At 71.1% G+C, this 56,232-nt stretch carries 51 protein-coding genes and 2 pseudogenes (1 of these 53 only partly in view); 25 read left to right on the top strand and 28 right to left on the bottom strand.

Features of this window, described 5'->3' with window-relative positions; all coding sequences use genetic code 11:
- Both IG08_RS0142020 and glnA read right to left on the bottom strand, forming a co-directional pair.
- Positions 1 to 1,300, bottom strand: the 5' portion of a protein-coding gene (locus IG08_RS0142020) for a PQQ-binding-like beta-propeller repeat protein (RefSeq protein ID WP_030616043.1). 323 nt of this gene lie to the left of the window's left edge; only the first 1,300 of its 1,623 coding nucleotides appear in the window; it begins with the start codon at positions 1,298 to 1,300; its stop codon lies off the left edge, out of view.
- 34 nt (positions 1,301 to 1,334) lie between these two features.
- Positions 1,335 to 2,744 carry a type I glutamate--ammonia ligase gene (gene glnA / locus IG08_RS0142015; RefSeq protein WP_030616040.1) on the bottom strand — a complete coding sequence of 470 codons (1,410 nt, stop codon included), beginning with the start codon at positions 2,742 to 2,744 and terminating at the stop codon, positions 1,335 to 1,337.
- A gap of 123 nt (positions 2,745 to 2,867) precedes the next feature.
- Here glnA and IG08_RS0142010 point away from each other — a divergent pair, with 123 nt between their 5' ends.
- Entirely contained in the window at positions 2,868 to 5,486 is a 2,619-nt protein-coding gene (locus tag IG08_RS0142010; protein ID WP_030616037.1) for a helix-turn-helix transcriptional regulator, read from the top strand.
- 100 nt (positions 5,487 to 5,586) lie between these two features.
- A complete protein-coding gene (locus IG08_RS0142005; protein ID WP_030616034.1) occupies positions 5,587 to 7,002 on the top strand; it encodes an FAD-binding oxidoreductase in 1,416 nt (471 codons plus the stop codon).
- Here IG08_RS0142005 and IG08_RS0142000 read toward each other — a convergent pair.
- Together IG08_RS0142000 and IG08_RS0141995 are read right to left on the bottom strand one after the other, a co-directional pair.
- Positions 6,950 to 7,672, bottom strand: a complete 723-nt coding sequence (locus IG08_RS0142000) for an HAD family hydrolase (protein WP_030616031.1) — start codon at positions 7,670 to 7,672, stop codon at positions 6,950 to 6,952. The genes IG08_RS0142005 and IG08_RS0142000 overlap by 53 nt on opposite strands.
- 19 nt (positions 7,673 to 7,691) lie before the next feature.
- Entirely contained in the window at positions 7,692 to 8,168 is a 477-nt protein-coding gene (locus IG08_RS0141995; RefSeq protein WP_030616028.1) for an Lrp/AsnC family transcriptional regulator, read from the bottom strand.
- Between the two features lie 198 nt (positions 8,169 to 8,366).
- Between IG08_RS0141995 and IG08_RS0141990 the strand changes: the two genes are divergently transcribed.
- The 3 genes from IG08_RS0141990 to IG08_RS0141980 all read left to right on the top strand — a co-directional run bounded on the left by IG08_RS0141990 (position 8,367) and on the right by IG08_RS0141980 (position 12,371).
- Positions 8,367 to 9,863 (top strand): FUSC family protein, encoded by a 1,497-nt coding sequence (locus IG08_RS0141990; protein WP_030616026.1) that lies wholly within the window; start codon positions 8,367 to 8,369, stop codon positions 9,861 to 9,863.
- A gap of 163 nt (positions 9,864 to 10,026) precedes the next feature.
- A complete protein-coding gene (locus IG08_RS0141985) occupies positions 10,027 to 11,262 on the top strand; it encodes a nitric oxide synthase oxygenase (RefSeq protein ID WP_078655947.1) in 1,236 nt (411 codons plus the stop codon).
- 80 nt (positions 11,263 to 11,342) lie between these two features.
- Positions 11,343 to 12,371, top strand: coding sequence for a lactonase family protein (locus tag IG08_RS0141980; RefSeq protein ID WP_030616020.1), 1,029 nt, complete (start codon positions 11,343 to 11,345; stop codon positions 12,369 to 12,371).
- A gap of 76 nt (positions 12,372 to 12,447) precedes the next feature.
- Here IG08_RS0141980 and IG08_RS0141975 read toward each other — a convergent pair whose 3' ends face one another.
- The 4 genes from IG08_RS0141975 to IG08_RS0141960 all read right to left on the bottom strand — a co-directional run bounded on the left by IG08_RS0141975 (position 12,448) and on the right by IG08_RS0141960 (position 16,336).
- Positions 12,448 to 13,371 carry a sirohydrochlorin chelatase gene (locus IG08_RS0141975; protein ID WP_030616017.1) on the bottom strand — a complete coding sequence of 308 codons (924 nt, stop codon included), beginning with the start codon at positions 13,369 to 13,371 and terminating at the stop codon, positions 12,448 to 12,450.
- 142 nt (positions 13,372 to 13,513) lie between these two features.
- On the bottom strand, positions 13,514 to 14,503 hold the full coding sequence (locus IG08_RS0141970; protein ID WP_043456522.1) for an N-acetylglucosamine kinase: 990 nt from the start codon (positions 14,501 to 14,503) through the stop codon (positions 13,514 to 13,516).
- Positions 14,500 to 15,177, bottom strand: coding sequence for a uracil-DNA glycosylase (locus IG08_RS0141965; RefSeq protein ID WP_030616013.1), 678 nt, complete (start codon positions 15,175 to 15,177; stop codon positions 14,500 to 14,502). The genes IG08_RS0141970 and IG08_RS0141965 overlap by 4 nt, the downstream gene beginning before the upstream one ends.
- 73 nt (positions 15,178 to 15,250) lie before the next feature.
- Positions 15,251 to 16,336 carry a WD40/YVTN/BNR-like repeat-containing protein gene (locus IG08_RS0141960; RefSeq protein WP_030616011.1) on the bottom strand — a complete coding sequence of 362 codons (1,086 nt, stop codon included), beginning with the start codon at positions 16,334 to 16,336 and terminating at the stop codon, positions 15,251 to 15,253.
- 303 nt (positions 16,337 to 16,639) lie between these two features.
- Here IG08_RS0141960 and IG08_RS0141955 point away from each other — a divergent pair, with 303 nt between their 5' ends.
- Complete coding sequence (locus IG08_RS0141955) at positions 16,640 to 17,227, top strand: Rv1733c family protein (RefSeq protein WP_030616009.1); 588 nt, start codon at positions 16,640 to 16,642, stop codon at positions 17,225 to 17,227.
- 90 nt (positions 17,228 to 17,317) lie between these two features.
- Here the strand turns inward: IG08_RS0141955 and IG08_RS0141950 are convergent, their stop codons facing one another.
- Positions 17,318 to 19,330, bottom strand: coding sequence for a HEAT repeat domain-containing protein (locus tag IG08_RS0141950; protein WP_030616007.1), 2,013 nt, complete (start codon positions 19,328 to 19,330; stop codon positions 17,318 to 17,320).
- Between the two features lie 106 nt (positions 19,331 to 19,436).
- Positions 19,437 to 21,104, bottom strand: a complete 1,668-nt coding sequence (locus tag IG08_RS0141945; RefSeq protein ID WP_030616005.1) for an acyl-CoA dehydrogenase family protein — start codon at positions 21,102 to 21,104, stop codon at positions 19,437 to 19,439.
- 65 nt (positions 21,105 to 21,169) lie between these two features.
- Between IG08_RS0141945 and IG08_RS0141940 the strand changes: the two genes are divergently transcribed.
- Entirely contained in the window at positions 21,170 to 21,901 is a 732-nt protein-coding gene (locus tag IG08_RS0141940; RefSeq protein ID WP_030616003.1) for a PaaX family transcriptional regulator C-terminal domain-containing protein, read from the top strand.
- Positions 21,902 to 21,964: 63 nt separating this feature from the next.
- On the opposite strand, the gene IG08_RS0141935 is transcribed toward IG08_RS0141940, so the two are convergent.
- Together IG08_RS0141935 and IG08_RS0141930 are read right to left on the bottom strand one after the other, a co-directional pair.
- A complete protein-coding gene (locus tag IG08_RS0141935) occupies positions 21,965 to 22,765 on the bottom strand; it encodes a pectate lyase (RefSeq protein WP_030616001.1) in 801 nt (266 codons plus the stop codon).
- 41 nt (positions 22,766 to 22,806) lie between these two features.
- The gene (locus IG08_RS0141930; RefSeq protein WP_030615998.1) at positions 22,807 to 23,784 is read right to left on the bottom strand and encodes a pectate lyase family protein; all 978 of its coding nucleotides are present in this window, start codon (positions 23,782 to 23,784) and stop codon (positions 22,807 to 22,809) included.
- A gap of 314 nt (positions 23,785 to 24,098) precedes the next feature.
- Here IG08_RS0141930 and IG08_RS0141925 point away from each other — a divergent pair, with 314 nt between their 5' ends.
- Together IG08_RS0141925 and IG08_RS0141920 are read left to right on the top strand one after the other, a co-directional pair.
- Positions 24,099 to 25,187: a glycoside hydrolase family 62 protein gene (locus IG08_RS0141925; protein ID WP_234343101.1), complete on the top strand. Its 1,089-nt coding sequence runs from the start codon at positions 24,099 to 24,101 to the stop codon at positions 25,185 to 25,187.
- A 17-nt stretch (positions 25,188 to 25,204) separates the two neighbouring features.
- Positions 25,205 to 26,530 carry an extracellular catalytic domain type 1 short-chain-length polyhydroxyalkanoate depolymerase gene (locus IG08_RS0141920; RefSeq protein ID WP_078655945.1) on the top strand — a complete coding sequence of 442 codons (1,326 nt, stop codon included), beginning with the start codon at positions 25,205 to 25,207 and terminating at the stop codon, positions 26,528 to 26,530.
- Between the two features lie 5 nt (positions 26,531 to 26,535).
- On the opposite strand, the gene IG08_RS0141915 is transcribed toward IG08_RS0141920, so the two are convergent.
- A complete protein-coding gene (locus IG08_RS0141915; RefSeq protein ID WP_030615982.1) occupies positions 26,536 to 26,715 on the bottom strand; it encodes a hypothetical protein in 180 nt (59 codons plus the stop codon).
- Between the two features lie 296 nt (positions 26,716 to 27,011).
- Positions 27,012 to 28,091 (bottom strand): NADH:flavin oxidoreductase/NADH oxidase, encoded by a 1,080-nt coding sequence (locus IG08_RS0141910; protein ID WP_030615980.1) that lies wholly within the window; start codon positions 28,089 to 28,091, stop codon positions 27,012 to 27,014.
- 131 nt (positions 28,092 to 28,222) lie between these two features.
- Between IG08_RS0141910 and IG08_RS0141905 the strand changes: the two genes are divergently transcribed.
- A complete protein-coding gene (locus tag IG08_RS0141905; protein ID WP_030615976.1) occupies positions 28,223 to 28,591 on the top strand; it encodes an ArsR/SmtB family transcription factor in 369 nt (122 codons plus the stop codon).
- Here IG08_RS0141905 and IG08_RS0141900 read toward each other — a convergent pair.
- Positions 28,496 to 29,899, bottom strand: a complete 1,404-nt coding sequence (locus tag IG08_RS0141900) for a nucleobase:cation symporter-2 family protein (RefSeq protein ID WP_043456519.1) — start codon at positions 29,897 to 29,899, stop codon at positions 28,496 to 28,498. The two genes, IG08_RS0141905 and IG08_RS0141900, sit on opposite strands and share 96 nt — an antisense overlap.
- A gap of 139 nt (positions 29,900 to 30,038) precedes the next feature.
- Positions 30,039 to 31,382 carry an FAD-dependent oxidoreductase gene (locus tag IG08_RS0141895; RefSeq protein WP_030615970.1) on the bottom strand — a complete coding sequence of 448 codons (1,344 nt, stop codon included), beginning with the start codon at positions 31,380 to 31,382 and terminating at the stop codon, positions 30,039 to 30,041.
- 190 nt (positions 31,383 to 31,572) lie between these two features.
- Here IG08_RS0141895 and IG08_RS0141890 point away from each other — a divergent pair, with 190 nt between their 5' ends.
- On the top strand, positions 31,573 to 32,043 hold the full coding sequence (locus tag IG08_RS0141890) for a DUF6214 family protein (RefSeq protein WP_030615967.1): 471 nt from the start codon (positions 31,573 to 31,575) through the stop codon (positions 32,041 to 32,043).
- Between the two features lie 23 nt (positions 32,044 to 32,066).
- Here the strand turns inward: IG08_RS0141890 and IG08_RS0141885 are convergent, their stop codons facing one another.
- The gene (locus tag IG08_RS0141885; RefSeq protein WP_030615962.1) at positions 32,067 to 32,744 is read right to left on the bottom strand and encodes a DUF305 domain-containing protein; all 678 of its coding nucleotides are present in this window, start codon (positions 32,742 to 32,744) and stop codon (positions 32,067 to 32,069) included.
- 95 nt (positions 32,745 to 32,839) lie between these two features.
- Between IG08_RS0141885 and IG08_RS0141880 the strand changes: the two genes are divergently transcribed.
- Positions 32,840 to 34,342, top strand: coding sequence for an LVIVD repeat-containing protein (locus IG08_RS0141880; RefSeq protein ID WP_030615960.1), 1,503 nt, complete (start codon positions 32,840 to 32,842; stop codon positions 34,340 to 34,342).
- Here IG08_RS0141880 and IG08_RS0141875 read toward each other — a convergent pair.
- The 5 genes from IG08_RS0141875 to IG08_RS0141855 all read right to left on the bottom strand — a co-directional run bounded on the left by IG08_RS0141875 (position 34,330) and on the right by IG08_RS0141855 (position 38,533).
- Positions 34,330 to 35,016, bottom strand: coding sequence for a TetR/AcrR family transcriptional regulator (locus tag IG08_RS0141875; protein ID WP_030615956.1), 687 nt, complete (start codon positions 35,014 to 35,016; stop codon positions 34,330 to 34,332). The two genes, IG08_RS0141880 and IG08_RS0141875, sit on opposite strands and share 13 nt — an antisense overlap.
- A gap of 197 nt (positions 35,017 to 35,213) precedes the next feature.
- On the bottom strand, positions 35,214 to 35,906 hold the full coding sequence (locus IG08_RS0141870; protein WP_030615954.1) for an HAD family hydrolase: 693 nt from the start codon (positions 35,904 to 35,906) through the stop codon (positions 35,214 to 35,216).
- Positions 35,907 to 36,233: 327 nt separating this feature from the next.
- The gene (locus IG08_RS0141865) at positions 36,234 to 36,905 is read right to left on the bottom strand and encodes a phosphatase PAP2 family protein (RefSeq protein ID WP_030615952.1); all 672 of its coding nucleotides are present in this window, start codon (positions 36,903 to 36,905) and stop codon (positions 36,234 to 36,236) included.
- Positions 36,906 to 36,970: 65 nt separating this feature from the next.
- On the bottom strand, positions 36,971 to 37,903 hold the full coding sequence (locus tag IG08_RS0141860; RefSeq protein ID WP_030615951.1) for a M56 family metallopeptidase: 933 nt from the start codon (positions 37,901 to 37,903) through the stop codon (positions 36,971 to 36,973).
- A 96-nt stretch (positions 37,904 to 37,999) separates the two neighbouring features.
- The gene (locus IG08_RS0141855; RefSeq protein ID WP_030615949.1) at positions 38,000 to 38,533 is read right to left on the bottom strand and encodes a DUF5134 domain-containing protein; all 534 of its coding nucleotides are present in this window, start codon (positions 38,531 to 38,533) and stop codon (positions 38,000 to 38,002) included.
- A 158-nt stretch (positions 38,534 to 38,691) separates the two neighbouring features.
- Here IG08_RS0141855 and IG08_RS0141850 point away from each other — a divergent pair, with 158 nt between their 5' ends.
- The 3 genes from IG08_RS0141850 (at position 38,692) to IG08_RS0141840 (ending at position 43,611) form a co-directional block, all read left to right on the top strand.
- Complete coding sequence (locus tag IG08_RS0141850; protein WP_030615947.1) at positions 38,692 to 40,371, top strand: FUSC family protein; 1,680 nt, start codon at positions 38,692 to 38,694, stop codon at positions 40,369 to 40,371.
- Entirely contained in the window at positions 40,368 to 40,910 is a 543-nt protein-coding gene (locus IG08_RS0141845; protein WP_030615944.1) for a MarR family winged helix-turn-helix transcriptional regulator, read from the top strand. Before IG08_RS0141850 ends, IG08_RS0141845 begins: the two co-directional genes overlap by 4 nt.
- Positions 40,911 to 41,043: 133 nt before the next feature.
- Positions 41,044 to 43,611, top strand: coding sequence for a carbohydrate-binding protein (locus IG08_RS0141840; protein ID WP_030615939.1), 2,568 nt, complete (start codon positions 41,044 to 41,046; stop codon positions 43,609 to 43,611).
- Between the two features lie 15 nt (positions 43,612 to 43,626).
- Here IG08_RS0141840 and IG08_RS0141835 read toward each other — a convergent pair whose 3' ends face one another.
- From IG08_RS0141835 to IG08_RS0141825, 3 genes are all read right to left on the bottom strand, one after another.
- A complete protein-coding gene (locus IG08_RS0141835) occupies positions 43,627 to 44,679 on the bottom strand; it encodes an aldo/keto reductase (protein WP_030615936.1) in 1,053 nt (350 codons plus the stop codon).
- 73 nt (positions 44,680 to 44,752) lie between these two features.
- Positions 44,753 to 45,517, bottom strand: coding sequence for a VOC family protein (locus tag IG08_RS0141830; RefSeq protein ID WP_030615933.1), 765 nt, complete (start codon positions 45,515 to 45,517; stop codon positions 44,753 to 44,755).
- Positions 45,518 to 45,615: 98 nt separating this feature from the next.
- Complete coding sequence (locus IG08_RS0141825) at positions 45,616 to 46,008, bottom strand: VOC family protein (protein ID WP_030615928.1); 393 nt, start codon at positions 46,006 to 46,008, stop codon at positions 45,616 to 45,618.
- Between the two features lie 70 nt (positions 46,009 to 46,078).
- Here IG08_RS0141825 and IG08_RS0141820 point away from each other — a divergent pair, with 70 nt between their 5' ends.
- Positions 46,079 to 46,618, top strand: coding sequence for a GNAT family N-acetyltransferase (locus tag IG08_RS0141820; RefSeq protein ID WP_030615923.1), 540 nt, complete (start codon positions 46,079 to 46,081; stop codon positions 46,616 to 46,618).
- Between the two features lie 20 nt (positions 46,619 to 46,638).
- On the opposite strand, the gene IG08_RS0141815 is transcribed toward IG08_RS0141820, so the two are convergent.
- Positions 46,639 to 47,322: a glycerophosphodiester phosphodiesterase gene (locus tag IG08_RS0141815; protein WP_030615921.1), complete on the bottom strand. Its 684-nt coding sequence runs from the start codon at positions 47,320 to 47,322 to the stop codon at positions 46,639 to 46,641.
- 383 nt (positions 47,323 to 47,705) lie between these two features.
- Between IG08_RS0141815 and IG08_RS0141810 the strand changes: the two genes are divergently transcribed.
- From IG08_RS0141810 to IG08_RS0141790, 5 genes are all read left to right on the top strand, one after another.
- The gene (locus tag IG08_RS0141810; RefSeq protein ID WP_030615917.1) at positions 47,706 to 49,103 is read left to right on the top strand and encodes a DUF6421 family protein; all 1,398 of its coding nucleotides are present in this window, start codon (positions 47,706 to 47,708) and stop codon (positions 49,101 to 49,103) included.
- A gap of 41 nt (positions 49,104 to 49,144) precedes the next feature.
- Entirely contained in the window at positions 49,145 to 49,894 is a 750-nt protein-coding gene (locus IG08_RS0141805) for an SDR family NAD(P)-dependent oxidoreductase (RefSeq protein WP_043456525.1), read from the top strand.
- Positions 49,891 to 50,961, top strand: a complete 1,071-nt coding sequence (locus IG08_RS0141800; protein ID WP_030615912.1) for a threonine aldolase family protein — start codon at positions 49,891 to 49,893, stop codon at positions 50,959 to 50,961. Before IG08_RS0141805 ends, IG08_RS0141800 begins: the two co-directional genes overlap by 4 nt.
- A 75-nt stretch (positions 50,962 to 51,036) precedes the next feature.
- Positions 51,037 to 51,609, top strand: coding sequence for a transglutaminase domain-containing protein (locus IG08_RS0141795; protein WP_030615908.1), 573 nt, complete (start codon positions 51,037 to 51,039; stop codon positions 51,607 to 51,609).
- Between the two features lie 8 nt (positions 51,610 to 51,617).
- Positions 51,618 to 52,301, top strand: coding sequence for a B3/B4 domain-containing protein (locus IG08_RS0141790; protein WP_030615905.1), 684 nt, complete (start codon positions 51,618 to 51,620; stop codon positions 52,299 to 52,301).
- Positions 52,302 to 52,418: 117 nt separating this feature from the next.
- On the opposite strand, the gene IG08_RS0141785 is transcribed toward IG08_RS0141790, so the two are convergent.
- Together IG08_RS0141785 and IG08_RS0141780 are read right to left on the bottom strand one after the other, a co-directional pair.
- Positions 52,419 to 53,147 (bottom strand): lysophospholipid acyltransferase family protein, encoded by a 729-nt coding sequence (locus IG08_RS0141785; protein WP_030615902.1) that lies wholly within the window; start codon positions 53,145 to 53,147, stop codon positions 52,419 to 52,421.
- A 187-nt stretch (positions 53,148 to 53,334) separates the two neighbouring features.
- On the bottom strand, positions 53,335 to 53,751 hold the full coding sequence (locus tag IG08_RS0141780) for a DUF4395 domain-containing protein (protein WP_030615901.1): 417 nt from the start codon (positions 53,749 to 53,751) through the stop codon (positions 53,335 to 53,337).
- A gap of 75 nt (positions 53,752 to 53,826) precedes the next feature.
- On the opposite strand from IG08_RS0141780, the gene IG08_RS0141775 reads away from it, so the two are divergent.
- The 4 genes and pseudogenes from IG08_RS0141775 to IG08_RS0141760 form a co-directional block, all read left to right on the top strand.
- Positions 53,827 to 54,240, top strand: coding sequence for a TlpA family protein disulfide reductase (locus IG08_RS0141775; RefSeq protein ID WP_030615898.1), 414 nt, complete (start codon positions 53,827 to 53,829; stop codon positions 54,238 to 54,240).
- Positions 54,241 to 54,448: 208 nt separating this feature from the next.
- Positions 54,449 to 54,958 carry a flavin reductase family protein gene (locus tag IG08_RS0141770; RefSeq protein ID WP_030615894.1) on the top strand — a complete coding sequence of 170 codons (510 nt, stop codon included), beginning with the start codon at positions 54,449 to 54,451 and terminating at the stop codon, positions 54,956 to 54,958.
- A gap of 219 nt (positions 54,959 to 55,177) precedes the next feature.
- A pseudogene (locus tag IG08_RS54925) lies at positions 55,178 to 55,833 on the top strand (electron transfer flavoprotein subunit beta/FixA family protein).
- Between the two features lie 54 nt (positions 55,834 to 55,887).
- A pseudogene (locus tag IG08_RS0141760) lies at positions 55,888 to 56,232 on the top strand (electron transfer flavoprotein subunit alpha/FixB family protein); the annotation flags it as partial.

The following is a 56,232-nucleotide window of genomic DNA, read 5'->3' as shown; positions in this document are numbered from 1 at the left end:
CACCGTCGTGCACGGTTCCCGCGTGCACCAGGTCACCGTCCTGTGCGATGCCCGGGCCGCCGAAGAGGTGCCTGGCGTGCGGGGGCTCCCAGTCGAGGGGGAACAGTTTCCGCACCGTGGGCGCCTCGTCCGGATCGACCGCGACCACCCACTTCTTTCGCCACGGCTCGCTCTTCTCTCCCCGGAGGAAGAGCAGTTGACCGCTGCGGCGGACCGGAAAGAAGTGGTTGAAGAGGTCGAAGCGGCGGAGCGGCACACTCGCCTCCGGAGCCTCTCCGGCGGGAGGGACCAGTGCTGTCGGTTCCTGCTGCCGTTCCAGGTCCGTCGAGCGGAGCGCCAGCCAGCCGTCGTCACGCGTGGTGAACACGACGCGAGAGCCGACAGGGAGGGAGCCGAGCACCTTCCCGTCCGCCAGGGAGATCCGGGCGACGAGAGGCGGCTCGGTGACCCACTCCCGTCCCACCCGGCGCACCCGCCGCCGCTCCACATTGACCCAGGCGTCGAGCTCACCGTCCCGGACCACGAGTTGCCGTCCGCCTTCGTCGTCCGGCACACACCAGTCCAGCTGCCCGTCGGGCCGCCATGCCTCGGCCAGCACTCCCTCCAGACAGGCGAGCACACGCCCGTCCGTGAGGCCGTGGAGGTCCCAGACCTGCCGGCGCGGCTCCCACCACGGCTCCCCGCACAGAGCGCCCAGTCGCGCGACGGCCTCCTGCTCGTGCGCGGACCGGTCGAACTCGATCCACTCCCCGGTCAGTTCCTCGTGCTGTACCGAGCTCTGGGCGACGGCACCCCAGTCGGACCGCTCGATCACCATGTCGAACCCGTGCGAGTGGGCCTCGTCGAAGTCGTAGTCGTCGGGCGGAGCCAGCACGAACCGCAATGCCTGATCACTCGCCCACTCGACCTGCAACACCTCACGCGGCTCGGCCAGCACCGAGGCGGATCGCCCGGACTCCAGGTCGAGCAGCACCAACTCGCCCTCGAAGAAGTAGCCCCCGTCGTACGACCCGGTGCCGACGGCCACGACCGGCAGCGTCGGATGAAAGGCAAGGCAATTCACGGGCCAGCGGGACCCCACGACCCACCGGCAGCGCAGATCGCCCGAGTCGTAGACACCCACCCGGTACCGCTGCCACCGGTCCTGGGCGGTCCCACCCCCGGACCATTGCAGATACCCCAGATCGCCGCCCACGACGACGACCCCCCGCTCCTCACCGTCCGCCACCACCAAAGGCATCCCGATCTCGGCGAAGGGACGGTCGCCGAGCACACGGCGAACGGTCAGCGAGGCAGACATGCAGGCGGCGCTCCTTGGTGGGGGAGCACCATCCTCACACGTCGAAATACAGCTCGAACTCGTGCGGATGCGGCCGCAGCTGCAGCGGAGCGATCTCGTTCGTGCGCTTGAGGTCGATCCACGTCTCGATCAGGTCCGCGGTGAACACGTCGCCCTGGAGCAGGTACTCGTGGTCGGCCTCCAGGGCGTCCAGGACGGCGGGGAGGTCGGTGGGGACCTGGGGGACGCTCGCGTGTTCCTCGGGGGCGAGTTCGTAGAGGTCTTTGTCGACCGGCTCGGCGGGCTCCGTCTTGTTCTTGATGCCGTCCAGGCCCGCGAGCAGCATGGCCGAGAAGGCCAGGTACGGGTTGCAGGACGGGTCGGGGGCGCGGAACTCCAGGCGTTTGGCAGCGGGGTTGGTGCCAGTGATCGGGATGCGGATGCAGGCGGAGCGGTTGCGCTGGGAGTAGACCAGGTTGACCGGGGCCTCGAAGCCGGGGACCAGACGGTGGTACGAGTTCACCGTCGGGTTGGTGAACGCCAGCAGCGACGGGGCGTGCCGGAGCAGGCCGCCGATGTAGTGGCGAGCGGTGTCCGACAGGCCCGCGTAGCCCTCCTCGTCGTAGAAGAGCGGGCTGCCGCCCTGCCACAGCGACTGGTGGCAGTGCATGCCGGAGCCGTTGTCGCCGAAGATCGGCTTGGGCATGAAGGTCGCTGTCTTGCCATTGCGCCAGGCCACGTTCTTGACGATGTACTTGTACAGCTGCAGGTCGTCGGCGGCGTGCAGCAGGGTGCTGAACCTGTAGTTGATCTCGGCCTGCCCGGCGGTGCCGACCTCGTGGTGCTGCTTCTCCACCAGGATGTTGACCTTGATGAGTTCGAGCGTCATCTCGGCACGCAGGTCGGCGAAGTGGTCCACCGGCGGAGTCGGGAAGTAACCGCCCTTGTAGCGGACCTTGTAGCCGCGGTTGTCCTCCAGCGCACCGGTGTTCCAGGCGCCCGCCTCGGAGTCGATGTGGTAGAACGCCTCGTTCTGCGAGGTCTTGAAGCGCGCGCTGTCGAAGACGTAGAACTCCGCCTCCGGGCCGAAGTACGCCGCGTCCGCGATCCCCGTCGAGGCCAGGTAGGTCTCCGCCTTCTTCGCCACGTTGCGCGGGTCGCGGCTGTACTGCTCGCCGGTCACCGGGTCGTGGATGAAGAAGTTGACGATCAGCGTCGTGTCCTTGCGGAACGGGTCGAGGCGGGCCGTCGACAGGTCGGCGCGCAGGGCCATGTCGGACTCGTGGATGGCCTGGAAGCCGCGGATCGACGAACCGTCGAAGGCGAGTTCGCCGTCGGGGTCGAAGATCTCCACCGGGACGGTGAAGTGCTGCATGATGCCGGGCACGTCACAGAAGCGCACATCGACGAACTTGACGTCCACGTCCCTGATGAACTTCCTGGCTTCCTCGGCGTTCCGGAACATGCGACTCACCCTTCGCGGCAGATACGGCGGGGTGCCCTGGTGCGCACTGTAGGCACGGGCGGGTATGAGCGGAAGGCGCGGTGTCAGGGCCCGTTCGGCGTCCCCGGTGGCAGAATCTGCCGCGTGGACTGGGGGATCCTCGAGCGCGAGCCCGAGCTTGTGCGACTGGCCTCGGCCGCACAGGAGGCGGCGGACGGGGCCGGATCCGTGGCGCTCGTCTTCGGGGAGGCGGGCATCGGCAAGTCCAGCCTGGTGAAGGCCATGCCGGACCGGCTGCCGCACGGTGCCCGGGTGCTGGTCGGGCAGTGCGACGACCTCGCCACCCGGCGGCCCCTCGGCCCGTTCCGCGACCTCATCGGCAGCGTCGGCGCCGAGCTGGCCCGGGCCGTGACGGAGGGCGGCGACCGCCACCGCGTCTACGAGGCCCTGCACGGCGAGCTGGCCGGCACCCCGCATCCGGCGGTACTCGTCGTCGAGGACGTCCACTGGGCCGACGAGGCCTCACTGGACGCCCTGCGCTTCCTGGTCCGGCGGATGGACCGGCTGCCCGCCCTGCTCGTCCTGACCTACCGGGACGACGAGTTGAGCCGCGGCCACCCCCTGCGCCACCTCCTCGGCCAGGTCTCCCGCGCGCCCCGCGTCCACCGCCTGCCCCTGGCCCGTCTGTCCCTGGACGCCGTACGCACCCTGAGCGCCGGCCGGGCCGACCCCGCCCAGGTGTACGCGGTGACCTCGGGCAACCCCTTCTTCGTCGCCGAGGTCGTCGCCGCCGGCGGTACCGGCAAGGTTCCCCCGACGGTCGTCGACGCCGTGCTCGCCCGGCTGCGCGGACTGGACGGCGCCACCGTGGACGCGCTGGAGCAGCTCGCCGTCGTCCCCTCGGCCGTCGAACGCCCGCTGGTCGACGCGCTGTTGGCCGACGGGGTGTCCGTCCTGGCGGCGGCCGAGCAGCGCGGCCTGCTCGCCGTGGCCCCGGAGCGGGTGGCGTTCCGGCACGAGCTGATCCGGCGGGCCGTCGCCGACTCCCTGCCCGCCGCCCGGCGCATCGACCTCAACCGGGGCGCCCTCGCGGCGCTCGTCGCCCGGCCCGGCTCCGACGCCGCCCGCATCGTCCACCACGCCGCGCAGGCCGGCGACCAGGACGCCATCGCCCGGTACGGCCCCGACGCCGCCAAGGACGCGGCATCGGCCGGCGCCCACCGCGAGGCCGCCGCCCAGCTGCGGCTCGTCCTGCGCGACCGGCACCGGTACGCCCCGGCCGAACTCGCCGACCTGCTCGAACGCTACGCGGTGGAGAGCTACACCATCGCCGACTCGGCCCCCGCCGTCGCCGCCCAGCGCGAGGCCGTCGCCCTGCGCCGCTCCCTCGGCGACACCCTCGCCCTCGGCGCCGACCTGCGCTGGCTGTCCCGGATCCACTGGTGGGCCGGAAACGCCGACCAGGCGCAGGAGGCGGCCCGGGAGGCCGTCGCCGTCCTGGAACACGCCGGCGACGACCGGCTGCTCGCCCTCGCCGTCAGCAACACCGCCCAGCTGCGCATGCTGTCCGACCGCTACGCCGAGGCCGTCGAACACGCCGAGCGCGCCATCGCCCTGGCCCGCAAGGCGGACGACGCGGCGATCCTCTCGCACGCCCTCAACAACGTCGGCACCGCCCGCTGGCGCGGCGGCGGCCCCGGCGGGCGGGCCCAGTTGGAGGAGAGCCTCGAGGTCGCGCTCGCCGCGGGCGAGGTCGAGCACGCCTGCCGCTCCTACGCCAACCTCATCTGGAACCTGCTCGACAACCTCCAGTACGACGAGGCCGACACGTTCCTGCCCCCGGCGATGGAACTGGCCGACCGCGCCGAACACCTCGGTTTCCTCAACTACCTCCACGTCGAACTGGCCATCCGGCGGCTCGCGGCGGCCGACTGGGAGGACGCCGAGAAACACGCCGAGTTCGGCATGCACGACTTCCTGCCGGCCCGCTGCCCCGCGCTGACCGTCCTCGCCCGGGTCCGCATCCGCTGCGGCCGGCCCGGCGCCGCCGAACTCCTCGCCGAGGCCTGGGAGATCGCCGTACGGACCAAGGAACTGCAGCGCACGGGGCCGGTGGCGGCAGCGCGGGCCGAGGCGGCCTGGCTGCGTGGCGACCTGACCGCGGTGATCGCGGCCGCCGAACCCGTTCACGCGCAGGCGTGCCGCCTCCCCGGCGCCCCGCACCGCCCCGAACTCGGCTACTGGCTCACCAAGGCCGGGCGCCCCGCCCCGCCGGACGACTCGGACCATCCGTACGCACTCCAGGCCCGCGGGCAGTGGCGCCGGGCCGCCGCGCTCTGGCAGACGGCGGGCTGCCCCTACGAGCACGCCGCCGCGCTCGCCGAGAGCCCCGACCCCGCCGACAAGCTCGCCGCGCTCGCCGCCTTCGACGCGCTGGGCGCCGAGCCGGCCGCCCGCCTGATCCGCGCAGAACTCCGCCGGCTCGGCGTGCGCCGCATCCCCCGCGGCCCCCTCGCCGCGACCCGGGGGAACCCCGCCCATCTCACCGAACGCCAGCTCCAGGTCATGCGGCTGCTCGCCGAGGGGCTGACCAACGCCGAGATCGCCGCGCGGCTCGTCGTGTCGGTCCGTACGGTCGACAACCACGTACGGGCGGTCCTCGACAAGCTCGACGCACCGACCCGCCGCCATGCCGCCGACCGCGCGGCGCGGCTCGGACTGCTGCCGGAAGGCGAAGGACCGCTTCCCGACGCTGAAACGTAGGTACCCGGCGGCGCCGAGCTGAGTGATGGCCACGGATACCCGCTCCGTAGCAACGCGAGTAGAACGGGCGAATCGACCCGATTCGAAACGGGGGACTCGCATGTCCAGCACACCAGTCCAGGCGGCACGCTCGGAACTGACCGGATTCACCGGGGAGTTGATCGGCCCCGACGACACAGGCTACGAAGAGGCCCGGTCCGTCTACAACGCGATGGCCGACAAACGCCCCGCACTCGTGGCACGCTGCGCCGACGCCGACGCGGTGGCCCGCGTGATCGGCTTCGCCCGCGCGCACTCACTCCCGCTCGCCGTCCGCGGCGGCGGCCACCACGGAGCCGGCCTCGGCACCGTCGACGGGGGAGTGGTCGCCGACCTGTCGCCCCTGAAGGACATCCAGGTCGACCCGGAGGCCCGCACCGTCCGGGTCGGCGGCGGCTGTGTCTGGGGCGAGGTGGACCAGGCCACGCACGCACACGGCCTCGCCACCCCCAGCGGCATCGTCTCCACCACCGGGGTCGGCGGCCTCACCCTCGGCGGCGGGCTCGGCCATCTGACCCGCAGGTGCGGGCTGGCCATCGACAACCTGCTGGAGGCCGACATCGTCCTGGCCGACGGCCGGCGGGTGCGGGCGAGCGCCGACGAGAACAGCGACCTGTTCTGGGCGATCCGGGGCGGCGGCGGCAACTTCGGCGTCGTCACCTCGTTCGTCTTCCGGCTGCACGAGATCAGCACGGTCGTCGCCGGGCCGACCTTCTGGCCTGTCGAGATCGGCGCCGAAGTCCTCGCCGCCTACCGGGACTTCATCCCGAACGCCTCACGCGAACTCAACGGCTTCTTCATGTTCGGCTGCGTCCCGCCGGCCCCCCCGTTCCCCGAGGAGCTCCACCTGCGCAAGACCGCCGGCGTCATGTGGTGCTACACGGGCGACGACACCGAGGCCGCCGCACGGGAGATGGCTCCGCTGCTCGACGCCCTGCCGCAGCCGATGCTGCACGCCGTCGGACCGATGCCGCACCCCGTCCTGCAGTCCATGTTCGACGGGCTCTACCCGCCCGGCCACCAGTGGTACTGGCGGGCCGACTTCGTCGACGACATCCCGGACGACGCGGTCGAACTCCACGCCAAGTTCGGCGCGGAGGTGCCGACGATGCAGTCGACCATGCACCTCTACCCGATCGACGGCGCCGCCCACGACGTGGGCCCGGAGGACACACCCTGGGCCTACCGCGGCTCGCGCTGGGCGTCCGTCTTCGCCGGTGTCGACCCCGACCCCGCCAACGCCGAGCTGATCAAGCGGTGGTCGGTCGACTACAACGAGGCCCTGCACCCGTACTCGGCGGGCGGCGCCTACGTCAACATGATGATGGACGAGGGCCAGGAACGCGTCCGGGCCAGCTACCGCGGCAACTACGAACGCCTGGCCCGCATCAAGGCCGACCGCGACCCGGACAACGTCTTCCGCCTCAACCAGAACATCCAGCCGGCGCCGAAGCCTTCGCACGAGGCTCGGCCCTGATCCAGTCGTACGCAGTCCTCGCCGTGAACTCCTCCTGACCTCTCCGCAGGAGGAGTCCGGCGGTGGCGAACTCCGGGGCGTCGGCCTGCGCGGCGACGTACGGGATCGCGATGCAGCGCATCCCGGCGGCGTGTGCGGCGGCGGCGCCCGGAGCCGCGTCCTCCAGAACCACGCAGTCGGCGGGGTCGGCGCCGAGTTGGCGGGCCGCCTCCAGGAAGACGTCGGGGGCGGGCTTGCCACGGGGGACCTCGTCGGCCGAGACGAGGGTACGCAGATAGGTGCCCAGGCCGGTGCCGGTCAGGATCGCGTCGATGGCCTCGGGCGACGAGCCCGAGGCCACGGCCATCGGCACACCCTCGGCGGCGAGCAGCTCCACGAACTTCCGCATCTCCGGATACGCGGGCGTGGAAGCGCGGGCCAGCTCCAGATAGCGGCGGTTCGTGTCGGCGAGGAGCTCGTCCACGGAGGGCCGCAGACCGTACAGCTCCTTGAGGTGGACGGTCGTCTCCAGTGTGCTGATCCCGACGTACCGCTCGTGCTGAGCCCACGTGAAGTCGAGGACGCCATGTTCGGCGAGGATCTGGCGCGATGCCTCGTAGTAGTTCGGCTCGCTGTCCACGAGCGTTCCGTCGAGATCGAAGATGACCGAAATGCCGCCGAAATTGCTCATGATCTCAGGATGCCAAAGGTCACGTACGGGCCGCGCGCCCGATCGACTCCACCAGCGGCAACAGCCGGTGCGGAACACGCTCGCGCAGGGCCATCTCGGTCCGGGTGCGGACGACGCCCGGCAGGCTGATCAGCTTCTGGATCACGTCCTCCAGGTGCCCGTTGTCCCGCGCCACGACCCGCGTGAGCAGATCGCCGCCGCCCGTGATCGAGAAGGCCTCGACGATCTCCGGCACGGCGGCCAGCGCGTCCCCCACGTCGTCGAGATGCCCCTGGGTGACCTCGATGTGCACGAACGCGAGCACCGGGTGACCGAGGGCGGCGGGGGAGAGCGAGGGCCCGGCACCGGTGATCACCCCGTCCCGCTCCAGCCGGTCGAGACGGGCCTGGAGCGTGCCGCGGGCGACCCCGAGAATGCGGGCGTACTCGCGCACGCTGGTGCGCGGCTGCTCCAGCAGCAGCCGCAGGATGCGGGTGTCGAGCTTGTCCACGGCCATGGTGTCCGGCCTCCTCGTGCGTGGTCCGTTGGTCCGGCGGTGGACGCTCACGGACCGATATGTCTGTGCCAATGGTTCAGCATATTCGACGTCACTTGAGCCAGGTGCGGCAGTGATGCTGCAATGAGCCCGTCGATGGCGCTGCGGACTCCGCGGCGCCTTTTTCATGCCGGTGTTTCGAGTGGGCGGGGGAGAGCGGTGCTGAAGAGGGTGTTCATGGCTCCGGACCCGGGGCGGATGCGGCTGCGCTTCGCCGCGCGGGCGGTCCTCGGCATCGCGCCGGCCGTCGTCGCCTGCGGCCTCGCCGGACACTCCCTCGTCGGTGCTGTCACCGGCGGCCTCGCCGCTCTGCTCGCCCTGTTCACCGTCACGGACGCCACCGTCCGCGGACAGGCGGTCACGACCGCGCTGCTGCCCGCCGTCGGCCTGCCCGTACTCGCCGCCGCGGCCGAACTGCACGACCACCCCGTGGCACGCGGCCTCACCTTCCTCGCCGTCATCGGCGCGGGCGTGTACGCGCGGCGCTGGGGCCCGCGCGGGCACAGCCTCGGTGTCTTCGCGTTCATGACCTTCTTCGTGGCGCAGTTCCTGCACGCGACCACGGACCGACTGCCCGAGCTGTACGCCGCCGTCCTGCTGTCCGTCGCCGTCGCCGCCACCGTGCGCTTCGGGCTGTGGTGCTACGAGCGTCGCCTGCCCCCGGCCCCCGTGCCCGCCCCGCCGGGCGGCACCGGTCTCGCCCGCGTGACCACACGCCAGGCGATCCAGGCGACCGCAGGCGCGGGCTTCGCACTCGTGGTGGGCCAGCTGGTGTCCGGCGAGCGCTGGTACTGGGCCGTCGGCGCCACCTGGTGGATCTTCGTGAACACCACCTCACGCGGCGAGACCCTCGTCCGCGGCTTCCGCCGGGTCCTCGGCACGGTGATCGGCATCGGCCTCGGCCTGGTCGTCGCCGTGCCCCTCCAGGGGGCCGCGGTCCCCACGGCCGTACTCCTCGCCGCCTGCGTCTTCGGCATCTTCTATACGGCCGCGGTGTCGTACACCTGGATGATGCTCTGCGTGACGCTCCTGGCGGAGCTGCTCTACGGCCTCCTCGGCGTCCTGCAACCCGGCCTGCTCGCCCTGCGGCTCGCGGAGACCGGCGTGGGAGCGGTCGGCGCCCTGCTCGCGGTCCTCTTCGTCCTGCCGATCACCACCCACACCGTCACCGACGCCTGGATCCAGCGCGCCCTGCGCTGCGTCCACGCCTGCACCGCCGAGGCCGCCGCCCGCCTCGCCGGCGCCGAGAGCGCCGACCCGGCCCGGCGCGTGGCCGAACTGGAGCAACTGCTCGGCCGCGTACGGCTCTCGGTGGCCCCGCTGGTCCACCCGCTGAACCCGATGCTCGGCCGCAAGCGGCGGGCCCGCCGGGTGCTGGCCCTGCTCGACGACTGCGCCCGCCAGATCCGCGGCCTGGTCGCCGTCGCCGCCGACCCGGAGGCCTCGCACGACGCGCGCCTGGCCGCGGCGTGCCGGCAGGTGGAGGCCGCGGTCGAGGCCCTCACCGGTGGCACCGACGGCGCCCTCACCGTCGTAGCGGACCGGCCTTCCGTCACGGAGCCCGCGCTGGCCCATCTGCACGGCCTGGAGCGGGCCCTCGCCGAACTGGCCACGCCGCTGCGGACGCCGTCCGGCTCGCCCCTGGTGGGAGCCTGAACCGTCCCTGGGGGCTGACCGGAAGAAACCCCCTCAGGCACGTTCACCGGCCACCTACAGGGTGGATCAGGCCACCCGGCGGGTAATCCCGCGGCTATCAGACGCACGGAGCCCGCGCACCGTGCGGGAGCGGTCCGCGGGCGAGCCGCCTGGGGGTGTGCCAATGCGGAACTTCCCGCTCAGCAACGGACACTGGAAGCCCGTGGCCGACGCCGGAGGCTGTCCGCAGCCCTGGGCGGACGGCTCCCCGGCCCCCGTACGGCAGGATTCCCCACCGTACGAACTCCTCCGCGCCGCCGCCGAGTTCCTCACCCTGCACCACACCGAGGAACGGCTCGGTGATCCGGCCCGGCGCATCGCCGCCACGCACGCCGAGATCGCGGAGACGGGCACGTACCGCCACACCACGGAGGAACTCGCCTTCGGGGCCCGGGTCGCCTGGCGCAACGCCAACCGCTGCATAGGGCGCCTGTACTGGCGCTCCCTGCGCGTGCGCGACCTGCGGCACCTGCGCGCCGCCGAGGACGTGGCCGAGGCGTCGGCCGAGCATCTGCGGGAGGCGACCCGCGACGGCCGGATCCGCGCCCTCATCACGGTCTTCGCCCCGGACGAACCGGGCCGCCCCGGACCGCGTATCTGGAACGAACAGCTCGTCCGCTACGCCGGCTACACCCGCCCCGGCGGCGTCACCGGCGACCCGCGCAACGCCGGCCTCACCGCGCTCGCCCTCCGCCTCGGCTGGCCCGGCGGACCGGGCACCCCGTTCGACGTCCTGCCCCTGATGGTCCAGGGCGCGGGCGAGGACCGGCCCGGCTGGTTCGACCTGCCGGAGGACGCGGTGCTCCAGGTGGACCTGACGCACCCCGAGTACACATGGTGGCGCGGCCTCGGCCTGCGCTGGCACGCGGTGCCCGCACTCGCCAACATGTGCCTGGAGATCGGCGGGATCTGCTACCCGGCGGCGCCCTTCAACGGCTGGTACATGGGCACCGAGATCGGCGCCCGCAACCTCGCCGACACCGACCGCTACGACCTCCTGCCGCGCATCGCCGAGCGCCTCGGCCTCGACACCCGCACCGACCGCACGCTGTGGAAGGACCGCGCCCTCGTGGAGCTCAACCGCGCGGTGCTGCACTCCTTCGACCGCGCGGGCGTCACCGTCACCGATCACCACACCGAGTCCCGGCGCTTCATCGACCACCTCGACCGCGAGGAGCGCAAGGGGCGCCGGGTGGGCGCCGACTGGTCGTGGATCGTGCCGCCGATGTCGGGCAGCGCCACGCCCGTCTTCCACCGCACGTACGAGACCGTGGAGCACCGGACCGGGTACGTCCACCACCCCGAGGCCCTCGCCCGGGCCCGGGGCGAGACGGTCCCCGCTTCCATTGCGGCCCGATGAATTCGACCGGACTTGGTCTAGACCGCTGGTGATCGACTGCTACCGTCGCCCCGACAGCACAGCACCGAGAGGGGACAGCGGTGACAGGCACATCGCGACGGCGGGCCTACATCGGGTCGTTCACGGCGGCCGGAGGCCCCGGCATCGTCACGGCGGCCGTGGCCGCGGACGGCGGCGCGCTGACGGTTCTGAGCAGCCTGGACGGCGTACCCGACCCGTCCTATCTGGCCCTGTCCGCCGACGGGGCCACGCTGTACGCGGTCAGCGAGACGGCCGACGGCGCGGTGGCGGCGTACCGGGTGAACGGCGACAAGCCCGAGCCGGCCGGCCCGCCGGTGCCGGTCGACGGAAAGGGGCCCACCCACCTCGCCGTCCACGCCGGACACGTCCTGACCGCCAACTACGGCTCCGGAAGCGTCACCGCCGTGCCCGTCCACGCCGACGGCACCCTCGCGGACGCCCCGTCCGGCATCCTCCAGCACACCGGCTCGGGCCCGCACACACCCCGCCAGCAGGGCCCGCACGCCCACCAGGTGCAGCCCGACCCGAGCGGCCGTTGGGCCGTCAGCGTCGACCTCGGCACGGACTCGGTGCGGGTCTGCAGGCTGACGGACGGCAGCCTCGACGTGCACCGGGAGGCCGCCCTGCGCCCCGGCTCCGGCCCGCGCCATCTGGCCTTCCATCCGGACGGCACGCACGCCTACGTCCTCAACGAGCTCACCCCGACCGTCACCGTCTGCCGGTGGGACGCCGAGGACGGCTCCCTGAAGCCCGTCAACGAGAACCAGGTGCTCCCCGGAGGGCCGGAGGGCGACGCCTACCCGTCGGGCATCGTGGCCTCACCCGACGGTCGCTTCGTGTGGACCGCCACCCGCGGCGAGGACGTGCTGTCCACGTTCGCCGTCGAGGCGGACGGGCTGCGCCTGGTCGGCACCGTGACCTGCGGCGGTCACTGGCCGCGGGCGCTCACCGAGTCCGAGGGCTTCCTGTACGTCGCGAACGAGCGCTCCGGCGACGTGACCTGGTTCGCCGCCGACCCGGTCACAGGGCTGCCGCGGTACGAGGGCTCGATCGAGGTGACGGCCGCGTCCTGCGTGATCTTCGACTGAGCCCCGCGACGCATGACGAGGGCCCGCTCCTGAGAGGAGCGGGCCCTTCGGCGTTGCTACGACGGTGCCGTGTGCGTCAGCGGACCGGCGCGCCCTGTGCCTGCTGCGGGGCGATGCCCAGGGCGGTCGTGTACTTGGCGAGGGCGAGCTTGCCGATCGCCGGGTAGGGGCCGAGCGCCTCGGCGGCGGAACAGCCCGCCTCCTTGGCGGCCTCCTCGATCACGGCCGGGTCGATCTCCGGCCCTATCAGGTACGGCGCCAGCGCCAGCTGCTGCGAGCCGGAGTTGCGCAGCTGCTCGGCGACGGAGGCGATCGAGCCGTCCTGGTCGAGCGCCGCGGCCATCACCGGCACGGCCAGGCGCGCGGCGAGCAGCATGCCGGTGATCCCGGCCGCCTGCACGGCCTCCTCGCCGCCCACGGCGGCCAGGACGATGCCGTCCGCGGCGGTCGCCACGGTGAACAGGCGCGCCCGGTCGGCGCGGGCCAGACCGGCCTCCGACAGACGCACGTGCAGCGCCTCGGCGAGCAGCGGGTGCGGGCCCAGCACATCGGTCAGGTCGGCCGCGATCCGGCTGTCCATGACGGCCTGGCGGATCCGGCGCAAAAGCGCGCTGTCCGGGCCGGCGAGCAGCGGTACGACGACGGCGACCGGGCCGTCGGGCTCCTTGACGTCCACTCCGGCGGCACGGGCCTGCTGGAAGCGGGCGGTGCGCTCCTCGGCGGCACGCACCAGCACGGCCTGGAGCGTGGGGAACTCGGCGTCGTCCCCATCGAGGTACCCGATCCGCGCGTCCAGGCCGGGGAGCTCGGAGCGGGCGATGCTCACGACCTCGTCGGCGAGACTGCGTGTGGCGGAACCGGGCGTGCCCGGCACCGCGAGGACGAGCGCGGGCGCGCCCTCGGGAGCCGCCAGCGGCTCGGGTCGGCGGTGCCGCCCGGGCTGGCGAGGTCGCGGCATTCGTACTGGCAGGCCGGACGCGGGCCCAGTGGGGGAGCTCATGGCGACGCATGTTACTGGCTTCCTGGGCTCCCCTGTTCGGGGAGGGTGCAGGTGAGCGGTATCCGTCCGGTTTTGTCTGATGAGTTACGCACGAATGGGAAGAGATCGGCCGGTGTATCGGACACTTGGTGAACCACGGTGATCAGTCCCCCTTTGCGGTCACCACGTAGAGCATCGACTCATCACTCGGCAGAGTGAGTGATCCCGCCACCAGATCGGTCGCGATGTGCACCGATCCCTCCAGCGGATCGCCGGCGGCCGCGACCCGCCGCGCGTGCGGCAGCCGCCGCGAGAGTTCCTCCTCCAGGGGTACGACGAGTGCGGCACCCAACTTGAACAGGCCACCGGTGAGCGCGACTCGGGGCTCGTCCGTCGACGGGCAGACGGCGGCCGCCGACTCGGCCATGTGCCGGGCCGCCGTGCGCAGAATGCCGGCGGCGACCGGGTCGTGTTCCGCGCAGGCCGCGACCTGGGGCGCGAACGAGGCGAGTACGGCGGGACGGTCCGGTCGCGGGTAGAGCTTGCCGGGCAACTCCCGCACCGGCCCGAACGACTCCTCGGCACGGGTCAGCAGCCCCGCCGAGCCACCGGGCCGCCCGTCGTGGGCGCGCAGCGCCGCCTCGAGACCGGCCCGCCCGATCCACGCACCGCTGCCGCAGTCGCCCAGCAGATGACCCCAGCCGTCCGCCCGACGCCAGCACGTCAGGTCCGTGCCGATCGCGATCAGGCCCGTACCGGCGGCGAGGACCGCACCGGGGCGAGGTCCGAGCGCGCCCGTGTAGGCGGTGACGGCATCGGCGACGAGGGCGACGGTCCGGATCCCGAACTCCCGCTCCAGGGCGGCCGGCAGCTCGGCCCGCAGGGCGTCCCCCAGGGTGGCCAGCCCGGCGGCCCCCACGACGGCCGTGTCCAGCTCGATCACGCCCGTCTCGGCGGCCAATGCCCGGACGAGGGGCACCAGTTGCCCCATGAGGTGCTCGGGGTCGATGCCCCGGGCATCGGTGCGCACCGGCTCCCGCGAATCCCGTCGGGCCAACGCGCCCCGCCCGGTGGTCCCGATCACGACGCGGAGTCCGGAGCCTCCGGAGTCGACGGCGAGGAACCCGGGCGATCCGTCCCCCGCACCGGTCACGGCAGGCGCCAGTCCACCGGCTGTCCGCCCTGTCCGACGAGCAGGTCGTTGGCGCGGCTGAACGGGCGCGAGCCGAAGAAGCCGCGGTCGGCCGACATGGGGGAGGGGTGCGCGGACTCCACCGACGGCAGGTTGCCGAGGAGGGGGCCGAGGTTGCGGGCGTCACGGCCCCACAGGATCGACACGAGGGGCTTGCCGCGCGCCGCCAGCGCGCGTATCGCCTGCTCGGTGACCGCCTCCCAGCCCTTGTCGCGGTGCGCGCCCGGTTTGCGCGGGGCCGTGGTGAGCGCCCTGTTGAGCAGCAGCACGCCCTGCCCGGTCCACGGCGTCAGATCACCGTTGGACGGCTGCGGCAGCCCCAGGTCGGTGTTGAGCTCGCGGTAGATGTTGATCAGGCTGCCGGGCAGCGGCCGTACCTCGGGAGCGACCGAGAACGAGAGCCCCACAGCATGTCCCGGCGTGGGGTAGGGGTCCTGACCGACGATCAGTACCCGCACCTCGTCGAAGGGCTGCTGGAAGGCCCGCAGGACGTTCGGGCCGGCCGGAAGATACGTGCGTCCCGCGGTGATCTCCGCGCGCAGGAAGTCGCCCATCTCGGCGATCCGTCCGGCGACCGGTTCGAGGGCCTTCGCCCAGCCCGCTTCGACGATTTCATGCAAGGGTCGTGGTGCCACGGGCGTCACCCTACTGCCGTACAGGCGGCGGAGATCAACCGATGGCCAAGGCCCGACCGCACCCCCGTCCGGTTCATCCGACCACCGCGGCCCGCACGCACAGTACGTCCGGCAGGTGCGCGGCCAACTGCCGCCAGCTGTCGCCGTCGTCGGCCGAGGCGAACACCTCGCCGTTGCGGTTGCCGAAGTAGACGCCCGCCGGGTCCGCGTCGTCCGTGCACATCGCGTCCCGCAGCACCGTGCCGTAGTGGTCCTCCTGCGGCAGGCCCGCGGTGAGCGGCTCCCAGCTCTTGCCCGCGTCCGCCGTACGGAAGACCCGGCATCGGTGGTCGGCCGGCACCCGGTCCGCGTCGGCGTTGATCGGGAAGACGTACGCCGTGTCGCCGCGGCGGGGATGGGTGGCCGCGGCGAAGCCGAAGGTGGAGGGCAGGCCCTCGCCGATGTCCGTCCAGTGCGCGCCCGCGTCGTCGCTGCGGTACACGCCCCAGTGGTTCTGCAGATACAGCCGGTCCGGGGTCGCCGCGTCCTGTGCGACCTTGTGCACGCACTGGCCGAACTCCGGGTTCGGGTCGGGCAGGAACACCGCGGAGACACCGGAGTTGGACGGCTCCCAGCTCTCGCCGCCGTCCTTCGTGCGGAACACCCCGGCCGTGGAGACGGCCACGGTCACCGCGCGCGGGTCCCGCTTGTCGGTGAGGACGGTGTGCAGGCCCTCACCACCGCCGCCCGGCACCCACTTCGACCGGGTGGGGTGCTCCCACAGGGGACGGACGAGCTCGAAGCTCTCCCCGCGGTCCTCCGAGCGGTACAGCGCGGCCGGTTCCGTGCCCGCGTACACCACGTCCGGCTCCGCGGCCGCCGGGTGCAGCTGCCAGACCCGCTCCAGCGAAGCCTCGGTGTCCTTGGGGAACTTGACGGCGGGCCGGGCCGGTTCGGTCCAGGTCCGGCCGAGGTCGTCGGAGTGGAACACGGAGGGGCCCCAGTGCGCGCTGTCGCCGCCGGCCAGCAGCCGCGGACGCTCGCCGCGGGTGTCGATCGCGACCGAGTACACGGCCTGTGCGTTGAAGTAGGGACTCTCGTCGAACTCCCAGGTGCCACCGCGCCTGCGCCCGATGAACAGGCCCTTGCGCGTGCCCACGGCGAGCAGTACTTCGGTCATGCCGATCACCTCCGGGACGGCTTTGTCTCAGACACCGGCCAGTCTGCACCTCGCCACTGACAGTTACCTCTGGAATCGGCTTTGCCGCAGGTCAGGGCGGGGATGGTAGCTGACCGCGGCGATCCGTGGGCACCTTTGCGGAAGATGCCGCGCGCGAGCGGGGAACCGGTGGGACGGTGGAGACGGAGAAGGTGCCGTGAGCATCTAGGAGGCGTCTCCCGTATGGGAGGGCGGTCCCTGCATGTACGTGCGCGCGTCTCCGGCATGTTCGTGCGCCCGTCGCTCATGAGGAGGATGCCTTCGATGGCGTTCCGTGGTCCGAAGGTCTGGCTGTGGCGCTGGCGGCGCAATCCGCTGAAGCGCCGCGCCGACACCGTGGAGGCTTGGGTGGTGCTCGGCGCCTGGGCGCTCACCGTTCTCGCCGGGGTGCTCGCCGGTCTGGCGGTGAACGGCTCCGTAGAGCGCCAGCTGGCCCGGGAACGCGTCGAGTGGCATCCCGTGGTGGCCCACCTCACCGAGGCGGCGCCCGGCACGGCCGAGGCCGGCACATCCAGCGGCGATCGGGTGTGGGCGAGGGTGAGCTGGAGCGGAGCGGACGGCTCGACCCACACGGGCCAGGTCCGGGTCGGCCCCGGCAGCACCCTCGGCACCCCCGTGACGGTCTGGACGGACCGTGAGGGCCGCATGGTGACGCAACCCGCCACCGAGGCCCAGGCCCGGGTCCGGGCCGCGTTGATCGGCGGCCTGGTGGGGTTGAGCGCTGCCGTCGTGCCCTTCGTCGGCGGCCGTGTCCTGTGCGGACGGCTGGAGCGCCGGCGCGTGGACCAGTGGGACACGGAGTGGGCCCGCTTCGGCCCGCTGTGGGGCGGAAGACGAGCCGACGGGAGGTGACCGTCGGACGGCTCGGCGCGCTCCTCCACCGGGTCTCCCTGCGTGTCCGCGACGCCGGACACGCGGAGGACTCCGCACCCGCCCGGAGGGCTACGTGTCGGTCAGGACCTCCCGGCAAGCCCGCAACAACTGCTCGTCGTCGAGGACGTCATGGCTGCCGTATCCGCCGGACGACGACGCCAGATGCCGTCGTGGAGCGGACAGTTCCGCACGGAGCAGGTCGTGCAGAGGTGCTCCGTCGAGGCCCGGGACGGCGAGGCACGTGGCGATCGTCCGGCGTGTGTTCGGGTGGTCCACCCAGGCCGCACGCAGCACCGGGACGGCGAGGTCGGGCTCCCCGCTGATGCGCCACAGGGCACACGCGGCGGACGTCCGTTCCCACGGGTCGCCGGCCTGGGCCATGCGCCGCAGTCCGGGCAACGCCGGCCGGGCCGCCGGACCGAGCCGCGCCAGCACCTCGGCGGCCGCGCGCCGCCCCTGAAGCCGCTCGCCCGTCGACTCACTCATCAGGACCGGCAGTACGGCCGAGGCGTCTGCCCGCACCGACCACAGCGCCCCCGCGGCGCCCGCCGCGCAGTCGGACTCCAGCAGCCCGCACAGCACCGGTATGGACTCGGCGGCCGCGCCCCCGAACGCGTCCAGTGCCCGCACCGCCGCCTCCACCACGCCGTCCCGCAGCCGGAGACCGTCCGGCATGCCCCGCAGAAGCCGCAGCACTTCCGGTACGGCCTCCGTGTCGCCGAGTGCGGTGAGCGCCGACAGCAGCGGCACCGCACGGGCGAACGTCCCGGGGGAGTCGAGCGGTACCTCACCCAGCCTGCGCCGCAACGCGGGGGCGAGCGGAGAAGCGGCCGGGCCGAGATGGGCGACCACATACCCCAGGTCGTCGGGCACGACGGGCCCGGCCAGCACCTCGGCCAGGACCGGTACGACGCGTGGATCCCCGCTCCTGGCCAGGGCCTTGAGCGGACCGCCCAGCGTCGGAGCTCCGCGCTCCCACCGGCGTACCCACAGATCGGGCCGGGCGGCCACCAGCGCGGCGAGATCGTCGGCGGCCGGAGCGGCCAGGTCGAAGAGATCCACCAGGACGGACACCGCGGCATCGCGCAACCTGTCCTCATCGGCGCCCAGTTGAGCGCCGATCAGGGCGACAGGCACGGAATGGTCGGCGCGCCACTCACGGAACAGCCCCGTGGACATCCACACGGCGTTGCACCGGTCGGTCGCGTCCGGGCTGGTCAACTGCCCCTGGAGGAGAGCGATCCGGTCGTCGACCCGGCCACCGAGCGCGGTGTGAAGGGTCCGCAGCAACTGGGAGCCCTCCTCGTCCGAAGGCCGCAGCCGCCGCAGCCGGCCCACGAGCGTGTCACCGTCATGACGGCCGGTCCCGATCGCCCTGGCCGACCGCCGTTCGGACCGTTCCCTGAGCAGCTGGACGGCGGTGGGCACCAGGTCGGGCGGGAGCCGGTCGGAGGCACAGCCCGCGAGCTGGCCGAGCGCCGCGAGCCGCAGCCCCGGGTCGTACGGTGGCCCGCTCTGCGCCGTGAGCAGCGCCAGCGCCTCGGCGGCGTGCCCGGGGTGACGCCGTACGAACAGGCCGAGGCTCTCGGTAACGGCGAGCAGCACCCGGTCGTCCCGCTCCAGCATGATCCGCCCCCGCAACAGGCCCAGCACCCGGGTCGGTTCGTCGAGGAAGCGCACGAGGGCCTCCGGGGCCGCCCGGCGCACCGCCGCGTCCGCGTCCCCGGCCAGCCGGGCGAAGGCCTCGGCACCCGCCCGGACCGCGGCCCGGGCCGTGGCGTGGGGGGCGTCCGCGCCCGCCTCCCGGCCCTCCGTCCCTATGCTGACGAGGAGTTCGACGAGTCCGCCCCGGTCCGCCACCTCCGCGCGCTCCACCAGCGCGAACAGGAACGGAACGCACGCGAGTGTCGAGTCGTACACGTCTCCCTGGTGGTGCACGGCGCCGTACATCCCGTCGAGCGCGGACTGCCGCTCGGCCGGGTCCGTGGAGGCAAGCCCTCGCAGTAATCCGGGCACGTCCTCCGCACTGCCGTACGCATGCCGCAGCGAAGCCCAGTCGACCTCGTCGATCCCCGTGAACACGTTGTCCTCCCCCGTGCGAAGTGCCAACTGATCGGAGTCTGCACCACGGCACTGACAACGAAGCGGAATCGGGAGGTGACTGTGCGCACTGGGCGGGCGGGAGGAGTCAGTTCCCGCCAGGCAGCGCCCGCCCCAGGATCGCCTCCAGGTCGGCGGAGTCCGGCAGCGTGCCGAAGGCGTGCCCCCAGTCGCCGCCGAGCCGGGTCGCGCAGAAGGTGTCGGCGACCGCGGGCGGGGCGTACCGGACGAGGAGCGAGGCCTGGAGGGTCAGGGCCATCTGCTCGACCAGCCTTCGGGCACCGGTCTCGGACGCCGAGGCCAGCAGCCCCTTCAGCCCGGTCACCGCCGTGTCGAGTCGCGCGTCCGCCCCCTGCGCCAGGGCGAGTTCGCCGAACAGGGCCTCGGCGGTGGCCGGTTCCCGACGCAACGCCCGCAGTACGTCGAGGGCGTTGACGTTCCCCGACCCCTCCCAGATCGACAGGAGAGGAGCCTCGCGGTAGTGGCGGGGCATGCCCGAATCCTCCACGTAGCCGTTGCCGCCGAGGCATTCCAGGGCCTCCGCGGTGAAGGCCGGACCTCGCTTGGTCACCCAGTACTTGCCGACGGCGGTCGCGATCCGCCGGAACGCCTGCTCACCCGTGTCCCCGCGCACCGCCCGGTCGGCCGCACCGGCCAGCCGCAGGGTGAGCGTGGTCGCGGCCTCGGACTCCAGCGCGAGATCGGCCAGGACGTTGCGCATGAGCGGCTGGTCGAGCAGCCGGGCCCCGAAAGCGCTGCGGTGCCGTACATGGTGCCCCGCTTCGACGAGCGTCCTGCGCATCAGCGTCGCCGACATCATCACGCAGTCCAGCCGGGTGCAGTTGACCATCTCGATGATCGTCTTGACACCCTGTCCCTCGGGGCCGACCAGCCAGGCGACGGTCCCGTCGAACTCGGGCTCGGAGGAGGCGTTCGACCGGTTGCCCAGCTTGTCCTTGAGGCGCTGGATACGGAAGGTGTTGCGGCTGCCGTCGGGCAGCACGCGCGGCACCAGGAAGCACGACAGGCCGTCCGGGGCCTGGGCCAGGACGAGGAACAGGTCGCACATCGGCGCCGACGTGAACCACTTGTGCCCGCGCAGGGTGTAGACGCCGGGCTCGGCGGTGCGCGTGGCCGCCGTGGTGTTCGTCCGTACGTCGGAGCCGCCCTGCTTCTCGGTCATCCCCATGCCGGCCAGCAGACCGCGCTTCTCCGTCGGCACCCGCAGGACGGGGTCGTACTCGCGGCCGGTCAGCAGCGGTTCGTAGACCTTCGCCAGCTCCGGCTCCTTCCGCAGTGCGGGGATCGCCGCGTACGTCATCGAGGTCGGGCAGCCGTGACCGGCATCGGTGTGTCCCCACACCAACCCGCCTGCCGTACGGGCGACATGGGCGCCGGGTCGGTCCTCCGCCCAGGGCGTGCCGGCCAGCCCCTCGCCGACCGCGACCCGCATCAGGTGGTGCCAGCTCGGGTGGAACTCGACCTCGTCCACGCGATGGCCGTACCGGTCGTGCGTGCGCAGCTCGGGCTCGTGGCGGTTGGCCTGATCCGCCCACTCCTGGGCCTCGGGGCTGCCGGCCGTGAGGCCGAGCCGCCGGATGCCCTCCTCCGCCCAGTCGGCCCCCTCGCGCCGCAGCCCTTCCAGCAGGGCGGGGTCGTCGGAGGCGTCGTACGGGGCCAGGGGAGGGGGCTGGTTGGTGACGTCGTGTGTCGCGTGTCCTTCGAGCTGCTGCGTGTGCGCCGGTGTCGAGACCATGAAAGGAGTGTTGCACTATCTCCGCGGTCGCAGCAATCATGCAACACCACCTACAGTACGTGACCATGCGGACGAACGTGACAGGGCAGCCCGGTGAGCTCGAACTGCGCCCGCTGTCCGCCCGCTCGGTCGTCCTGAGCCTGCTGCTCGGCACGCATCCGCCCGAGCTGCCGGTCAAGGAGCTCGTACGCGGCGTGGAGCCCTTCGGGGTCGGCGGCTCCACCGTGCGGGCCGCGCTCAGCCGCATGGTGGCGGGCGGCGACCTGCGGCGCACGGACACCGTCTACCGCCTCAGTGACCGGCTGCTGGAGCGTCAGCGGCGCCAGGACGACGCCGTGCACCCACGCACGCGCGCGTGGAGCGGCGACTGGGAGATGGTCGTGATCACGGCGACGGGCCGCGGCCCCGCCGAACGGGCCGACCTGCGCGCCCGGTTGACCGCACTGCGGCTCGCCGAACTCCGCGAGGGCGTCTGGCTGCGGCCCACCAACCTGCGCCGCACGCTGCCGGACGACCTCGACCAGGTGGCCGAGCGCTGCACGGCCCGCCCCGACCGCCCCGCGGACGAGCTGGCCGGGACCCTCTGGCCGCTCGACACCTGGTCCGCCACGGGCCGGGCGCTGCTCGACCGAGCCGCCCGGGCGGCTCGCCCAGCGGACCGCTTCACCGTCTTCGCGGCCGTCGTACGGCATCTGCTCGCAGACCCCGTGCTGCCCGCCGAACTCCTGCCCGCCGACTGGCCGGGAGCCGCCCTGCGCACCGCGTACGCGGACTACCGGCGGGAGTTGAACGCATGATGCGGCGGCCGTGCGAAGCGCCGTGCGGGGACGCTTCGTACGGCCGCCTTCACCGTGGGGGGATCACTTATAGGTGATGTCGGATGCCGCGTAGTTGCAGTAGGTGCCGTCCGCGTTCGAGCCGTTCGTGGTCGGCTCGGCGCCCGTGTTGTTGCCGATGTACTTCTGGCAGGGCGTGATGTCCCGGTCGCCGTCACCGATGATCGTGATGTTGCGCAGCGCGGCCGTGTCGCCGTAGTTGGTGTTGATGCCCACCAGCCTGTTGCCCGGCGCGGTCACCTCGATGGTGTTGAAGATCGAGGTGCGCTGGTACTGCGTCGAGCAGTTGCCGCAGGAGCGGTAGAGGGCGCCGAAGTTCTGCACCGCGAACTTGGAGACGACGAGCTTGCCGCCGCCGTTGTGCTGGAAGACCTTGTCGGACGCGTTCTTCGCGCCTCCGCCGTAGACGATGTAGGTGTCGTCACTGGCGCCCCTGAAGGTGGCGGCGTCCTCGCCGACGTCCTCCCACCAGACGTTCTGCAGCGTGCAGCTGCCCTGGCAGTGGATGCCGTCGGCGGCCGGGGCTCCGAGGATGACGTTCTTCAGGACCGCGCCGTCCGCGAGCCTGAGGATGGGGTCCTGGCCCTCGTCCTGGCCACCGCTGCCCAGGTCTCCGGTGCCGTACAGGCGGATGTACCCGTAGTCCTTGGTGCCGGAGATCGCGATGGTCGAGGAGACGGCCTGGGTGCCGGTGGCGGAGGGCCAGGTGGCGGCGCTCGCAGGAGACGCGCCACCAGTCATGATCATGCCAACCGCTAGGCTGAGCGCGGCCAGCGTGCCGGTTAATGCGCGACGCAGGCCGCGCGGGTGAGCTGCAGAAGTCATGTCCCGATTCCTTCTGTCTTCTCGGGCGGATGGGGGGCTGTTCAGAGCTTTCCGGCGCCCGCGCCGCCCGTCACCGAGGCGACGACGGAGGAGGCGGGCTCGGCGGTGTAGCTGTACGGGGCGGTGGTGAAGGTGCCGACCTGGGAGACCTCGGTGGCGGCTCCGCCGAGGTCGTTGCCGCGCAGGTTGGCGTACCCGTCGACGTCACTGCTCCGGTTCGTGGTGACGGCGACTCCGGTGTCCCGGAAGACGTTGTTCTCCACGAGCATCTGGGCGCCCATGCGCGAGTGCACGGCGGTCTCGGCGCCGACGACGTAGTTGTCGTAGAAGTGCCCGGTGCCGAAGCGCAGGCTGGGGATGCGCGAGTAGACGTTGCTGAAGTGGTTGTGGTGGTACGTCACCTTCAGGTGCCCGGTGTCCTCGCTCGCGTTGTTGTCGCTGTGGCCGACGAGCGAGCCCTTGAAGTGGTCCTTGAAGGTGTTCCAGGAGACGGTGACGTTGTCGGAGCCGTGGTTGATGTCCAGCAGGCCGTCGTAGTAGTCCTTGTCGTGATCGCGGTCGGCCGAGAAGGAGTTGTGGTCGATCCACACCTTCGTCGACGCCTGGACGGTCACGCCGTCGGACGGGGCGAGCGGCTTGCTGATGTTCAGGTTGCGGACGACGACGTTGGTCACGTTCTTCAGCCGCAGCCCGCCACCGGTGAACCCGGACGACGAACCGACGCCCAGCACCGTGGTGTTGGAGCCGACGTCCACCTGACCGCTCAGCGTGATCAGGCCGCTCACCTTGACGACCTTCGCCGTGCTGCCCGTGACCGCCGTCTTGAAGGCGTCCAGCGAGGAGACGGTGACCGCCGTGGCGCTGCCGCCGCCGGTCGTGCCGGCGCCGAACCCGATCGGCGAGGACTCGGCGGCCCCGGCCGACTGGGGAAGGACCAGGACGGCCGCCGTCGCGAGAGCGGCCGCGCCGGCGGCCAGTGCGGATCTTTGCGCGTGTGTACGTGGGGGGAGAGTACGCATGGGGGTGCGTCCCTTCATGGTGCCTGGTTGGTCAAGTACATGAATCTTGTGCGTCATTGTGAACGCCCTGCGCATGCAGAGTGGCTGTGCAGGCCCGGAGCGGTTCGGGTCGGTCACACTGCTGAACGGAACGTAGGGTGCAAGCGCTTTCTAGTCAACGCTTTGCGCAGAAGACATTCGGTCACGCCTGGTGGGCGGCGCGAGCGAATTCTTTCGGAGCGTGGGAGCGCTTCCATGGGGGCCATGTGCATGCCACGATGCTCGGCGGACGCTTCCCTTCCGAGAGGGCCGAGAAAGCCGAGAGGGGCGAGTCGATGGCGACTCCACGTATGCGTACGTTCATCAGCGGACTGGTGCTCGCGTTACTGGCCGTCGGGCTCAGTGTCCTGGCGCCCGGTCCGGCGGCGGCCGAGTCCGAGGGGCGGGCCGCGCTGCCGGACTCCTTCAGCTGGTCCTCGACCGGTCCGCTGATCGCTCCCCGGCCGGATGCCGACCACCCGATCGTCTCCGTGAAGGACCCGACGGTCTTCCGGTACAAGAACCGCTGGCACGTCTACATGACGACCGCGAACACCGCCGGGGCGTGGAGTCTGTCCCACACGAGCTTCGCCGACTGGTCCCAGGCGGCCGCCGCACCGCAGACCTTCCTGGACGCCAACCCGAACATCGGCAACCGGTACGCCGCGGCCCCCCAGGTGTTCTACTTCGCGCCCCAGAAGCTCTGGTACATGGTCTACCAGACCGGCCCGCCCTCCTACTCCACGACCAAGGACCCCAGCAAACCGGAGAGTTGGAGCGCGCCGCGCTACTTCTTCGACGCCGAGCCCCCGGTCCTCACGGAGAACAAGGGGTCGGGCTTCTGGCTGGACTTCTGGACGATCTGCGACAAGGCCGACTGCTACCTCTTCTTCTCCGACGACAACGGCCACCAGTACCGCTCGCGGACCACGCTCGCCGAGTTCCCGAACGGCTTCCGCGACACCGAGATCGTCCTGGCCGAGCCCAACCGCTTCGACCTCTTCGAGGCGAGCAACGTCTACCGCCTCGGCCACAGCGGCAAATACCTGATGCTGGTCGAGGCCCTGGCCACCGGCTCCGACTGGCGGCGCTACTTCCGGGCCTGGACCGCAGACAGCCTGGGCGGCACGTGGACGCCACTGGCGGACACCGAGGCGAACGCGTTCATCCGCTCCAACAACGTGACCTTCGCGGAGGGGGAGCCGGCCTGGACGAAGGACTTCAGCCACGGCGAGATGATCCGCGACGGCGTCGACCAGACGCTCACGATCGACCCCTGCCGACTGCGGTTCCTCTACCAGGGGCTGGACCCTGCCGCGTCGGGCAGTTACTCCCAACTGCCCTGGCGCCTGAGCCTGTTGACACAGACCAACTCCTCCTGCTGAACGGAAGGGACAAGGACGTGTCCACCACCCCCCGCAACACCGCGAGGAGACCGCTGCGTTCCGTGCTGGTGGTCCTGCTGACACTGCTCACGGCGGCCCTCCTCGGCGCGCCCGCGGCCTCGGCCCGCCCCGAACCCGCCGCGTCGGCCGCCGTTGTCGCCCCCACCGCGACGCTCACCGAAGTCACGAACTTCGGGGCCAACCCCAGCAACCTCCAGATGTACCTGTACGTGCCGGACAGCGTCACCACGAACCCCGCGGTCGTGGTGGCCGTGCACTACTGCACCGGCTCCGGACCGGCCATGTACACCAACACCGAGTGGGCCTCGCTGGCCGACACCTACGGGTTCGTGGTGGTCTACCCGTCGGTCACCCGGGCCAGCAAGTGTTTCGACGTGTCCTCGCCCCAGGCGCTGACACGGGGCGGCGGCAGTGACCCCGTAGGCATCAAGTCGATGATCGACTGGACGGTCGGCACCTACTCCGCCGACAGGAGCAGGATCTTCGCCACCGGCATCTCCTCCGGTGCGATGATGACGAACGTCCTGCTGGGCGACTACCCCGACGTGTTCGCGGCCGGTGCCGCCTTCGCCGGCGTGCCCTTCGGCTGCTTCGCCACCACCGACGGCTCCGAGTGGAACAGCGCCTGCTCCGGCGGCACGATCACCCACACCCCGCAGGAGTGGGGCGACATCGTCCGCGCCGCCTACCCGGGCTACACCGGCGCCCGCCCGCGCATGCAGGTGTGGCACGGCACCGAGGACGACGTCCTGCGCTACCCCAACTTCGGGGAGGAGATCAAGCAGTGGACGAACGTCCTCGGCGTCAGCCAGACCCCGGCCGCCACCGACTCGCCCGTCTCCGGCTGGACCCGCACCCGCTACGGCGCCACCGGTGACCAGGCCCCCGTCGAGGCGGTCAGCCTCCAGGGCGTGGGCCACAACCTCTACACCACCGGCATGGCCACCCGCGCCCTCACCTTCTTCGGCCTGGACGGCGACGGCCCCGCACCCCAACCCCAGCCCGGCGCCTGCAAGGTGACCGCCACGACCAACGCCTGGAACACCGGCCTGACCGCCTCCGTGACCCTCACCAACACGGGCACGACCACGATCAACGGCTGGCAACTCGGCTTCACCCTTCCTGCCGGCCAGACGATCACCAACGGCTGGGGCGCCACGTACGCCCCGGCGTCCGGGGCGGTGACGGCGACGAACGCGTCGTACAACGGCACACTCGCCGCGAACGCGAGCGTGACCATCGGCTACCAGGCGAACCACAGCGGGAACAGTGCGGCGCCGACTACCTACACGCTCAACGGGACGGTCTGCGGCGCGAGTTGAGCTGTTCACCGGCTGTCCCCATCCTCCGGCGGGACGCCCCGGCGCAGTGCCCGGGCGTCCTGCCGGACCTGGTCCCAGGAGCGCAGGAGGCCCCGGATCTGGTCGAGCAGTCCGGTGAGGACGTAGAGGAACACGGACACCACGCTGGCCGCGCCCAGGATTTCCAGGACGATCTGCGACTCCATACTCGGGCCTCCTCCGAGAGGAGGGTGATCGAACCGAGTGCGAGCCGCAGGCAGGATGGCAGGTGTCTCAGGCCGACCACCCTGAACCGACGGTGATCAACTGAGGCCCTGCCGGCGTGCAGGCCGCGTGTGAAGTTGTCGCGATTGACGCGTCGCCGATCGTCTCGGCGGACACGCCCGAAAGGGACGCCGGACCCATTCCCGTCGCAGTCGGCTGTGCCGACCGTGCACAGGGGAGCCTAGTCATCGCTTCCCTGTGCCGTGAGCGTTTTCCCGGACCGGCCGAAGAACCGTGTTCAGACCGACCGGTGGTACTGGTCCGGCACCCGCACGTCCGCGCCCAGCTCCCGCGCCGCGTGCCGCGCCCAGGACGGGTTGCGCAGCAGCTCGCGCCCCAACAGCACCGCATCCGCCTCGTCGTTCGCCAGGATCTTCTCCGCCTGTTCGACGTCCGTGATCAGGCCGACCGCAGCGACCGGCAGCGACGTCTCGGCCTTGACGCGGGCCGCGAAGGGGACCTGGTAGCCGGGGCCCGTCGGGATGCGGACGCCGGACGCGTTGCCGCCGGTGGAGACGTCGAGGAGGTCGATGCCGTGGGCGTGGAGGTCGGCGGCGAAACGGACCGTGTCGTCCGGCGTCCAGCCGCCCTCCTCCAGCCAGTCGGTCGCGGAGATACGGAAGAACAGGGGCTTGTCCTCCGGCCATACCGCGCGCACGGCGTCGACGACCTCGAGGGCGAAGCGCGTGCGGTTCTCGTACGAGCCGCCGTACGCGTCGGTGCGGTGGTTGCTGTGCGGGGAGAGGAAGTTGCTGATCAGGTAGCCATGGGCGCCGTGGATCTCGGCGATCTCGAAGCCGGCGGCGAGGGCGCGAAGCGCGGCGTCCGCGAACTGGCCCACGATTTCCTGGATCTGAGCGACCGTCAGCTCGGTCGGTACCGGGTGTCGCTCGTCGAACGCGAGCGCGCTCGGACCCAGTGGCTGCCATGCGCCCGCCTCCGGACCGAGGGGCGCACCGCCCTTCCATGGCCGGTCGGTCGAGGCCTTGCGGCCGGAGTGTGCGAGCTGGATGCCCGGGACCGTGCCCTGGGAGACCAGGAAGCGCGTGATCCGGCGGAACGCCTCGACCTGGGTGTCGTTCCAGATACCGAGGTCGTACGGGGAGATCCGGCCCTCGGGGCTGACACCGGTGGCCTCGACGATGAGCAGGCCCGTGCCGCCGGCCGCGCGGGCGGCGTAGTGCGCGAAGTGCCAGTCGTTGGGGGCGCCCGTGTCCGGACCGAGTGGGGCGGCCGAGTACTGGCACATCGGCGGCATCCACACCCGGTTGGGGATCGTCACGTCGCGCAGGGTGTAGGGCTCGAAGAGTGCACTCACGGCGGGCTCCATTCTTCACGGGACCGGTGGTCGACTCGTACGATAGGCATCGTAGTACGCCAGGTGTCAAACTACGAGAGGTCTCGTACAATGGATTTCCCGAAGGGTTTTCCCGAAGAAGCGGAGCCGCCGTGACCTCCCCCGCCGTCAGCAGCCGCGCCCTGCCGCACCCGGCGCGCGACGAGATCCGGCTGGAGGGCATCCTGCACGCGCTCTCCGACCCGATGCGGCTCCAGATCGTGCGAGAGCTCGCCGCTGTCAGCGACGAGCTCTCCTGTTCGCACTTCGATCTGCCCGTCACCAAGTCCACCACCACGCACCACTTCCGGGTGCTGCGCGAGAGCGGAGTGATCCGGCAGATCTACCAGGGCACGGCCAAGATGAACGGCCTGCGCCGGGACGACCTAGACGACCTCTTCCCGGGACTTCTCGACACCCTCCTCGACGCCGCCGCCCGGCAGGTCGTCCGCCTCGGCGACCGGACCGGCGGAGTCGGCTGAACCGGCCTTCGCCGGCAGGTGGTTGAAGAGCAGGTTCAGCACGATCGCCGTCAGACAGCCCGCGCTGATGCCGCTGTTCATCACCGTCTGGAACCAGTCCGGGAACTTCGCGTAGATCGTCGGCACGCCGACCGGCAGCACGCCCATGGCCACCGAGACGGCCACCACCGTCAGGTTGTTGTTGCCCTTGAAGTCGACCTGGGCGAGGGTCTTGAGGCCGCTCGCCGCCACCGTCCCGAACATCACCAGGCCCGCACCGCCCAGTACCGGCGCGGGTATCGCCGCGACCACCGCGCCCAGCTTGGGCAGCAGGCCGAGCAGGACGAGGATGGCGCCGGACGTGGCGACGACCCAGCGGCTGCGGACGCGGGTCATGCCGACGAGGCCGACGTTCTGCGCGTACGCCGTGTACGGGAAGGTGTTGAAGACGCCGCCCAGGACGGTCGACAGGCCGTCGGCGCGCAGGCCGTCCGAGAGGGAGCGCGAGTCGACCTTCCGGTCCGTCATCTCGCCGACCGCGATCAGGTCACCGGTCGTCTCTGTCATCGTCACCAGCGCCACGACCAGCATGGAGATGATCGCGGACGCCTCGAAGGTGGGCGCCCCGAAGTGGAACGGCGTGCTGATCCCGACCCAGTCGGAGTCCCCGACCCCGCCGAAGTCCGTGAATCCGAAGGGGACGGCGACCGCGAGGCCCACCGCGATGCCGATCAGCACCGCGATCCGGCTCAGGAACACCGGCGCGAACCGCTGCACACCCAGCACCACCGCGAGCACGAAGGCGGCCAGCGCCAGGTTCTTCGGCTCGCCGAAGTCCGCCGCACCGACGCCGCCCGCGGCCCAGTTGCCCGCGACCGGCAGCAGCGAGATGCCGATGATCAGGATCACCGTGCCCGTGACCAGCGGCGGGAAGAAGCGCAGCAGCCGCCCGAAGACCGGCGCCAGCAGCACGATCGCGAGCCCCGCGACGATCACCGAGCCATAGATCGCGGGCAGTCCGCCGCCCGTCGTACCGATGAGCACCATCGGCGACACGGCCGCGAACGTACAGCCCTGCATGATCGGCAGCCGCACGCCGAAGCGCCAGAAGCCGATGCACTGGATGAGCGTGGCGATACCGCACACCAGCAGGTCGGCGGTGATCAGATACGCCAGATCCGCGGGGGACAGCTTCATCGCACTGCCGACGATCAGCGGCACGGCCACTGCGCCCGCGTACATCGCGAGCACGTGCTGGAGGCCGAAGGCGGCCAGTTGTCGTACGGGTGGGACCTCGTCGACGGGATGCACGGGTGCGGTCGTTGCCATGGGCACTCCAGAGCGGCGGATGGCTGGGAACATTCGAACAGCACGAGACCGTACGAGGCTTGAACAGTTTGTTGATTTCGGCGTTGTTGCCGATGTGTGTCATGCCCACCCGGTTGCCCGCCAAGCCGCTATGAGGCCGCTATGACGCCGCCGAGCGCACCGCCGCCAGCAGTGATTCCCAGTCCGGCAGCTTGACGACGCCCCGCCCGAGCGAGGCGCCGAGCTCCGCCTCGGCCCGCTCGATCGCCTGCCATCCCGCCCACGGGACGGGCCGTACACCCTCGGCCCGCAGCGCCGCGAGCGGGTCGTCGGGCCGATCTTCGTGTACGAGCAGAGCGGCGTCCTCGAGCAGGGACGTCACCGTCTCCTTGGCGTCCGGCCGGTTGGTGCCGATCACCCCCGTCGGGCCACGCTTGATCCAGCCGGCCACGTACTCGCCCGGGGAGGCGAAGTGGCCGCGCACGACACGGCCCTCGACGTTCGGCACGATGCCGCTCTCCGCGTCGAACGGCAGCCCCTCCATCGGCATCCCGCGATAGCCGACCGAGCGCAGCACCAACTGCGCCTCGATGTCCTCGAACCGCCCCGTGCCGGTCACGCCGCCGCGCCCGTCGGGCTCCGTCCGCTCGAAGCGCACCGCGCCCACCCGCCCGCCCTCTGCGAGGAGTTCGACGGGGCGCAGGAAGAAGCGCAGCGAGATCCTGCGGGGCGCGTCCTGCGGGACGGCTCCCGCCCAGCCGCGCAGCACCTCCACGTTGCGGCGCTGGGCGGCCGGCAGCGAGGAGGGGTCCGGGTAGGCCGGATCCAGCGCCAGCTCCGCCGGGTCCACGGTCACGTCGGTGTCCGGAAGGGCGCCCAGCTCGCGCAGCTCCTTGGTGGTGAAGCGGGCCTGGGAGGGGCCGCGTCGCCCCACCATGTGGATCTCGGTCACCGTGCTGGCGGCCAGTGCGGAGAGCGCCGCCTGGGGCATGTCGGTGGGGCTGAGCTCCGCCGCGCCGCGCGCCAGTATCCGCGTCACGTCGACCGCGACGTTCCCCACGCCGATGACCACGGCCGCCCGGGCGGCGCGCACGAAACCGTCGGCGACGGAGTCGGGATGCGCGCTGTACCAGGACACGAACTCGGTCGCCGACCAACTGCCCGGCAGGTCCTCGCCGGGGATCCCGAGGTGCCGGTCGGTGGCGGCGCCCACGCAGTAGACGACCGCGTGGTACAGCTCTCGCAGCCGCGTGGCCGGGACTCCGGCGGGCCCGACCTGGACGCCCCCGAGGAACCGCACCCGCTCGTGCTCCAGTACCGTCCGCAGGTTGTTCTGCAGCGACTTGATCTTCTCGTGGTCCGGAGCCACGCCGTACCGCACCAGGCCGTACGGGCACGGCAGCCGGTCCAGGACGTCGACGCGCACTTCGGGATCCAGCTGGACGAGGCTCTGGGCGGTGTAGCACCCGCTCGGCCCGGAGCCGACGACGGCGACACGCAGCACGGCGGAACTCCTTACGAGAGGAGATCGCTGACAGCTCCAGGATCGCACCGCCGCTGCTGCTCTGACAGGGTGCCGGAGCAGTGGAGACGCGCGTGTCCATTCTTATGGAATGTGATCATGCGGTTACGTTGCGTGTGTGCTAGAAGCATCGTTTCTTAATCTTTCTGATCGTTGCCCGACGGACGGCACCGTGTCCGTGTGGCCCGCGTGGGAAGTGCGGGAGGACGAGGCCGCGACGGCGTGGTTCCACGTCCGGCTGGCCTTCCCCGACGGGGCCCGGGTGGACGTGCTCGCCGTGGTCGCCGAGGGGTGCGTCTCCCTGGAGGACGTACGGGCGCAGCCGGCGCTGTCCCTCGACGACCTGGCCGCTCTCGCGGACTGGATCGAGGAGCCGCTCTCCGAGGCCTGCGGAATCGGGCCCGAGACGGATCCCGGGACGGAGTCCGAGGCGGCCGGACCCAGCCGTGCCCGGCCTGCCTGGCCGCGCGGCGTGGAGGGGCGCCGGCTGGTCGCGCAGGAGTACCGCGCGGCCCAGGAGGAGGGCGTCGACCCGGTCCTCGCGGTGATGTGCGCGACCGGGCACAGCCGTCGCAAGTCGCTCAGGCTGATCTCCCAGGCGCGTGACGCGGGATTCCTGACACCCCGTCATGCCCGGCGCTGAGCAGTTCTGTTACTGGCCCGCGCCTACTGCATGTCGCGCATCCGGTTGATCTCGCTGGTCTGTTGGGCGACCACGTCGTCGGCCATCTCCTCGATCCGGATGTTGTTGCCCTGTGCCTTCACATCCGTGGCCATGGTGATCGCCCCCTCGTGGTGAGTGATCATCAACGTGAGAAACAGCTGGTCGAACGCCTTCCCCTGCGCCGCGCGCAACTTCTTCAGCTGTGCCTCGGTCGCCATGCCGGGCATCGCGGCGTGCTCGTGGTCGTCGCTCTTCTCGGCCTTGCCGTGCTCCTTCAGCCAGGCCTTCATGGCGGCGATCTCCGGCCCCTGGGCGGCGGAGACGCGGTCGGCGAGCGCCTTGACCTTCGACGACTCGGCGCGGTCGGGGGCCAGTTCGGTGATCTCCAGCGCCTGTGTGTGGTGCTCGATCATCATCCGCGCGTACGAGACGTCGGCCGAGTTGGGGGTGTCGTCCTCGCCGCGCTGCCCCTCCGCGTCCTGCGCGGACAGCGTGCGGTTCGCCTCGCCCGGCTTGCCCGGCACCAGCACCGAAGGCCCCGTCGCCGCCGACGGCTTCGCGTCCGATCCGGAGTCGCAGCCCCCGAGCCCCAATACCACGAGGGCGGTCAGCGACACCGTGACGAGAGGTGTACGGGGCGCACGGCAGAAGAGCGCAACGGCCGCCCGGGGCCCTTTCATTACAGGTTCGTTGCCCTCTGTTGATATGTGCATGGTGAAGACGATACTTCGGGGGTGCGTGAAGCGTTCCACATGAACGGCACAGGGAGGAAACAGTGATCCTGTTGAAAGATGCCCGAACCCGCCACAGACGCCTGGGAGTTGCCGCGGCGGCCGTCGGCCTCCTGGCCGCGCTGCTCACCGCCGGCCCGGCCGCAGCGACCCCCGACCCGGGGGACGCGCCGGCCGCGAGCGAGGAGGTGTCCAAGAGCACCGAGGCCGAGGTCAAGGCGGCGATAGCCGACGGCGAGATACCCGGCCAGGACGAGATCGTCCACTCCGACAACATCGAACACCTTGTCAACATCCCCAAGGACGCGCTGCCCGGCACCAATTCGGACCTGGCCTTCCAGGGCAAGTACGCCTTCTCCGGCAACTACGACGGCTTCCGCATCTTCGACATCAGCAACCCGAAGGCGCCGAAGACCGTTTCCCAGGTCCTGTGTCCCGGCTCGCAGAACGACATCTCGGTCTCCGGGAACCTGCTGTTCCTGTCCACCGACTCCTCGCGCAGCGACAACAGCTGCAACAGCACCACGCAGCCCGCGACCGAGAAGTCGTCGTGGGAGGGCATGAAGGTCTTCGACATCAGTGACAAGGCGAACCCGAAGTACGTCGCCGCCGTCGAGACCGCCTGCGGCTCGCACACCCACACGCTGGTGCCCGAGCGCAAGAACGTCTACGTCTACGTCTCCTCCTACTCGCCCAGCGCCACCTACCCCGACTGCCAGCCGCCGCACGACGGCATCTCCGTCATCAAGGTGCCGCGCGGCGCCCCCGAGAAGGCGGCGGTCGTGAACTTCCCCGTGCTCTTCCCGGGTGAGGGAGCGGACGGCGGCGGCAACCCCGGTTCGCCCACCAACCCGGGTGTCTCCAAGACCACCGGCTGCCACGACATCACGGTGCTCCCGGAGAAGGACCTCGCCGCGGGCGCCTGCATGGGTGACGGCATCCTGTTCTCCATCAAGGACCCGGAGAACCCGAAGGTCATCGACCAGGTCCAGGACAACGTGAACTTCGCGTTCTGGCACTCGGCGACCTTCAACCAGAAGGCCAACAAGGTCGTGTTCACCGACGAGTTGGGCGGCGGCGGTGCGGCCACCTGCAACGCGGAGATCGGTCCGAACCGCGGTGCCGACGGCGTCTACGACATCGTCGGCAAGGGCGACAAGCGCAAGCTCGTCTTCCGCAGCTACTTCAAGATTCCCCGCTACCAGGCGGCCACCGAGGTCTGCGTGGCCCACAACGGCTCGCTGATCCCGGTCAAGGGCAAGGACATCATGGTCCAGGCCTGGTACCAGGGCGGCGTCTCCGTCTGGGACTTCACGGACTCCTCGAACCCGAAGGAGATCGCCTACTTCGAGCGCGGTCCGGTGAACACCGAGCAGCTGACGACCGCCGGCCCGTGGTCGGCGTACTACTACAACGGCTACATCTACTCGAACGACATCGCCAAGGGCTTCGACGTCCTGAAGCTCAGCGACCGGCGGACGGATCCGGCCAAGCGGGTCCGGCTGGGTGAGCTCAACGTCCAGACGCAGCCGGACTACTTCGACTGACCGGCCGTCGGTTCTCCGGCCGGTTCTCCGGTCGCGAAGAAGCGTGACAGATCGGTCTCGCACGTCCCGCCGGGCGCCTCGTCGTCCGGCGGGACCCCCTGCTCCCAGTCGAGCCGGTAGCGCGTGAACAGCTCGGCCCGCAGGGTCGGCAGGGACATCGGGACGCCGGGCACGAGCGCCGCGTAGACGGCGCCCATGAGCAGCGCGCGCAGCATCGGGTAGTCGGTGTCGGGGTCCTGGGAGCCGTGGCAGGCGACGGTGTCACGCAGCAACTCGGCCAGTCGCCGCTGCTCCGGGCACGGCACGAAACCCTCGGCCTGCAGCAGCCCGGCCATGTGCTGGCGCATCAGCACGGGCCGGTCCCGGGCCAGGCCCAGGATCGCGTCGATGGCCCGCGCCATCCGCTCCCGGCCGTCCTCGGTGTGCGGCTCGCGCTCCAGCGCCTCCTCGAGCGTGCGGTGCATCAGCCGGTGCACGGCGGACTGCACGAGCTGGCGTTTACCGGGGAAGTAGTACGACACCAGACCGCGCGCCGAGCCGGCTCTGTCCGCGATGTCGCCGAGCGTCGTCGCCTCGTATCCGTGCTCGCTGACGAGCTCGACAGCGGCCTGCAGGAGTCGCTCCCGGGAACGGCGGCGCAACTCTTCATTGACCGAGGCGCTGCGCGGGGACATGCTGTACTCCTGCGTTGACTGGCTATCAGCCAACTATACTCAGCGCGTCCGGACCGGCCCGTGAAAGGCCTGGTCGGGGCTGCCGCCTGCTCTGGGCGACGCGGGGGATCGTCCAGGGTGGGCGAGCATCCCACCCTGATGGTGGCCTCAGGCTACCTTTGGTGCGGGTCGGGCCCCCTGTTTTCGAGCAGCCGGGTTCAGCCGACCAGATCCAGTACCGGTCGCAGCCCGTCCGGCCGCTGTGTCACCGGCAGGTGGTCCACGAAGTGCACCCCGCAGCCCAGAGCCGCCGCCCCGCCGTCCGCCCGCCGGTCGTCGCCGACCATCAGGACGTCCCGCGGATCGGCGGCGAGCGCGGCGCAGGCCGTCTCGAACAGCCGCGGGTCCGGCTTCTGGATGCCGTGTTCGTACGACAGCACGTACGTGTCGACGTACGGATCGAGGCCGTGCTCGCGGAACACCGGCCGCAGATCCCAGCCGATGTTGCTGACCACCCCGACACCGATCCCGCGCTCACGCAGCGCGTGCAGCACCTCGGCCGCGTCGGGGTAGGGCTGCCAGGCGGCCGGGGCCATGTGCCGGTCGTACAGCGTGTCGTGCAGGGCCGGGTCGGGCAGCGGGACCTGGCGCGAGAGCCCGGTGTACGCGGCCCGGTGCAACTCGGCGCTCTTGTCGCGGATCTCCCAGATACCGGCGACCTCGTCGGGCAGCGGCTCGCTGGGGGAGGCCCCGCCGGGCAGTGCGCCCACGCGCTCCAGAGCCTGCGCGGCCGCGATCAACTCGGCCTCGCCGAGGACCAGTTCGGCCTCAGCCAGGGCCCCCCGCAGCCATGACTCGGTGGACTCGATACGGAAGAGGGTCCCGGAGAAGTCGAAGAGCACGGCAGTCATACGGTGATCTTACGGGGCCACGTTCCACGCTTCGGGAAGATCGCAGCCGAGGTCGCCGACACCGGCGCGCTCCAAGGGTGGGTGGGCGCGTGCTGGGAGTCGAGGTCGGTGGACTGGTTGCTGACTTCGTGGTCAGCGCGTGCTCGCTCATACGGGGTGCGAGCCGTAGCAGTGCGTCCGGCGTGACGACGAAGGTGAACGGCTCCGTCCCGGTGCCGTCCCGCGGCCGGACGGCCAGGTGTCCAGGTCCGCCACGGCGCGGACACTCGCCCTCCGGTGCCCGCCCGCACCGTCGACCTCAGGTCCGCCGGACCCGCATGGCACTGGTCACGGCCGCCACCGCTGGTGGACCGTGACCGCCAGCGCCACCAGCAACGCGCCCAGCAGCCAGCCGCCCACCACGTCCGAGGCCCAGTGGACACCCAGCCACACGCGAGTGAGACCGACGCCGGCCACGGAGACCACGGCGACGGTCACGGCCGTACGCCACAGGGCCCGGCCGGCGCCGTACCGGTGCAGCAGCCACAGGAGCAGTCCGCAGACGACCGTGGCGGTCAGGGCGTGGCCCGACGGGTAGGCCGCGTAGTGGGCCGAGTCGACGGGGTCGGACCAGACGGGCCGCTCGCGTCCGACCGCGGCCTTCAGCGACTGCTGCAGCAGTGTGCCCAGCGCACATGTGGCCACCAGCCATACGGCTGTCCAGCGGGCATGGTGCCGCCACACCAGCCACACCACGGCGACCGCGGCCACGATGCGCATCGTCCACGGGTCCCAGACCCAGTCCGTCAGGATGCGGAACGTCTGAGTGATCCCGTCCTCGTCGACCGCCCAGCGATGCGTGGTGACGGCGATGCTGTCGTCGAGCGTCATCAGCGGGTACCACCCGACCGCGACCAGCACGAGCAGCAGCGCGGAGCACAGGGCAAGGACGCCGGAGAGGCGGGCAGCGGCGCGGTGCTCCGGTGGGCGGGGCGGGGAGTCGACGGACGGGGTGTGCATACTGCGATCCTCGCCGACCGGTGGGGCGTGAGGCCAATCCCGGTGCCGTCCGGCGCCCGGGCCGGTTATCCCAGCGCCCGCAGCCCCGGCACGAACGCCACCAGCACCGGTACCACCGGCACGAGCGAGGCCACCGCCGTCAGCCGCAGCCGCCGGGCCGCCGTGAGCCGGTCCGGCGGGGTCAGCAGCCGGTGCACCCGCTGCGGCACATGGGCCTGCGGGGTCGGGCAGGGGCCGAACACGCCCCGGTCCTCGTTGAGTTCGACCAGTGCGAGGGCCGTCGTCTGCCGGCCGAAGCGGCGGGAGGCCATGTCGTCGGCGGCGAGTTCGACCAGACGGTGCATCTCGTCGCGGAACGCGGCGAACACCGGGACCTGGGGAAACCCGCCGGCCAGCGCGGCCGAGCAGTGCAGCAGCCAGTCGTGCCGGGCCTGGGCGTGACCCTCCTCGTGCGCGACGAGGGCGTCCAGCTGCCGGCCCTTCAGCCGGCGCAGCGCGGCCGTGGTGAGGACGAGTCGGGGAGCCGCGCCCGGCAGCCACCAGGCGTCGGGCCGCGCGCCCTCCAGGACGACGAGCCGGCTGCCGGGCTCCTCGCCGGGCAACAGCGGGGCGCTGACGAGGAGTTCGGCCCGGCGCAGCCGACGCCGGCTGCGTGCCCCCGCGACCTCACGGACCAGCATGGCGCCGCTCCACACGCCGCCGCACGCGAGCGCCACCGCGGTCATCGCCGCCCAGGGACCGGCCGTACCGAGCGTGTAGGCCTCCACGACGGCGTGCGGTGCCGAGCCGAACACATGGCCGCGCACCGCCTGCCAGGCCACCGCCGCGCTGAGCGTCATCGACAGTGCGCAGCACAGGAGTACCGCTGCCACCACGCACTGCCACATCCACAGCGCGAGCACCGGTTCCCGGTCCGCCCAGTCCGTCCGGGCCAGCACCCGGGGGGCGATGACGGCGGTCAGGGCGCCGAGCAGCAACAGTGCCGCGGGGAGCATCATGAGCGCAGCCTATGAGTGCGGCGCCGTTCACGGGTACGGCCCGTGCGTTCAAAGTGACGCAGGCAACGGTTGCGTACGGCGCCCACGCCGACGGCGTCAGAGGGTCAGCAGCATGGCGACCATGCCGATCCCCATGGACAGCCGGCACGCCCGCGCCAACTCCGGCCGGTCACCCCAGCCGACGGCCCCCGCCGTACCGGCGGCCACGGGAATCAGCCGTACGCCGGACAGCAGTACGTATCCCACGAAGTAGAGGAGCAACACCCCTGTCAGGAGCGGGACTCCGGAACCGGCGTGGTGTCCGGGGGAGGCCGCCATCACCACCGCCATGTAGACCATGGCCAGGGCCCCCACCAGATGGTGCAGGTGATGTGTGCTCGCCCGCGCCGCCCACAGGGCGCGCAATGCGGCCGCGCCGAACACGGCCGCGTAGACGGGCCAGGTCCAGGACGGCGGCGTGAACACCGCCGCCGGTACGGCCATCGCGGCCATGCCGAAGCCCATGAGCGCCTCGCCGCCCGCGGCCCGGCGCTGTTCATCGACGGCGCTGCGCATCCGCAGCAGGCAATAGGCCCCGGTCGCCGCACAGAGCGCCACCAGCAGCCAGCCGGGCGAAGCCGGTCCGTGCACGCCCACCTCCCCGCTCGACGGTCGGTCAAGGGATGCCCGCGCCGTACGGCGCGCAATCGAGCGCAATCGAGCGCAAGGGTGTACGCGGGGCGTGCGATGGAGCACAGCAGGTCAGCAGCAACGGTTTACGAGTAAAACACCTGCTAAACTCATGACTCATGAGCAGTGCGCCCCCCACCTCCGACACCCCGCTCCGCCGCCGTCTCCCGCTGACCGGCGTGCTGCGCGTCGGCAGGCCGTCCGACATCTGGTTCAAGCCCGCCCTGAGCGTGGTCGTCGCGGTCGCACCGCCCAACCTGACGCTGCTGGCGCTCGGCCGCCTCGACCTGGCGATGTACACGATGGCCGGGTCCCTGTGCGCGCTCTACGCCCACAACCGTCCGTACGCCGCCCGGGCCCGCGCCCTGTCCTGGGTGGTCCTCGGTATGGTCGCGGGCCTCGCCGTCGCGCTGGTCGCGGCCTCGCTCACGCAGAGTGCCGTCGTGCTGGTCACCGTCGGTGCCCTGCTCGCCGCCGTGCAGAAGGTGCTGTGCGACGCCACCAGGATCGGCCCGCCCGGCAATGTCATCCTCACCTTCATCAGCTCCGCCTCCCTGTTCGCGCCCCAGACCCTCGGTCAGGTTCCCGGCCACCTGGCCCTGGCCCTCGCGGCGGGCGCCTGGGCCTGGCTCATCGGCATGGCACCCGGCCTGCTCCGCCCGCACGGCCCGGAACGGAGGGCCACCGCGCAGGCGCTGAACGCCACCGCCGCGTACGCCGAGACCCGCGGCACCGGCGACGGACACGCCCGGGCCCGTGCCGCCGCGGCCGCCGCCGTACAGGCCGCCTGGCAGACCCTGCTGTCCGCTGGCGCCCGCACCGAGCCCCGGCGTGCCCTCGAACGGCTCGTCGTCCGCGCCGAGGTCGCGCTCGCCGCACCCGCCGATACCGACCCGAACAGCCTGCGCACCTGGGCCCGGGAACTGCGCGGCGCCGGACCGGTCCCGCAGACCGGTCACCTCTCGGCGGACGCCGACGAACTCCTCGGCGTGGACGCCGAACTCACCGCGCCCGCACGCCCCTGGTGGAGCAGGCTCGGCCCGCTCACCCCGATCGCGATGCGCACCGCACTCGGCTGCGCACTCGCCGGCTACGCCTCCCTGGCCCTCGGTATCGGCCGCCCCTACTGGGCCCTGGTCACCGCCGCCTCGCTCTACCAGGCCAACGTCACCCTCACCTGGAGCCGCGGCGTCCAGCGGGTCGTCGGCAACCTCGCCGGCGTCCTCCTCTTCGCCGCCGTCGTCCCGCTCGCCCACCTCGGCCCGGCCGCCCTGGTCCTGTGCTGCCTCGCCTTCAACTTCGGCGCCGAGGTACTGATCAGCCGCAACTACTGGCTCGGCAGCGTCTGTGTGACGCCGATGGCGCTGCTCATCACCGAGTTCACCGGATTCCAGGAGCCCGGGCGGCTGATCACCGAGCGGCTCGTCGACACCCTGGTGGGTGCGCTGGTCGGGTTCGTCGCCGCCGTCGCCGTCACCAACCGGCGCGCGGGCGACCGCGTCGAGCACGCGGTGGACGCCGTGGACCGCTCCCGGGAAGGCGCCGCCCGGCTCCTGGCCGAGGCACATCCCGTGCCCGGCGCCCTGGAATCCGCCCGGCGCTCTCTCGCCGCCGCTCTGGTCGACCTGCGGGCCACTGTCGAGGCCGCGTCCGGCGAGTGGTGGCAGCGTGCCCTGCCCCACGAGAGGGTCGTGCGCGCCGAGCAGGCCGGACACCGTACGCTCGCCGCGACGGTACGGCGCCAGGGTCTGCACCCGGACCGGCGCACGGACACGACGACGGAGGGCGTACGGCCATGACGGCAGGCAACCCGGGGAGCACGCCCGGCGTGACGAGGAACGACACGCTCGCCGCGGTCGTCCGGCAGTGGCAGGCAGTCCACCCCGGCCTCGACACCGGCCCCATGGAGATCATCGGCCGCATCAACCGCTGCGCTGCCCTCCTCCAGCAGGCCGAGGACGCCCCGCTGCGCCGGGCCGGGCTCAGCCGCCCCGAGTTCGACCTGCTCGGCGCGCTCCGCCGCACCGGCCACGAGTTGACCCCCGGCGACCTGGCCCGCGAGACCTTCTCCTCGGGCGCCGCGGTCACCAAGCGCCTCAAGCAGCTGACCGAGCGCGGCCTGGTCGAGCGCCGCGGCGACACCCGCGACCGCCGCGTCGCCCATGTGCGCCTCACGGACGCCGGGCGCGAGCTGGTCGACGGGATCCTGCCCGAGCAACTGGCGTACGAGACCGTCGTCCTGTCCGGTCTGTCCCCGCAGGGGCAGGACGAACTCTCCACGCTGCTCGGCGAGCTGCTGGGCCAGTTGGAGGGCCGCCTCGGAGTGCTCCGGGTCTGACCCCGCGAGCTGCGGTTTCGGAAGTTTCGGAGCCGTCCACCTGTTGACGGGGAACACGCGTTCTTCCTACGTTCGACCAGGCCGGTTCGGATCATCGACTGGCGTACGGAATTTCGAACGAAGGGTGGATGTCGTGGCAGCCGAAGCTCCCGGTCCCGAGAAGCTCACCATCGACCTCGGCACCGAGACCGGCCCCTTCCACGGCGGTGCGAGCGGCACGCTCTACGGCCTCTACGGCGACGGCGTGCCCAGCCGCACCCTCGTCGAGGGCATGTACCCGCGCACGGTCACCACCAAGGCCCAGGACGGCACCCAGCACCCCGGCGGCGACGCCCTGGAGATCCTGCCGCCCTTCGTCGCGGCGGGCGGCAAGGACGTCTACGTCTACCTGCCCGACTTCTACCGCGGTTTCCCCTACGAATGGCCCGGCGCCACCGGCGAGGAACGGCTCGCCGGGTTCCTCGAGGTCGTCCGCCGCCAGGTCGAACACGTCCTGACGCTGGGTGCGTTGAAGTCCCACGTCGTGTACGTCCCGTTCAACGAGCCCGAGGGCAACATGTTCGGCGAGGGGGAGTGGAGCTACGACCGCACCTCCTGGCGCACCGAACCGGGGCACTACTTCGCGGCCTGGAAAGCGGCGTACGACCTCATCAAGGACCTCGACCCCGACGCCCGCGTCGCCGGCCCCAACACCTGCATCCTGTACCCCGAGGTCAGGGGCTTCCTGGAGTTCGCCAAGGCCCGCGACGTGCTGCCCGACGTGATGACCTGGCACGAGCTGTCCTCGCCCGCCGAGGTGCGCACCAACATCGCCAAGTACCGGGAGCTGGAACGGGAGTTGGGCATCGGCCCGCTGCCGGTCAACATCAACGAGTACGCGCACAACTACCACGTGTCCGTGCCGGGCCAGATGATCCAGTGGATCTCCGCGATCGAGGAGTCGAAGGTCGACGCCGACATCGCCTACTGGAACATCGCGGGCAACCTCAACGACTCGGCCGTGGAGGCCAACAAGGCCAACGGCCAGTGGTGGCTGTTCAACGCCTACGGGCAGCTGACCGGGAACACCGTGCGGGTCGTCGCGCCGCATCCCAACGTGCAGTACACGCTGCAGGGGGTCGCCACCCTGGACAGGGAGAAGCGGCAGGCGCGGGCCCTGCTGGGCGGTGCGGGCGGCGCGGCGGACGTCGTCTTCGAGGGGGTCGACGCGGAGGTGTTCGGCGCGACGGTCCACGTCCGGGTGCAGGAGATTCCCTGGACGGGGCAAGTCGGGGCGTGTGCCCAACCGTTGAGGGTCCTGGACTACGAACTCCCCCTGCTCCAGGGCACGGTGACGTTGCCTCTGACAGACCTCGACGAGATGTCCGCGTACCAGGTGATTCTCTCGCCCGGCGACAACGCCGCCGCGCCCATGCCGCCCTCGGTCCGTTGGCAGCGGACGTACGAGGCCGAGGACGCGACGTACACCGGCGGCGGCCACTCGAAGAACGGGCCCGAGGGATCGCCCTCCGACGTCGAGAAGTTCGCGACCTCCGGTGGCTACCACGTGGGCGGTCTGCGCACCGGCTCCGACGGAGTGCTCGCCTTCGACGTCGAGGTCCCCGAGGCCGGGACGTACGACGTCAGCGTGTTCGCGAACTCCCACAACCAGGCCGATCTGGTGCGCGAGCAGGGCCCCACCAACGTCTTCCTGCGCGTCGACGGGGAGGCCCCACGCGAACTGCGGCTCCCGCTCGGCTACAAGTGGGCGGTCTGGGGTCACACCGACACCCGGGTGGAGCTGACCGCCGGACGGCACCGGATCACACTCGCGGCCCAGGACCCGGACCTCGGCGTCACCAAGGGCGACGCCGTCGTGGACAAGCTGGACCTCGTCCTGCGCGACACCGACCAAACCGCGGTGTACGACGCCGAGTTCGCGGATCTCGGCGCCGGAACCCGTGTCAGCCACGCCCACCGCGGCGCCTCCGGCCCCGGTGTCGCCGTGCTCCCGCGGGGCGGCACCGTCACCTTCTGGGCGCACGCGGACGCCGACGGCGAGGCCTCGGTGACCATCGACCTGCTCGGGCCCGGCGAAGGCCTGCTCACCGTCAACGGCGAGGAGATCGGACGCATCGGGCGCGGCCCTGTCCCGCTCTTCCTGGCCGGCGGCATCAACAAGATCGCGGTCACCGGGACGTCGGAACGCCTGATCGTGGACCGGCTGCGGGTCGGCCCCTCGCGCGGCCTGCTGCCCACCACGGCGTACGCCGCCGCGGAAGGCGCCCTCACCGGCGTGGCGAAGGTGACCGGATACCCGTACGCCACGAGTGGCAAGGCGGTGGACGGCGTCGGCGGCGGACCCGAGAACGCCCTCACCCTGACGGTGACGGCGGACCGCGCCGGACGCCACGCGCTGACGATCCGCTACGCCAACGGCGAGCAGCCGCCCGGCACGCACTACAACCCGGACCCCGTCTGCCGCCACGCGGACATCGCCGTCAACGGGGACGCCCCGCACCGCGTCCTGTTCCCCACCACCTTCCACTTCAACAACTTCTGGCAGCTGGCCGTCCCCGTCACCCTGCGTCAGGGCACCAACACCGTCACCTTCACCGCCGACGAACTCCCCGACTTCGACGGCACCACCAGGAACGAGTACGGGCAGCGCTCCCCGTACGCCCCCGTCATCGACCGCGTGACGGTGACACCACTGGCCTGACGGCATTCCCGGGCGCTAGAGAACCTCGGTGGCCGTACGGCGGTAGCCGGAGCGCCGGTCGTCGATGTCCGCCCAGCGGTCGCCGTAGATGGTCTGGACGACGGCCGGCTCCCGTACGAAGTCGTGCGGGAAGCCGAGCGGCACCGCGCTCACCTCGTCGAGGCGGGCGACGGCGTCGGCATCGAGGCGGACGTCGACGCTGCCGAGGTTGTCGGCGAGCTGGTGCTCCTTGGTGGCCGCGACGATCGGGACGACGTTGCCGGGCCGGCCCAGCAGCCAGGCCAGCGCCACCTGGGCCGGGCTCCAACCGCCCTGCTCGGCGATCTCCAGGACGGCGGTGATGACGTCCTCCTCCTGCGGGCTCGGCTTGTCGCCCCAGGAGTCCAGCCGGCCCGACTCGCCCCGGCGGTACTTGCCGGTGAGCTTCCCGGCCGCCAGGGGCGCCCACGCCAGCACCGCCTGGCCGAACGCCCGGGCCTGCGGCAGCAGTTCGCGCTCCGGCGTCCGCTCCAGCAGGTTGTAGCGCAGCTGCGAACCGGCGAACGCGGTCCAACCCCTCAGCTCCGCAAGGGTGTTGGCCTGTGCGATCTCCCACGCGGGCCAGTCCGAGACACCGACGTAGAGCACCTTGCCCGTGCGGACGAGGTCGTCGAGCGCCCGCATCACCTCGTCGACCGGGGTGAAGTTGTCGCGGGCGTGTACCCACAGGATGTCGAGCCGGTCGGTGCACAGCCGCTCCAGGCTCGCCTCCACCGACTGCACCAGGTTCTTGCGGTGGTTGCCGGCCGCGTTGACGTCCCCCTTGCGGGTCCCGCACGTGTACTTGCTGGCCAGCACGAACTCCTCGCGCCGCCCGTCCAGCAGTTCGCCGAGGATCCGCTCCGAATCGCCGCCCGAGTAGATGTCCGCCGTGTCGACGAAGTTGCCGCCCGCGTCGGCGTAGGCGTCGAGCAGCTTGGCGCTGGTCTCCTTGTCGGAGCCGTGGGCGGGGTCGTCGCCCATGACCATCGCGCCGAGGCTCAGCTCGCTCACGCGCAGACCGGTCTTGCCGAACAGTGTGTACCGCACGATCAGTTCCCCCTCCGGGCAGTTCGTGCGTACGACGCTAGGCGCTGGAGCGCACTTCAACGCAAGCCGCGGCTCAGCCCTCCGCACCCTCCAGGTACACCCCGAAGACCGCGCCCTGGGGATCCCGCAGCACCGCGATCCGGGGCCCGTCCGGCACGGAGGTGGGCTCCATGAGGACGCTGCCGCCCGCGTCGGTCGCCGTGGCCGCGGTCGCGTCCACGTCCGCCACCGCGAAGTACGGCAGCCAGTGCGGCGGCACCTCGGGCGGGAACTTGTCGTCCATCCGCACCATGCCGCCGAAGTCCGTGCCGTCGATGCCCCAGTGCGTGTAGTGCTCCGAGGCGTTGACGCTCCAGCCGAACACCGTGGTGTAGAAGTCGAGGGCCCGTTCGGGCGTCCGGCTCAGCAGCTCCACCCAGCCCAGCGAGCCGGCGGCGTTGAGCAGCCCGGCGCCCTCGAAGCCCCGCGCCTGCCACAGATGGAATCCGGCGCCCTGCGGATCGGCGACGGACGCGAAGCGCCCCATGTCCGGGACGTCCCCGGGCTCGAACACCACGGACCCGCCTGCCGACTTGACCTTCTCCACGGTGGCGTCGACGTCCGACACCGCGAACGTCACGAACCAGGCGACCGGCTGCGACTCCTCGCCCAGCGGGACGAGCCCGGCGACCGGGAGATGGCCCAGGTACGCGATCGTGTAGCCGCCCATCTCCTCCCGCGAGTCCGTCTCCGCCCGCCAGCCGAAGAGGTCTCCGTAGAAACGCTCGGCCGCCGCCGGATCGGGCGTTCCCACCTCGACCCAGCAGGGCCCATTGGCCACCGGCTTGTCGAATTTCATGGCGTCACGGCCTTCCTGCCGACGCGAGCGTCCTCTTCGCACGCTAGCCCCGGTCCGTCGGCGCGGCCATCGGACGGCCCTGTGTACCTGGAACGAGCTCAGATCCCGGGTCGGTACCGGATCGGATGCTCCGCCGGCACCTCCACCAGCACGATCCGCGTCCCGTCCGGATCGGTGATCCACATCTCGACCAGCCCCCAGGGCTCCTTCACCGGCGGCCGCACGATCTCGACCCCCTTCGCCCGCAGCTCCTCGTGCGCGGCGGCCACGTCCTCGACCTGCATCCACAGCCGCACGGCCGGGGACGGCGGGACCTCGGACCGCCCGGATACCTCCAGGAAGCCGCCGCCGAGGAAGTAGACGGTGCCGCGCTCCGGCCCGGTACCGAACTCGCGGTAGACGGCGAGGCCCAGCTGCTCGCCGTAGAAGACGCGGGACCGCTCGGGATCGACGGGGTGGAGCAGGATGCGGCTGCTCAGTACGTGCACCATGCAGCGGAGCCTAGTGGGGGCGTTACGCTCGTCGGTGCCCGAGCCGCGCCCGAGATCGGAGAACCGCTCCATGGACACCACCGCCTCCGGACTGACCTTCCGCGATGCCATCGACGCCGACGTGGACGCCCTGGTCGCGCTGATCGAGTCGGCGTACCGCGGCGACGCCAGCCGGGCCGGGTGGACCACCGAGGCGGACATCCTGGAGGGACAGCGCACCGACCCGCAGGGCGTGCTCGACGTCATCAAGTCGCCCGACAGCCGGCTGCTCACGGTCGAGCGGGACGGCGTCGTCGTCGCCTGCTGCCAGCTCGAACACCGTGGCACCCACGCCTACTTCGGGATGTTCGCGGTGAGCCCCACGCTCCAGGGCGGCGGCCTCGGCAAGGTGATCATCGCGGAGGCGGAGCGGGCGGCCCGCGAGACCTGGGGCACCATGGAGATGCACATGACGGTGATCTCCGTGCGCGACGACCTCATCGCCTGGTACGAGCGCCGAGGCTACCGCCGTACGGGAAGGATGACCCCGTTCCCGTACGGCGACGAGCGCTTCGGCGTTCCGCAGCGCGCCGACTTGCAGTTCGAGCTGCTGATCAAGGAACTCGGATAGTCAGGGAACTCGCATAATCGTTACGCCGTGAAGCGGCCGGTGCGCTTGATCTCCGGGTAGTCGGTGGTCGCGCCGTCCAGCCCCAGGGCTCGTACGAGTCGCAGGTGATCCTGCGTGTTCACCACCCAGCCGATGATCTTCAGGTCCGCCTTGCGGGCCTGCTCCACGATCTCCAGGGTCAGCCGGCGGATGTTCAGGCAGACGGTCCCGGCACCGGCCTCCACCGCGCGGTCCACGATGTCGGTGCCGAACCGGCTGCCGATCAGCGCGGTCCGTACGCCGGGCACCAGCCGGGCGATCTCGGCGATCGCCTCGTCGTGGAACGAGGACACCTCGACCCGGGAGATCAGGTCCCGCTTGTGCATCACCTCGGCCAGCGCCCGGGCCGCCGCGATGTCCTTGATCTCGGCCTGGAGGGGTGACTTCACGGCGTCCAGGACCTCCTCGAACACCGGGATCCGCTCCCCGCGGCCCGCGTCCAGGGCGCGCAGCTCTTCGAGCGTCTTCTCGGCGATCGGTCCCGTGCCGTCGGTCGTGCGGTCCACGTCGGTGTCGTGCATGACGACGAGGGCGCCGTCCTTGCTGAGGTGCAGATCGAGTTCGATCTGGTCGAGGCCGGCCTGCTGGGCGGCGACGAAGGAACGGAGGGTGTTCTCGGGCTCGACACCCATGACCCCGCGGTGACCGATGGTAAGGAAGTTCAAGGTTCAACTCGCTTCCGTCGACGGCGGCTCGGCTCCGCGCGCGACCGGAGCGGACGGTCGCGCGGGCAGAGCCGCAGCCTAATGGCCACGCACCGCGATGGACCCGTGTCTGCGCGGCGGATCGGGCGACGAAAGGGCCGGACCTGGCCTGTACCGGCGGGAGCGGTCACCCGGGCGTGGGCGAGTCCTGCGGGGATTGACCGCGGGCGGTGGTCCCGCTGCCGAAGGCTCGCAGTCGAAGTAATCGCCTACCCGGTATCAGACGGGAAAAACATCTGTTTCCATTGGTGTGGGCAGGATAATCTCCCGAGTCTCCCCTTGCTGGGAGGAAGCTCGTATGCATACGGTGTCCATACACGAGGTTCTGCAGTGGAGGATGGGACATGACGGAAATTCTTGTGCAGGCGGCTTCGGAGGAGCAGGTTCCTCCCGCGACCAGGGTGGTGGAACACCCGGCGTGGCCCGTGCTCAAGGATGCCGTGGAGCAGATCCGGCCATGGCAGTCCAAGGACGGGTCGATCGACTTCGAGACCGACGGCGCCCCGGACCCGGCCGCCGCCGAGTTCGCCGTCCGACGGGTCGCCGCCGCCGTCGAGGAGCTGTCAGGGCTGCTCCCGCACGACCGCGCCTACCACGAGGCCCTCATCAAGGACCTGCACCGCTGGGCCGCCGACGGATTCCGGGTGCCGGACTTCCTCGACTCGCTGCTGGCCTTCCAGCCCGCCGCGAACCGTGCCAACGGCCTCCAGCACCTGGTCGTCTTCCCGATGTACACGCAGAACGGCAACCCCGACCGCAACCTCGAAGCGGTCGTGCTGCGCATGGTGTGGCCCGAGTGGCTGGCCGAGCTGGAGCGCACGCGCTACGACAACCCGCTGTTCTGCGGCATCACGTTCGAGGACTTCACGGCCGGTTACGACACCAACTCCGCCGTGCTCTTCCCCGAGACGATCGCCGTACGCGAGGCCCCGGAGCGCTTCAGCTGGGGTGGCATCTTCTGCGACCGCGAGGCCGCCCGCTTCCGCCGGGTGACCGCCTCCGCCGTCGACATCCTGGGTCTTGAGTTGCCCGAGGACATCGCCGCCATGGTCCACGACCAGAAGCGCTGCGAGGAGGCCTTCGTGCTGTGGGACATGGTCCACGACCGCACCCACAGCCACGGCGACCTGCCTTTCGACCCGTTCATGATCAAGCAGCGTCAGCCGTTCTGGATGTACGGCCTCGAAGAGCTCCGCTGCGACCTCACCGCCTTCAGGGAGGCCGTGAAGCTGCAGGCCGACGGCATCCCGCAGGCCCGTGACGTGCAGTACGCCGTGCTGTTCGACCGTATGTTCCGCTTCCCGGTCACCGGCGAGCGCGTGCGCAACTACGACGGCCTCGGCGGCCAGCTCCTCTTCGCCTACCTGCACAAGCACGACGTCGTCCGCTGGACCGACAACAAGCTCTTCATCGACTGGCAGCGCGCGCCCCAGGTCACCAACCAGCTGTGCGCCGACATCGAGGAGCTGTACCGCGACGGTATCGACCGCCCCAAGCTCGTCCACTGGTTCGCCGGATACGAGCTGGTCTCCACCTACCTCGCCCCGCACCCGGGCTCCAAGTGGGCCAAGGGTCCCGACGCCCTCGATCTGACCCAGCCGCCGCGAAAGCTCGTCGATGACGTGCTTCCGGACGAGTTTCCGCTGAGCATGTTCTATGAGGCACTCTCCAAGAAGCTGAAGAGCGTGATCGCCTCGACCAAGGGGATCACGGCGGAGAATGCCGAGCGAGTGGCCGCGTGAGCGACCACGGCACCGAGAACATGGCTCAGGAGGCGAAGATCATGGCGGGGAACGGAGCTCTCAGTGGTGCGGTGATCGCGGTGGCCGGCGCGGGCGGACCCGCCGGGCGCGCGACACTGGTCCGGCTCGCCGAGGCGGGCGCGACCGTCGTCGCAGCGGACAACGATCCCGAGCGGCTCGCGGAGGCCGTGGACGCGGCCCGGTACGCGTCGGGCGGTGCCACCGTCACCGGTGAGCCCGTCGACCTGCTGGACCTGGACTCCACCCGGGACTGGGCCGAGCACATCGAGAAGGAGTTCGGCCGCGTCGACGGAGTGGTCCACCTCGTCGGCGGCTGGCGCGGCAGTGAGACCTTCATCAAGACGAGCCTCGACGACTGGGACTTCCTGGAGCTGCTGCTCATCCGCACCGTGCAGCACACCTCCCTCGCCTTCTCCGAGGCGCTGCAGCGCAGCGAGCGCGGCCGGTACGTCCTGATCAGCGCCGCGGGCGCGACCAAGCCCTCCGCGGGCAACGCCGCCTACGCCGCCGCCAAGGCCGCCGCGGAGGCCTGGACCCTCGCCATGGCCGACTTCTTCCGCAAGGCCGGGGGCGGTGAGGAGCTCACCTCGGCCGCCACCATCCTGGTGGTGAAGGCACTGGTGCACGACGCCATGCGCGCCGAACGCCCCAACGCGAAGTTCGCGGGCTTCACCGACGTCAAGGACCTGGCCCGGGCCATCGCCGGCGTCTGGGAGAAGCCCGCCGCAGAAGTGAACGGAAACCGTCTGTGGCTGACCGAGAAGCCGTGAACCCTCCGAAGACCGACGCCCGGCGCCATCACGACCCGGACAGCAGGGGCTTCGCCAGCGACAACTACGCCGGGGTCCACCCGGAGGTGCTCGCCGCCCTGGCCGTGGCCAACGGCGGGCACCAGGTCGCGTACGGCGAGGACGTCTACACGGAGAACCTCCAGCGCGTCATCCGCGGTCACTTCGGTGCTACGGCGGAGGCCTTCCCGGTCTTCAACGGCACCGGCGCCAACGTCGTCGCGCTCCAGGCGGTCACCGACCGCTGGGGCGCGGTGATCTGCGCCGAGAGCGCGCACATCAACGTCGACGAGGGCGGCGCCCCCGAGCGCATGGGCGGCCTCAAGCTGCTCACCGTGCCCACCCCCGACGGCAAGCTCACGCCCGAGCTGATCGACAGGCAGGCGTGGGGCTGGGAGGACGAGCACCGCGCGATGCCGCAGGTCGTCTCGATCACCCAGAGCACGGAGCTCGGCACCCTCTACACACCGGACGAGATCCGCGCGATCTGCGACCACGCCCACGCGCGCGGCATGAAGGTGCACCTGGACGGTTCCCGGATATCCAACGCGGCCGCGTCCCTGAACGTCCCGATGCGGACCTTCACCAACGCCGTCGGCGTCGACATCCTCTCCCTCGGCGGGACGAAGAACGGCGCGCTGTTCGGCGAGGCGGTCGTCGTCATCAACCAGGACGCCGTCAGCCACATGAAGCACCTGCGCAAGCTGTCCATGCAGCTCGCCTCCAAGATGCGCTTCGTCTCGGTGCAGTTGGAGGCCCTGCTCGCGAAGGACCTGTGGCTGCGCAACGCCCGCCACTCGAACGAGATGGCCCAGCGACTGGCGGAGGGCGTCCGAGCCGTGCACGGCGTGGAGATCCTCTACCCCGTGCAGGCCAACGCGGTCTTCGCGCGGCTGCCGCACGACGTGAGCGAGCGCCTGCAGCAGCGGTTCCGCTTCTACTTCTGGGACGAGGCCGCGGGCGACGTCCGCTGGATGTGCGCCTTCGACACGACCGAGGAGGACGTGGACGCGTTCGTGGCGGCGCTCAAGGAGGAGATGGCGCGCTAGAACATGGTGCATAGATATGCGGTCACCTGAAAAGTAATTGACGTTCGGGTGATCGCATTCCTATGCTCTGCGGGCATGGAGCTGATCCAGAACACCCCCGACCTGTCCGCTTACTTGGCCGCCGACGAGGCGATCGACCATGACCATCCGATCGTCCGTGACGCGGCTGCGCGCCTCGCCAAGAAGGCCGCGGACTCGTATGCCTATGCACAGCTGGCGTTTGAGTTCGTGCGCGACACGATCCCGCACTCACAGGACTCGGGTGATCTGCGTGTCACCTGGCGAGCTTCCGACGTCCTGGAGCAGGGCACCGGAATCTGCTACGCCAAGGCCCACGCTCTGGCTGCCCTGCTGCGGGCCGAGGACATCCCGACCGCCTTCTGCTATCAGCAGTTCGACGTGGTGCACGGTCTGGTCGCCGTGCGGTTCAACGGTGCCTGGCATCGCCAGGATCCCCGCGGCAACAAACCGGGCGTGGATGCCCGGTTCTCTCTCGACGGCGAGCGGCTGGCCTTCGTGCCCGACCCTGAGTCCAATGAGATGGACTATCCGGTGCTGTACGCTGAACCACACCCGACCGTCCTGAGCGTCCTCCAGGCTGCCCCCGACCGGCCGTACCTCTGGAAGACGCTCCCCACCGCACTCTGAGGCAGGCGATGACCTTCTCCCTGACCGTGTCCGACGAGGTGCACGCCCTCGCCCCCGGTTTCACGCACGTGGCGATCGAGGCGCACGGGCTCGTCAACGGACCCAGCACCGACGCCAGTTCGGCGCTCCTCGACGACGCGGCCCGCCGTCTCGCCGTACGACTGGACGGGCGCGCCCCGCACGAGGACCCGCACATGGCCGCGTGGCGGGAGGTCTACACGGCGTTCGGGTCGAAGCCGTCGCGTACCCGCAACTCGGCGGAAGCGCTGGCCAAGAGAGCGCTGACGGAGGCGGGGTTGCCCCGGATCAACCTGCTGGTCGACCTCTACAACGCCATCAGCGTCGCCCACCTGATCCCTGTCGGCGGGGAGGACATCGACCACATCCAGGGTGGCATGCGCCTCGTGCGGGCCACCGGTGACGAGGACTTCGTGACCGTCGCCGGTGGGGAGGAGGCCATCGAACACCCCGACACCGGCGAAGTGGTGTGGCGCGACGAGGCGGGTGTGACCTGCCGGCGCTGGAACTGGCGCCAGGGGCCACGCACCCGGCTCACCGAGCGGACCGTCTCCGGCATCTTCCTTCTGGAGAGCCTGGCACCGATGCCGGTCACCGACGTCGAGAAGGCGGCCGCCGAACTGGCCGAGCTGCTGGAGAAGTTCAGCCCGGGAGTGCACATCACGGTGCACTAATAGCGGGCTTCGCCAACGCCCCCAAGGGGCGCGGGGCTGTATTGATATGCGGCTACCCTCGCGTGGGCGCGACCAGCCACGACGGCGCCGCAGCCGAACAACGACCCCCGGCGGTGCCTAATGCGCCTCAGCCTCGCGAACCTGCTCCGGCGTAGGCGCCGTACCCCCGAGATGGGCCGGCATCCACCAGGTGTCGTCCGGGCCCTTGGGGTGTACGGGGTAGGCGCGCTGTGCCGCTTCCAGGAGCTCGTTGACCCGCTCGCGCACCTGGCGGGTGATCGCGCCCGCGTACTTGTCGCGCGAGGCCTCGATGGCCTCGCCGACGCGGATGGTGATCGGGATGTGGCTGCGCTTGAAGTTGCGCGGGTGGCCCTTGGTCCACAGCCGCTGCGTGCCCCACAGGGCCATCGGGATCAGCGGCACGCCCGCTTCCTGGGCCATGCGCGCGGCACCCGACTTGAAGGTCTTGAGGGTGAACGACTGCGAGATAGTCGCCTCGGGGAAGACCCCGACGATCTCACCGGACCGCAGTGACTCCAGGGCGTGGTTGTACGCCGCCTCGCCCTGCTTGCGGTCGACCGGGATGTGCTTCATCCCGCGCATCAGCGGACCGGAGACCTTGTGACGGAAGACGGACTCCTTCGCCATGAAACGAACGAGACGTTTCTGCGGGAGCGCCGCCAGTCCGTCGAAGATGAAGTCGAGGTAGCCGATGTGGTTGCTCACCAGCACGGCACCGCCCGAGCGCGGGATGTTCTCCGAACCCTTGCAGTCGATCTTCAGGTCCCACGCCTTGAACAACGCCTGTGCGAGACCAACGACGGGACGGTAGACAAGCTCTGCCATGGACGGGGTGGGCCCTTCCTGCTCTGCCTGGGAAGGGAACTCCAGGCGGAAAGTTACGCAGCCGTAGGTTTACGGCATCTCGCAGATCGTGCCCCAAGAACGGACGGGGAGCCAGTCCTCGTGCCTGTCCTCTGCGAGATTCTCGTCACGTCCACCCAGTGATCCACCTCGGGCTTTTAAGCTGCCTTTACTCCGCGCGTACCGTCACGCGCCGCACGAGCAGGTACATCTCGCAGCCCAGGCAGTACCCGAACGCGGAGTTCAGGAAGGCGGCGGCGAGCGCGGCCCCGGTGGCGGCGAGCCCCAGCCACTCCGGGCCCAGCGCGAAGCCGACGAGGCCCACGCCCGCGAAGAGCAGTCCCACCGCCTGTGCGAACCGCGGCGGTTCGGGCGCCTCGAACTCGGTCGGCGGCCCGATCCGGGGACGAACGACCTTCCGGAACAGCCAGCCGTACGGGGAACGGCCGACTCCGCCCGCCGCGCCCAGCGCGAACGCCAGGGTCTGCCATGCCAGCAGCCAGACGCTGCCCGTGATCAGCACGACCGCCAGCACGACGGTCGTCACGGCCGCCCCGAAGCGCGGCCCCCTCACATCAATGTCCATGGATCAAGCATTCCCCAACGGAAAGAGATCGGGGACACGGGAATCTTTGCAGTCTGATGAATGCTGGTGCAGGTGATGACCGGACTTGTGGTGTGCGTGGCGGTGCTCGCGGTGGCGAGCGTGTACGGAGTGCTGCATCAGCGGCGGAGCGGGAGGGTACGGGTGCGCGGGCGCGACGACGGCAAGCGGCTCGGCGCGGCCGAGCTGGGCGAGCAACTCGGCGAGCGCGCCACACTCGTGCAGTTCTCCAGCGCCTTCTGCGCTCCCTGCCGGGCGACCCGACGGGTGCTCGGCGACATCGCCGGCATGGTCCCCGGCGTGACCCACGTCGAGATCGACGCCGAGGACCACCTCGACCTCGTCCGTGAACTCGACATCCTCAAGACCCCGACCGTGCTGGTGCTCGACGCCGACGGCAGAGTCGTCCGGCGCGCAACGGGCCAGCCGCGCAAGGAGGATGTCATAGCGGCGCTGGGGGAGGCGGTTTGACGTCTGACGTACCGACGGTGAGGCATCTCCCATATGCCGGAACGTACTTGACTGTGCGCACCACCTATCGTCAGCCTGACCGTATGCCTTCGGAACTCCTTCTCTTCGGGCGGGTCCATGTGGACCTCGCCCGCACGGCGAGCGCGCGCTGTCCGGGCTCTTGAGCAGCCACGGTCCAGCTCGCCCCTCCTCGCAGAAGGACACCCGCATGACGGCCACGCCCGACCTCGGCACTCCCCGACTCGCCTCACCCGACCTGCTGCGCTCCGTCTTCCGGCGGCACGCGGCAGGGGTGGCCGTGATCACGGCCCGAGGCGACGCGGGACCGGTCGGCTTCACCGCCACCTCCCTCACCTCGGTCTCCGCCGAGCCCCCGATGCTCTCCTTCGGCATCGGCACCGGGGCCTCCAGCTGGCCCGCGATAGCCGGGGCCGACCGCGTCGGCGTGCACATACTCGGCGAGCACCAGCAGGAGCTGGCCGCCACCTTCGCCCGCAGCGGCGCCGACCGCTTCGGCGCGCCCACCTCCTGGCGCCAGGGCCCCGAAGGTGTTCCGGTTCTCGACGACGTCCTCGCCTGGCTGGTCTGCCGGGTCGTCGCCCGCGTGCCCGCCGGGGACCACCGCATCGTGCTGGCAGAGGTCGAAATGGGCGACCCCGCGGGGCCCGGCCGTCCACTGCTGTACCACCAAGGGCGGTTCAACGGCCTGCGGGAGTGATCCGCTCAACCCCTCTTCTGCGGGGCGGTCGAGTTCCGATTACGCTGCGTTGCAAAGGTCACAGTTCAAAGCGCTTGCTTAGCGGGAACGAACTGGGTGTACTGACGAGTAATATTCCGGGTGGAGCGCAGACCGCCCCGCCCGGGATCGGCCGCTTGGGGCGCCTATGCTGCCTGCAAGTAGGCAGCCGCCACTGGCGACCGGCACTTCGCCGATGACCTGACCGTCGACCGGGACGACGTGGACGGTCTGCTCTCCGAGCTGGACGAGTACGCGGTCGAGCAGGCCCTGCAGATCTCGGAGAACTCCGACGACGACGTCGAGGTGACCGTTCTCACCGTGGGTCCCGAGGACGCCAAGGACGCGCTGCGCAAGGCTCTCTCGATGGGTCGCTGGTGCTGGCGAAGGCGATCGAGAAGGCCGGCTACGACCTGGTGATCTCCGGCATGGCGTCCACCGACGGCACCGCCGGCATCGTGCCCGCGCTGCTCGCCGAGCGCCTGGGCGTGCCGCAGGTGACGCTGCTGTCCGAGGTCTCGGTCGAGGACGGCACCGTCAAGGGCCGCCGCGACGGCGACGCCGCTTCCGAGCAGCTCGAAGCCTCGCTCCCGGCCGTCGTGTCCGTCACCGACCAGTCGGGCGAGGCGCGTTACCCCTCCTTCAAGGGCATCATGGCCGCGAAGAAGAAGCCGGTCGAGGCCTGGGACCTGTCGGACCTGGACCTGGAGGCCGAGGAAGTCGGTCTCGAGGGCGCCTACACCACGGTCGACTCCGCGACCGAGCGTCCGGCCCGTACCGCCGGCACGATCGTCAAGGACGAGGGCGAGGGCGGCAAGCAGCTCGCCGAGTTCCTCGCGGGCCAGAAGTTCATCTGAGGCCCACCCGCTTACCGCCCCTTCAGACTTCGCAACACGCAGGAGAGCATTCCCATGGCTGAAGTTCTCGTCTACGTCGATCACGTGGACGGTGCCGTCCGCAAGCCCACCCTGGAGCTGCTGACCCTGGCCCGCCGCATCGGCGAGCCGGTCGCGCTCGCGCTGGGTGCCGGTGCCGCCGACACCGCCGCCGTCCTCGGCGAGCACGGCGCGGTCAAGGTCCTGACCCATGAGGCCGCCGAGTACGCCGACTACCTGGTCGTCCCCAAGGTCGACGCGCTGCAGGCCGCGTACGAGGCCGTGTCCCCGGCCGCCGTGCTGGTGCCGTCCTCCGCGGAGGGCAAGGAGATCGCCGCCCGCCTCGCGCTGCGCATCGGCTCCGGCATCATCACCGACGCC

It is taken from the genome of Streptomyces fulvoviolaceus (assembly GCF_000718165.1).
Lineage (GTDB): Bacteria > Actinomycetota > Actinomycetes > Streptomycetales > Streptomycetaceae > Streptomyces > Streptomyces fulvoviolaceus.
This window is presented reverse-complemented; position numbering and strand designations above follow the sequence as displayed.

Coding starts and splice junctions, on each gene's coding strand:
- glnA (WP_030616040.1), bottom strand. CDS start 2,744: ATGTTCCGGAACGCCGAGGAAGCCAGGAAGTTCATCAGGGACGTGGAC.
- IG08_RS0142005 (WP_030616034.1), top strand. CDS start 5,587: ATGTCCAGCACACCAGTCCAGGCGGCACGCTCGGAACTGACCGGATTC.
- IG08_RS0142000 (WP_030616031.1), bottom strand. CDS start 7,672: ATGAGCAATTTCGGCGGCATTTCGGTCATCTTCGATCTCGACGGAACG.
- IG08_RS0141995 (WP_030616028.1), bottom strand. CDS start 8,168: ATGGCCGTGGACAAGCTCGACACCCGCATCCTGCGGCTGCTGCTGGAG.
- IG08_RS0141985 (WP_078655947.1), top strand. CDS start 10,027: ATGCGGAACTTCCCGCTCAGCAACGGACACTGGAAGCCCGTGGCCGAC.
- IG08_RS0141975 (WP_030616017.1), bottom strand. CDS start 13,371: ATGAGCTCCCCCACTGGGCCCGCGTCCGGCCTGCCAGTACGAATGCCG.
- IG08_RS0141960 (WP_030616011.1), bottom strand. CDS start 16,336: ATGACCGAAGTACTGCTCGCCGTGGGCACGCGCAAGGGCCTGTTCATC.
- IG08_RS0141955 (WP_030616009.1), top strand. CDS start 16,640: ATGGCGTTCCGTGGTCCGAAGGTCTGGCTGTGGCGCTGGCGGCGCAAT.
- IG08_RS0141945 (WP_030616005.1), bottom strand. CDS start 21,104: ATGGTCTCGACACCGGCGCACACGCAGCAGCTCGAAGGACACGCGACA.
- IG08_RS0141940 (WP_030616003.1), top strand. CDS start 21,170: ATGCGGACGAACGTGACAGGGCAGCCCGGTGAGCTCGAACTGCGCCCG.
- IG08_RS0141935 (WP_030616001.1), bottom strand. CDS start 22,765: ATGACTTCTGCAGCTCACCCGCGCGGCCTGCGTCGCGCATTAACCGGC.
- IG08_RS0141930 (WP_030615998.1), bottom strand. CDS start 23,784: ATGCGTACTCTCCCCCCACGTACACACGCGCAAAGATCCGCACTGGCC.
- IG08_RS0141925 (WP_234343101.1), top strand. CDS start 24,099: ATGGCGACTCCACGTATGCGTACGTTCATCAGCGGACTGGTGCTCGCG.
- IG08_RS0141915 (WP_030615982.1), bottom strand. CDS start 26,715: ATGGAGTCGCAGATCGTCCTGGAAATCCTGGGCGCGGCCAGCGTGGTG.
- IG08_RS0141900 (WP_043456519.1), bottom strand. CDS start 29,899: ATGGCAACGACCGCACCCGTGCATCCCGTCGACGAGGTCCCACCCGTA.
- IG08_RS0141885 (WP_030615962.1), bottom strand. CDS start 32,744: ATGAAAGGGCCCCGGGCGGCCGTTGCGCTCTTCTGCCGTGCGCCCCGT.
- IG08_RS0141875 (WP_030615956.1), bottom strand. CDS start 35,016: ATGTCCCCGCGCAGCGCCTCGGTCAATGAAGAGTTGCGCCGCCGTTCC.
- IG08_RS0141870 (WP_030615954.1), bottom strand. CDS start 35,906: ATGACTGCCGTGCTCTTCGACTTCTCCGGGACCCTCTTCCGTATCGAG.
- IG08_RS0141865 (WP_030615952.1), bottom strand. CDS start 36,905: ATGCACACCCCGTCCGTCGACTCCCCGCCCCGCCCACCGGAGCACCGC.
- IG08_RS0141860 (WP_030615951.1), bottom strand. CDS start 37,903: ATGATGCTCCCCGCGGCACTGTTGCTGCTCGGCGCCCTGACCGCCGTC.
- IG08_RS0141850 (WP_030615947.1), top strand. CDS start 38,692: ATGAGCAGTGCGCCCCCCACCTCCGACACCCCGCTCCGCCGCCGTCTC.
- IG08_RS0141845 (WP_030615944.1), top strand. CDS start 40,368: ATGACGGCAGGCAACCCGGGGAGCACGCCCGGCGTGACGAGGAACGAC.
- IG08_RS0141830 (WP_030615933.1), bottom strand. CDS start 45,517: ATGAAATTCGACAAGCCGGTGGCCAATGGGCCCTGCTGGGTCGAGGTG.
- IG08_RS0141825 (WP_030615928.1), bottom strand. CDS start 46,008: ATGGTGCACGTACTGAGCAGCCGCATCCTGCTCCACCCCGTCGATCCC.
- IG08_RS0141820 (WP_030615923.1), top strand. CDS start 46,079: ATGGACACCACCGCCTCCGGACTGACCTTCCGCGATGCCATCGACGCC.
- IG08_RS0141810 (WP_030615917.1), top strand. CDS start 47,706: ATGACGGAAATTCTTGTGCAGGCGGCTTCGGAGGAGCAGGTTCCTCCC.
- IG08_RS0141805 (WP_043456525.1), top strand. CDS start 49,145: ATGGCGGGGAACGGAGCTCTCAGTGGTGCGGTGATCGCGGTGGCCGGC.
- IG08_RS0141795 (WP_030615908.1), top strand. CDS start 51,037: ATGGAGCTGATCCAGAACACCCCCGACCTGTCCGCTTACTTGGCCGCC.
- IG08_RS0141790 (WP_030615905.1), top strand. CDS start 51,618: ATGACCTTCTCCCTGACCGTGTCCGACGAGGTGCACGCCCTCGCCCCC.
- IG08_RS0141785 (WP_030615902.1), bottom strand. CDS start 53,147: ATGGCAGAGCTTGTCTACCGTCCCGTCGTTGGTCTCGCACAGGCGTTG.
- IG08_RS0141780 (WP_030615901.1), bottom strand. CDS start 53,751: ATGGACATTGATGTGAGGGGGCCGCGCTTCGGGGCGGCCGTGACGACC.
- IG08_RS0141775 (WP_030615898.1), top strand. CDS start 53,827: ATGACCGGACTTGTGGTGTGCGTGGCGGTGCTCGCGGTGGCGAGCGTG.
- IG08_RS0141770 (WP_030615894.1), top strand. CDS start 54,449: ATGACGGCCACGCCCGACCTCGGCACTCCCCGACTCGCCTCACCCGAC.